48 protein-coding genes and 1 pseudogene (2 of these 49 cut by a window edge) are annotated in these 57,671 nt (G+C 58.8%); 22 read left to right on the top strand and 27 right to left on the bottom strand.

The features are described from left to right. Window positions 1-1,546, bottom strand: partial view of an extracellular solute-binding protein gene (locus H7C18_RS11790; protein ID WP_185129241.1) — the 5' portion only. It extends 59 nt beyond the left edge of the window; the window shows 1,546 of its 1,605 coding nt (coding positions 1-1,546); its start codon is at window positions 1,544-1,546; its stop codon lies beyond the left edge, outside the window. Window positions 1,547-1,842: 296 nt separating this feature from the next. Between H7C18_RS11790 and H7C18_RS11785 the strand changes: the two genes are divergently transcribed. Both H7C18_RS11785 and H7C18_RS11780 read left to right on the top strand, forming a co-directional pair. Then, on the top strand, window positions 1,843-4,206 hold the full coding sequence (locus H7C18_RS11785; RefSeq protein WP_185129240.1) for a helix-turn-helix domain-containing protein: 2,364 nt from the start codon (window positions 1,843-1,845) through the stop codon (window positions 4,204-4,206). A gap of 188 nt (window positions 4,207-4,394) precedes the next feature. Next, window positions 4,395-5,942 carry an MFS transporter gene (locus tag H7C18_RS11780; RefSeq protein WP_202887026.1) on the top strand — a complete coding sequence of 516 codons (1,548 nt, stop codon included), beginning with the start codon at window positions 4,395-4,397 and terminating at the stop codon, window positions 5,940-5,942. A gap of 325 nt (window positions 5,943-6,267) precedes the next feature. Here the strand turns inward: H7C18_RS11780 and H7C18_RS11775 are convergent, their stop codons facing one another. From H7C18_RS11775 to H7C18_RS11745, 7 genes are all read right to left on the bottom strand, one after another. Beyond that, window positions 6,268-6,936, bottom strand: a complete 669-nt coding sequence (locus H7C18_RS11775; protein WP_185129239.1) for a YdeI/OmpD-associated family protein — start codon at window positions 6,934-6,936, stop codon at window positions 6,268-6,270. 116 nt (window positions 6,937-7,052) lie between these two features. After that, entirely contained in the window at window positions 7,053-7,601 is a 549-nt protein-coding gene (locus H7C18_RS11770) for an NADPH-dependent FMN reductase (protein WP_185129238.1), read from the bottom strand. Beyond that, on the bottom strand, window positions 7,598-8,788 hold the full coding sequence (locus tag H7C18_RS11765) for an MFS transporter (RefSeq protein ID WP_185129237.1): 1,191 nt from the start codon (window positions 8,786-8,788) through the stop codon (window positions 7,598-7,600). The genes H7C18_RS11770 and H7C18_RS11765 overlap by 4 nt, the downstream gene beginning before the upstream one ends. Before the next feature lie 54 nt (window positions 8,789-8,842). Then, complete coding sequence (locus H7C18_RS11760) at window positions 8,843-9,427, bottom strand: TetR/AcrR family transcriptional regulator (RefSeq protein WP_185129236.1); 585 nt, start codon at window positions 9,425-9,427, stop codon at window positions 8,843-8,845. 436 nt (window positions 9,428-9,863) lie between these two features. Further along, a complete protein-coding gene (locus tag H7C18_RS11755; RefSeq protein ID WP_185129235.1) occupies window positions 9,864-11,264 on the bottom strand; it encodes a catalase in 1,401 nt (466 codons plus the stop codon). 73 nt (window positions 11,265-11,337) lie between these two features. Further along, complete coding sequence (locus H7C18_RS11750) at window positions 11,338-11,790, bottom strand: helix-turn-helix domain-containing protein (RefSeq protein ID WP_185129234.1); 453 nt, start codon at window positions 11,788-11,790, stop codon at window positions 11,338-11,340. Window positions 11,791-11,920: 130 nt separating this feature from the next. Next, window positions 11,921-12,844 (bottom strand): DMT family transporter, encoded by a 924-nt coding sequence (locus H7C18_RS11745; RefSeq protein WP_185129233.1) that lies wholly within the window; start codon window positions 12,842-12,844, stop codon window positions 11,921-11,923. A gap of 343 nt (window positions 12,845-13,187) precedes the next feature. Between H7C18_RS11745 and H7C18_RS11740 the strand changes: the two genes are divergently transcribed. Then, the gene (locus tag H7C18_RS11740; RefSeq protein ID WP_185129275.1) at window positions 13,188-17,123 is read left to right on the top strand and encodes a carbohydrate-binding protein; all 3,936 of its coding nucleotides are present in this window, start codon (window positions 13,188-13,190) and stop codon (window positions 17,121-17,123) included. Between the two features lie 87 nt (window positions 17,124-17,210). Here H7C18_RS11740 and H7C18_RS11735 read toward each other — a convergent pair whose 3' ends face one another. Next, window positions 17,211-18,641, bottom strand: coding sequence for an MDR family MFS transporter (locus tag H7C18_RS11735; RefSeq protein ID WP_185129232.1), 1,431 nt, complete (start codon window positions 18,639-18,641; stop codon window positions 17,211-17,213). Between the two features lie 107 nt (window positions 18,642-18,748). Between H7C18_RS11735 and H7C18_RS11730 the strand changes: the two genes are divergently transcribed. Continuing rightward, window positions 18,749-19,354: a TetR/AcrR family transcriptional regulator gene (locus H7C18_RS11730; protein WP_185129231.1), complete on the top strand. Its 606-nt coding sequence runs from the start codon at window positions 18,749-18,751 to the stop codon at window positions 19,352-19,354. Between the two features lie 56 nt (window positions 19,355-19,410). Here H7C18_RS11730 and H7C18_RS11725 read toward each other — a convergent pair whose 3' ends face one another. Together H7C18_RS11725 and H7C18_RS11720 are read right to left on the bottom strand one after the other, a co-directional pair. Then, on the bottom strand, window positions 19,411-20,280 hold the full coding sequence (locus H7C18_RS11725) for a serine/threonine protein kinase (RefSeq protein WP_185129230.1): 870 nt from the start codon (window positions 20,278-20,280) through the stop codon (window positions 19,411-19,413). Window positions 20,281-20,337: 57 nt separating this feature from the next. Further along, entirely contained in the window at window positions 20,338-21,261 is a 924-nt protein-coding gene (locus H7C18_RS11720) for an AraC family transcriptional regulator (protein ID WP_185129229.1), read from the bottom strand. A gap of 143 nt (window positions 21,262-21,404) precedes the next feature. On the opposite strand from H7C18_RS11720, the gene H7C18_RS11715 reads away from it, so the two are divergent. From H7C18_RS11715 to H7C18_RS11705, 3 genes and pseudogenes are all read left to right on the top strand, one after another. Further along, a complete protein-coding gene (locus tag H7C18_RS11715) occupies window positions 21,405-21,674 on the top strand; it encodes an Atu4866 domain-containing protein (protein WP_185129228.1) in 270 nt (89 codons plus the stop codon). Between the two features lie 3 nt (window positions 21,675-21,677). Beyond that, the gene (locus tag H7C18_RS11710; RefSeq protein ID WP_185129227.1) at window positions 21,678-22,415 is read left to right on the top strand and encodes an SDR family oxidoreductase; all 738 of its coding nucleotides are present in this window, start codon (window positions 21,678-21,680) and stop codon (window positions 22,413-22,415) included. A gap of 91 nt (window positions 22,416-22,506) precedes the next feature. Continuing rightward, window positions 22,507-22,995, top strand: a pseudogene (locus H7C18_RS11705) (SDR family NAD(P)-dependent oxidoreductase); the annotation flags it as partial. A 193-nt stretch (window positions 22,996-23,188) separates the two neighbouring features. Here the strand turns inward: H7C18_RS11705 and H7C18_RS36010 are convergent. The 9 genes from H7C18_RS36010 to H7C18_RS11665 all read right to left on the bottom strand — a co-directional run bounded on the left by H7C18_RS36010 (window position 23,189) and on the right by H7C18_RS11665 (window position 35,710). Next, window positions 23,189-23,320, bottom strand: coding sequence for a putative holin-like toxin (locus H7C18_RS36010; RefSeq protein WP_420481854.1), 132 nt, complete (start codon window positions 23,318-23,320; stop codon window positions 23,189-23,191). A 477-nt stretch (window positions 23,321-23,797) separates the two neighbouring features. Continuing rightward, window positions 23,798-25,558, bottom strand: coding sequence for a glycoside hydrolase family 2 protein (locus H7C18_RS11700; RefSeq protein WP_185129226.1), 1,761 nt, complete (start codon window positions 25,556-25,558; stop codon window positions 23,798-23,800). 27 nt (window positions 25,559-25,585) lie between these two features. After that, complete coding sequence (locus H7C18_RS11695; protein ID WP_185129225.1) at window positions 25,586-27,610, bottom strand: alpha-L-arabinofuranosidase C-terminal domain-containing protein; 2,025 nt, start codon at window positions 27,608-27,610, stop codon at window positions 25,586-25,588. 24 nt (window positions 27,611-27,634) lie between these two features. After that, entirely contained in the window at window positions 27,635-28,528 is an 894-nt protein-coding gene (locus H7C18_RS11690) for a carbohydrate ABC transporter permease (RefSeq protein ID WP_337913352.1), read from the bottom strand. A 16-nt stretch (window positions 28,529-28,544) separates the two neighbouring features. After that, window positions 28,545-29,522, bottom strand: coding sequence for an ABC transporter permease (locus H7C18_RS11685; protein WP_185129224.1), 978 nt, complete (start codon window positions 29,520-29,522; stop codon window positions 28,545-28,547). A gap of 77 nt (window positions 29,523-29,599) precedes the next feature. After that, window positions 29,600-31,192, bottom strand: coding sequence for an extracellular solute-binding protein (locus H7C18_RS11680; RefSeq protein WP_185129223.1), 1,593 nt, complete (start codon window positions 31,190-31,192; stop codon window positions 29,600-29,602). 137 nt (window positions 31,193-31,329) lie between these two features. Next, window positions 31,330-32,982 carry a response regulator gene (locus tag H7C18_RS11675; RefSeq protein WP_185129222.1) on the bottom strand — a complete coding sequence of 551 codons (1,653 nt, stop codon included), beginning with the start codon at window positions 32,980-32,982 and terminating at the stop codon, window positions 31,330-31,332. Between the two features lie 14 nt (window positions 32,983-32,996). Beyond that, complete coding sequence (locus H7C18_RS11670; RefSeq protein ID WP_185129221.1) at window positions 32,997-34,832, bottom strand: cache domain-containing sensor histidine kinase; 1,836 nt, start codon at window positions 34,830-34,832, stop codon at window positions 32,997-32,999. Then, window positions 34,829-35,710, bottom strand: a complete 882-nt coding sequence (locus H7C18_RS11665) for an AraC family transcriptional regulator (RefSeq protein WP_337913349.1) — start codon at window positions 35,708-35,710, stop codon at window positions 34,829-34,831. The genes H7C18_RS11670 and H7C18_RS11665 overlap by 4 nt, the downstream gene beginning before the upstream one ends. Before the next feature lie 345 nt (window positions 35,711-36,055). Between H7C18_RS11665 and H7C18_RS11660 the strand changes: the two genes are divergently transcribed. The 5 genes from H7C18_RS11660 to H7C18_RS11640 are packed head-to-tail and all read left to right on the top strand — an operon-like array spanning window position 36,056 to window position 39,621. Then, window positions 36,056-36,943 carry an acetaldehyde dehydrogenase (acetylating) gene (locus H7C18_RS11660; RefSeq protein WP_185129219.1) on the top strand — a complete coding sequence of 296 codons (888 nt, stop codon included), beginning with the start codon at window positions 36,056-36,058 and terminating at the stop codon, window positions 36,941-36,943. A gap of 2 nt (window positions 36,944-36,945) precedes the next feature. Continuing rightward, the gene (gene dmpG, locus H7C18_RS11655) at window positions 36,946-37,953 is read left to right on the top strand and encodes a 4-hydroxy-2-oxovalerate aldolase (protein ID WP_185129218.1); all 1,008 of its coding nucleotides are present in this window, start codon (window positions 36,946-36,948) and stop codon (window positions 37,951-37,953) included. Window positions 37,954-37,970: 17 nt separating this feature from the next. Next, window positions 37,971-38,294 (top strand): cupin domain-containing protein, encoded by a 324-nt coding sequence (locus H7C18_RS11650; RefSeq protein ID WP_185129217.1) that lies wholly within the window; start codon window positions 37,971-37,973, stop codon window positions 38,292-38,294. A 29-nt stretch (window positions 38,295-38,323) separates the two neighbouring features. After that, window positions 38,324-39,106: an SDR family NAD(P)-dependent oxidoreductase gene (locus H7C18_RS11645; RefSeq protein WP_185129216.1), complete on the top strand. Its 783-nt coding sequence runs from the start codon at window positions 38,324-38,326 to the stop codon at window positions 39,104-39,106. A 53-nt stretch (window positions 39,107-39,159) separates the two neighbouring features. Next, window positions 39,160-39,621: an MEKHLA domain-containing protein gene (locus H7C18_RS11640; RefSeq protein WP_185129215.1), complete on the top strand. Its 462-nt coding sequence runs from the start codon at window positions 39,160-39,162 to the stop codon at window positions 39,619-39,621. A 228-nt stretch (window positions 39,622-39,849) separates the two neighbouring features. On the opposite strand, the gene H7C18_RS11635 is transcribed toward H7C18_RS11640, so the two are convergent. Further along, window positions 39,850-40,767 (bottom strand): helix-turn-helix domain-containing protein, encoded by a 918-nt coding sequence (locus H7C18_RS11635; protein ID WP_185129214.1) that lies wholly within the window; start codon window positions 40,765-40,767, stop codon window positions 39,850-39,852. 329 nt (window positions 40,768-41,096) lie between these two features. Here H7C18_RS11635 and H7C18_RS11630 point away from each other — a divergent pair, with 329 nt between their 5' ends. The 8 genes from H7C18_RS11630 (at window position 41,097) to H7C18_RS11595 (ending at window position 49,239) form a co-directional block, all read left to right on the top strand. After that, window positions 41,097-42,194 (top strand): alcohol dehydrogenase catalytic domain-containing protein, encoded by a 1,098-nt coding sequence (locus H7C18_RS11630; RefSeq protein WP_238357640.1) that lies wholly within the window; start codon window positions 41,097-41,099, stop codon window positions 42,192-42,194. Window positions 42,195-42,438: 244 nt separating this feature from the next. Then, complete coding sequence (locus H7C18_RS11625; protein ID WP_420481853.1) at window positions 42,439-43,317, top strand: carbohydrate ABC transporter permease; 879 nt, start codon at window positions 42,439-42,441, stop codon at window positions 43,315-43,317. A gap of 126 nt (window positions 43,318-43,443) precedes the next feature. After that, window positions 43,444-44,184 carry a carbohydrate ABC transporter permease gene (locus H7C18_RS11620; protein ID WP_185129271.1) on the top strand — a complete coding sequence of 247 codons (741 nt, stop codon included), beginning with the start codon at window positions 43,444-43,446 and terminating at the stop codon, window positions 44,182-44,184. Between the two features lie 54 nt (window positions 44,185-44,238). Next, window positions 44,239-45,597: an ABC transporter substrate-binding protein gene (locus H7C18_RS11615; protein WP_185129212.1), complete on the top strand. Its 1,359-nt coding sequence runs from the start codon at window positions 44,239-44,241 to the stop codon at window positions 45,595-45,597. Between the two features lie 15 nt (window positions 45,598-45,612). Next, complete coding sequence (locus tag H7C18_RS11610) at window positions 45,613-46,440, top strand: glycerophosphodiester phosphodiesterase (protein WP_185129211.1); 828 nt, start codon at window positions 45,613-45,615, stop codon at window positions 46,438-46,440. A 51-nt stretch (window positions 46,441-46,491) separates the two neighbouring features. Beyond that, window positions 46,492-47,541: a phage baseplate protein gene (locus tag H7C18_RS11605; RefSeq protein ID WP_185129210.1), complete on the top strand. Its 1,050-nt coding sequence runs from the start codon at window positions 46,492-46,494 to the stop codon at window positions 47,539-47,541. 89 nt (window positions 47,542-47,630) lie between these two features. Continuing rightward, the gene (locus tag H7C18_RS11600) at window positions 47,631-48,422 is read left to right on the top strand and encodes an MgtC/SapB family protein (protein ID WP_185129209.1); all 792 of its coding nucleotides are present in this window, start codon (window positions 47,631-47,633) and stop codon (window positions 48,420-48,422) included. Between the two features lie 55 nt (window positions 48,423-48,477). Then, window positions 48,478-49,239 carry a DeoR/GlpR family DNA-binding transcription regulator gene (locus H7C18_RS11595; RefSeq protein WP_185129208.1) on the top strand — a complete coding sequence of 254 codons (762 nt, stop codon included), beginning with the start codon at window positions 48,478-48,480 and terminating at the stop codon, window positions 49,237-49,239. A 371-nt stretch (window positions 49,240-49,610) separates the two neighbouring features. Here the strand turns inward: H7C18_RS11595 and H7C18_RS11590 are convergent, their stop codons facing one another. The 4 genes from H7C18_RS11590 to H7C18_RS11575 form a co-directional block, all read right to left on the bottom strand. After that, window positions 49,611-51,473 (bottom strand): ABC transporter ATP-binding protein, encoded by a 1,863-nt coding sequence (locus H7C18_RS11590; RefSeq protein ID WP_238357639.1) that lies wholly within the window; start codon window positions 51,471-51,473, stop codon window positions 49,611-49,613. Further along, window positions 51,442-53,208 carry an ABC transporter ATP-binding protein gene (locus H7C18_RS11585; protein WP_185129207.1) on the bottom strand — a complete coding sequence of 589 codons (1,767 nt, stop codon included), beginning with the start codon at window positions 53,206-53,208 and terminating at the stop codon, window positions 51,442-51,444. Before H7C18_RS11585 ends, H7C18_RS11590 begins: the two co-directional genes overlap by 32 nt. Then, the gene (locus H7C18_RS11580) at window positions 53,205-53,528 is read right to left on the bottom strand and encodes a hypothetical protein (protein ID WP_238357638.1); all 324 of its coding nucleotides are present in this window, start codon (window positions 53,526-53,528) and stop codon (window positions 53,205-53,207) included. Before H7C18_RS11580 ends, H7C18_RS11585 begins: the two co-directional genes overlap by 4 nt. Window positions 53,529-53,650: 122 nt before the next feature. Beyond that, window positions 53,651-54,001, bottom strand: a complete 351-nt coding sequence (locus tag H7C18_RS11575; protein WP_185129206.1) for a winged helix-turn-helix transcriptional regulator — start codon at window positions 53,999-54,001, stop codon at window positions 53,651-53,653. Between the two features lie 128 nt (window positions 54,002-54,129). Here H7C18_RS11575 and H7C18_RS11570 point away from each other — a divergent pair, with 128 nt between their 5' ends. Then, window positions 54,130-54,666 (top strand): dihydrofolate reductase family protein, encoded by a 537-nt coding sequence (locus H7C18_RS11570; RefSeq protein ID WP_185129205.1) that lies wholly within the window; start codon window positions 54,130-54,132, stop codon window positions 54,664-54,666. 122 nt (window positions 54,667-54,788) lie between these two features. On the opposite strand, the gene H7C18_RS11565 is transcribed toward H7C18_RS11570, so the two are convergent. Together H7C18_RS11565 and H7C18_RS11560 are read right to left on the bottom strand one after the other, a co-directional pair. Next, a complete protein-coding gene (locus H7C18_RS11565) occupies window positions 54,789-55,472 on the bottom strand; it encodes a TetR/AcrR family transcriptional regulator (RefSeq protein WP_185129204.1) in 684 nt (227 codons plus the stop codon). Window positions 55,473-55,523: 51 nt separating this feature from the next. Then, the gene (locus tag H7C18_RS11560) at window positions 55,524-56,696 is read right to left on the bottom strand and encodes an FAD-dependent oxidoreductase (RefSeq protein WP_185129203.1); all 1,173 of its coding nucleotides are present in this window, start codon (window positions 56,694-56,696) and stop codon (window positions 55,524-55,526) included. Between the two features lie 236 nt (window positions 56,697-56,932). Between H7C18_RS11560 and H7C18_RS11555 the strand changes: the two genes are divergently transcribed. Beyond that, a protein-coding gene (locus H7C18_RS11555) for a DUF7507 domain-containing protein (RefSeq protein WP_475571994.1) crosses the window boundary here: on the top strand, window positions 56,933-57,671 show its start. Its footprint extends 4,997 nt past the window's final position; only the first 739 of its 5,736 coding nucleotides appear in the window; it begins with the start codon at window positions 56,933-56,935; its stop codon lies off the right edge, out of view.

Genomic DNA, 57,671 nt, shown 5'->3' with positions numbered 1-57,671 from the left:
CCTTCGCGTTCCACTCCGCCACGTATTTGTCGAAGTCGTCCAGCGGAACTTCGCCGCTGATGAACTGGGCGAAATACTTCTGCGTCAGCGCCGTCAGATCGCTCTTGTACTTGCCGTCCGACGGCAGCGCCGAGTAGAGCAGCGCGTCGGTCCAGTTCGGCGCGGACGAATACTTCCGAACCGCATCGTTGATCGCCGGATTCGAATATTTCTCGCGGTACTCGCGGGTCGTGATATTGCCGAGCGAGAACAGGCGGACGCCGACCGCGTCAAGCTGCTCTTGCTTCTCGAAGCCGCTCAGATACTTCGTCGCGCCCGAGGTCGCTCCGGCTTCCGCGAAGTCCCACTGCTTCCCTTTCTCGCCCATGCTGGTCATGTTGATCGTCTCTTCGTCGCTGCTCTCCGCGCGCAGGATCTCGAAGATCTTCTCCAGCTTCGCCGGATCCTTCTTCACCTGAGTGCCCAGGACGATATAATTGCTCTTTATGCCCCAGTCCCAGGTGCCGCGGCCGCCCGGGCCTTCCGGATTCAGGCCGAGCTCGAGCTTGGCGTTCGGATTGACTTCCTTCATGGCGGCGACGACCGCCCCGTCGTCCGTCGCGGCCTTGCTGATCTGATCCTCGATCACGCCGACCCGGTTGTTGTACAGCTTTTTGCGGTACGAATCCTGCGTGTCGGTCACGAATTCCGGATCGATGACGCCGTCCTTGTACCATTGGCGAAGCTTCGTCAGAGCTTCCTTCGCTTCGGGAGCGACGGAACCGTTGACGATTTGTCCGTTCTTCTCCTGCCACATGGTCGGCTCGACGCCGTAGGCGCCGAAGATGGAATAGAAGCCGGTCGACCAGGTCGAAGTCGCCGTGCCGGTCAAGCCGTACGTGTCCTTCTTCCCGTTGCCGTCCGGATCGTTATTGGCGAAGGCATAGACCGCCTTCTCGTACTCGTCGAGCGTCTCCGGCGTCTTCGTAATCCCGACTTTGTCGAGCCAGTCCTTGCGCCACACCATGGCGAAGTCGTAGGGCTTCAAATCGATGTACATCGGAATCGCCCACAGCTTGTCGTCGAACGTAACCGTTTGGAACAGCGGATCCGATTGCTCGACGTCCTTGTAGTATTCGGGCATTTTCTCCTGAATCATCGATTTGTCGAGATCCATGAGCACGCCCTGCGACTGGTAAGCGGATACGTTCGAAGGGTCGCCGAGCATGAACAGGTCCGGCACCTCTCCCGAGGCGATGCTGGCGTCCGTCACCTTGACCGGCTTGATCTTCACGTTGAACTTCTGTTCCAGCCACTTCTGCACCGGCGAGTCGTTCACGACCGCCGTCGCCTGCATGTGGATCCCCCATGTCAATTCGATCGGTTTGGAATCGCTCGCCGACGGACTCGATCCGGCGCTCGCGCTTGCGCTGGAGCTGGCACCGGCGCTCGGACCGGCTCCCGCGCCGTTATTATTATTGTTGTCTCCGGAGCATCCGCCCAGAAGGCTTGCGGCCATTCCGGCAGCCAGCACTCCGAGAGCGGCAGGCTTCATTTTTCTATGCAATGCGATCTCCCCCTGCGTGAATGTGGTTCCTCCAACGATCCCCGGCCGGGAATTTGGGAACGGTTACAACCTTAACGATATCGCTCGCCGGGCGGCCGCACAATCGCTCAATTCGATTTTGATTATGTTTTTTCGTTTCGAAGCCGGATTTCGGCCGTTATGTTATTCGGTTTTTCGTATGTTTTTGGCGCCTCGCCTTTTCGTTTTTCCGTACTGTGTTATAATTTCCGTGTTGCCGCAGCGGCTACCCGCAAGCTTCTGAAAACGCTAACACTAGACAGAGAAGGGGGATCCGGATGCCCGGTCGTCACGTCATTCGCAATCGGTCGTTGTTCGTCAAGCTGCTGCTGTCCATGACGGTCATCGTCATCGTCACCGTCATTCTGATCTCCTCGGTCACGTATACGATCTCCGCCAATACGAGCATTCAGAATTCGATCGAATACAACCAGTCGATACTGGACCAGCAGCGCGAGCTGATTCATAAAGAGCTGTACGGGATCAAAAATATCGCCTCGAGCTTGACCATGACCCAGTCGTACCTGTACCGGACGGTGAACGGCAAGCTGAGCGTCGGCTCGCTGATCGACTTGTCCCGCTTCCTGGACGAACAGCAGAAGCTCAGTCCGTACATCGATTCCATCTATCTCGTCTACGGCAAGCTCGATCTCGTGCTGACGACTCTTTCCGATACGAAAACGTCTCCCTTGTCCTCGTTCTCGGACCAGAGCTGGCTGCCGGAGATGCAGAAGGAGTCCGGAAGCCGGACGGTATGGCTGACCGGCCGTCCCGACGGCCTTGCGCAGAGCGGGCACACCACCAGCCTGATGCAGAAAATGCCGCTTATCGGGCACGTCGACGGAGCGATTCTGGTCAATCTGAAGCTGGATCGGCTCTTTAACGATTACTTGAGCCATTACCATAACAAAAAAGGAACGACGCTCGTTCTCGGACCGAACGACGAGCTGCTCTACGGCGACTCGGCCGATGCGTCTTCCCTGGTCTCCCAGTTGGACACGGGCGCGTTGTCCGCTGCCGGAAGCGGTTCGTACGTCGACGGCCGCCACTGGATCGTGACGTACACCACGTCCGATCTGACGGGCTGGAAGTTCGTCAACCTGACCAAGAAGTCCGTCCTGCTGCAAGGCCTGAACCGCATCAAAATGATCGTGGTCGCCGTCTCCGCGCTCTACGTCACGATCGCCATCGTCCTGTCGTTCTACATTTCCAAACGGCTGTACCGCCCGCTGAAAAACGTCTTGGCCTATATCAGCGGCTCTCGTGCGGCGACCGGAGCTTCTCCCGGGAACGAGGAGGCCCCGGCGCCTGCCCGGCCGGCCGCCGACGAAGCGAGCTTCATTCGGCAGTCCTTCGAATGGCTGAGCCACAGCCGGGAGGAGATTCGGAGCGAGAAGGAACGGGTGGAGATGCTGCTCGGCGCCAACCGGTCGGCGATCAAGGAGAAAATTTTGAGCGATCTGATCAAAGGCCGGGCCGTCTCTCCGGAGAACGGCGGGCAGGAGAACGATGCCGCGGACCTGCTGGGGCTGAAGCTCGACTTCGACCGGTTCGCCGTCCTGACCTTCGAGCTGGAAGAGTCGAAGCTGCTCGGCGATTCGACCGATAAGCTTCGTTTCCACCTGTTCCAATACGGCTTGATCGAGGAGCTTGGAGGCGATATCGACGGGGAGATTTTCGTCCGGGACGACGAACGGACCGTCATCATCCAGGCGGTGCCGGAGGGCCAGGACGAACGGCCGGTTGAGCTGGCCGGCAAGCTGCTGCGGCACTTGGCGGATCGTTACGGCGTCATCGCCACGATCGGCATCAGCCGCATTCACTCCGGCGCGCAGTCGATCCAATCGGCGTACGAGGAGTCGGTCGAAGCGCTCAGCCTCAAGATGTACGTCGGCAAAGGGGAAATCGTGCCGTATGCGATCGTCAGCAGCTGGAAGCAGGACGAGGAGACCTACTTCTATCCTTACGAATTGGAGACGAAGCTGCTTCAGGCGCTCCTTCAGCTGAACGAGGAAGAATGCGCCGCGACCGTCAGCCGGATCACGCAGGAAGTAATCTCGCGCCGATTGGGAACCGCCAACGTCCAGCAGCTCTTCTTCCAATTAAGCGGGGAGATCGTGAAGACGCTCGTCCAGACCGGAGGCGATATCTCCGTCGCGCTGGGCGACCGGCCGTTCGCGCCGTCCGGCATCCAGACGATTCGCGATATGGAGACGCGGCTGACGGAGATGTGCGCCCGAATCATCGCCTACAACCGGGAGAAGCGGCTCAAGCTGAACGACGTGACGCTGCAGCTCGCCACCGAGTTCATGGAGAAGAACTACAACAACAACATTACGATCGAGACGGTCGCCGAGCACGTTCAGCGCAGCACGTCCTTCCTGAGCCGCATTTTCAAGGAAGCGACGGGCTCGACCATCAACGATTACTTGATCCACCTGCGGATCAAGCGGGCTTGCGAGCTGCTGCGGGAACCGAAATACACGATGGAGGACATCTGCCGCGAGATCGGCTATGCCAACGTCAGCTACTTCAACAAGCTGTTCAAGTCGCGCACGGGTCATACCCCCGGCCAATACCGGCTGATGCAAGCGGCGGAAACCCTGCACGACGAATCCCGAAACGAGTTGGAAGGGCCGTAGGACCGGCTGAAACCGGCCTGCTGGGCGGTTTTTCGGCAGTTGCCTCCTATACAAGCGAAGCCCCTTTTGCCCCTCAACGGCAGAAGGGGCTTTTTCGGCGAAAATTTAGTGTTGCGCATTTACTGTTTATATCATATACTGTGTACATAATAAACAGTATATGAATGAAACAAAAGGAGATGATGGTCATGACCGCCGCTGTTCAAAAAGGCGCCAAGCTGGCCGGCCGCAAGGAATGGATCGCGCTCTGCGTCCTTTGCCTTCCGCTCATGGTCGTATCGATGGACGTCTCGGTTCTGTTCTTCGCCGCGCCCGCCATTGCCGAGGATCTGAGGCCGACGGCGACCGAGCAATTGTGGATTTTCGACGTGTACGGATTCGTTCTTGCCGGTCTGCTGCTCACGATGGGAGCCGTTGGAGACCGGATCGGGCGGAGGCGGCTGCTGATGCTCGGCTCGGTAGGATTCGCTCTCAGCTCGCTGCTGGCGGCTTACGCCCACTCGGCCGAGACTCTGATTCTCGCCAGAGGCATTCTCGGAATCGCCGGATCGACCCTGATGCCTTCGACGCTGGCGCTCGTGCGCACGATGTTCCAGGACCCGACGCAGCGCACCAAAGCGATGTCGGTCTGGAGCGCCGTCATGGCCAGCGGCGTCACCGTCGGACCGATTATCGGCGGGCTGCTCATCGATAAGTTCTCCTGGGGATCGGTCTTCCTCATCAACATCCCGGCCATGGCGCTGCTGCTGCTTATCGCGCCGACGCTGCTGCCGGAGTCGCGCAGCTCCGTACGAACCCGCATCGACGCGGCCAGCTCGGTCCTCGCGCTCGTCGCCATTCTGTCCGTCACTTACGGCGTAAAGACTATCGCGGAGAACGGCTGGGCGCCGCTCCCCGCAGTCCTCCTCGCGGCCGGACTGCTCGTCGGCATCGTGTTCGTCCGGCGCCAATTGATCCTGAAGCATCCGTTGATCGACATTCGCGCCCTGATGGAACGCCGGATCGGCGGGTCGATCCTCATCAACTTCATCGCCACCTTCGCGCTCATGGCGAATTCCATGGTCGCCACCCAATTCCTGCAGTCGGTCCTCGGATACGACCCGTTCGTCGCCGCTCTGTGGAGCGTGCTCCCTTCGGTTGCCGTAGGAGCTGCCGCGCCGATCGCCGCCAAGCTGTCGCTGACGATCGGAAGACCGCGCGTCATGGCCGGAGGCTTCCTGCTCTCGGCGCTCGGATTCGGCGTGTTGACCCAGATTCGACTGGAAGGCTTCTCGCCGCTTGTCATTCTGCTCGTCGGAGCCGGGCTGGTCGCATCCGGCATCGTCTCCGTCATGACCCTCGTCGCCGACTATGTCGTCGGCGTCGCCCCGGCCGACCGCGCGGGAGCCGTCGGCGGCCTTATCGAGACGTCCAGCGAGCTCGGAGGCGCCTTCGGCATCGCCCTTCTCGGCTGCGTGCTCGCGGCGGTCTACCGCCATACCGTATCGCCGCTTCTGCCCGCGGGACTCGCGCCGGATGCTTCCGCCGCGGCCGGACAGACGATCGCCGGAGCGTCCGCAGCCGCGCAACGGCTGCCTTCCGATACGGCGAGCCAAGTGATCCATGCCTCGCGGGAAGCCTACCTGTCCGCCATGCATGCCACCTGTCTCGTGTCCGGATCGATCCTTCTGCTTGCCACGGTCATGACCGCCTTTCTGCTCCGCGACAAGAAAGTATCCGCGGCCGTTGCCGCATAACGGAAAATCTCCCTTCCTTGACGCCAAACTCGCTTTCTATCGAGAATAAAAGGGAAATGCTCCCCTTATTCGGGCCATGGACCGCGTTTTTGCGAATCGGGGGCCGAATCTAGGGAGCTTTTCCCGTTCATACCCTGAATACGTTCTTTCATGAACCGACAAAAGGAGAAAATCCCGTTCATCGGGCGTTCTGAGGTGATGGGGACGGTTGGCGATGGCAGGCGAGGAGTAGAACGCGGGATATTCTTTCTTTACAGCCAAGAAAAAGGCGGCTCCAGGGCCGGAAGCCCCTGAAGTCGCCTTTCGCCGGCTGTAAAGGATAGATTTATTTTCTGCGATACAGATCCATGCTTTTGTACCCCTCGGCCAGAACCGTCTTCATTTCCGCTTTCCGCTTGGCTCTGGTGTCCTCCTGGACGGCGCTGTATACGTAGCGGGCCCAATCCTTCCGGTACCCCGGAGTAAGCGAGCGATAGAACGCCAGCACCTCCGGGCGATCCTCCAGATCCTTCTCCACCTCCGGAATCAGGGCTTCGTAATCGCCGACGCTCTGGCTGGGCTTGGACGACGCCCGCTTGCCGCCGCTGCGCGCTTCCGCCTTCAGCCCGACCACCGTAAAGACATCGTCCAAGCCGACCATGCGCGCGAACTTGATGCCGCTTGTCCCGATATAACCATCCTCGCCGGCTCCCAGTCCTTCCAGCAAGCTGTCCCGATGGATGTAGGTCGGATAGACCTTATTCCCCTTCTTGGGATAAGCCGCGTATAGATAGCCGCCGTCGTTCAGGCTGCCCCGCTCGATGACTTCCTTCACGAGCTTCTGCAAGGATTCCAGATCGAACACGAACGCGAAAATGAGGTCGTAGCTTCCGTCGTTCAACCCGGTATCGTAAGCCTCCAAGCCCGCGAGCAGATCCTCTCCGGCCGGCTGGTTCAGCACCGCCGTTTTATTGTATTTTTGCAAGTTTAATTTATCGACGATCGTTTTCGACATCTTAGTGCCCCTCTCGGCTATCGAATCTCGCTATAACAGTTATAGCAAGATCACGGAACGCATTCAATGCGCGAATGCTTGCGGGCATTGGATGAAGGGAAGCTCCTCGCTCGAAGCTAACTTCGCAGCGATTTTAAAGCGGCAGCCCAGCTGCGCGCTTGATCCAACATATCGTTTACATGGGAGACGTGGAAATCGGCCGGCTTGAACGTTTGGAAATTCTCGAAATCCGTGAACATGTTCAGAGCCGGATGCGTGCGAACGTCCGCTATCCGAAGCTCGGCCAAGATGCCGCGAAGATGCTCGGCGGCGCGCGCACCCCCGGCGGCGCCATAGCTGACGATGCCGGCCGCTTTGTCGTACCATTCGGTTCGAGCGGAATCCAGAGCGTTCTTTAAGACTCCGGTAATGCTGTGGTTGTACTCCGCCGTCACGAACACGAAGCCGTCCAAGCCGCCGATTTTCTTCGCCCAAGCCGCAACCTGCTCCTCCCCGGCGGGGTCCCCGTAGAACGGCAATCGGTAATCGGCGAGATCCACGATCTCGTAAGTTGCGTCGCCGCGTCGGTCCGCGATCTCCTTGATCCAGCTTCCGACCTGCGGGCTCACTCTCCCGGGACGCGTGCTGCCGAGGATAATGCCTATTTTCAAGAAATCGGTTGTCATGGTTGAACTCCTCCTTCGGATGATGAATGAACTTCCTTGCCCGAATCCTCCTTTCCCCGTCGTAAGGTTGGCTTGACGAACCCTGCGAAGATAATCAACGCCAAGCACCCGGAAGCCGCACATGCGGCAAAGAGGACCGGGTACCCCCAAAGCCGGGAGACGAACCCGAGAAGCATCGAGCCCAGCCCGATTCCCAGATCCATAGCCGTAAAAAAGGAAGCGTTGGCCACTCCTCGCCGCTTGGGAGAGACAAGGCCGAGCGTCGCGGCCTGCAAAGCAGGCTGGGCGGACCCGAATCCGATCCCGTACAGGGCGGCAGAGACCATGGCCCCCGCCCGCCCATCGGACAGGCTAAGGACCAGCAGCCCCAAGATGGCCAAGAGGAAAGACGGGACCATTATCCTCCCTTCGCCGTAACGATCCGCCAGCTTCCCTGCAACCGGACGGGCAAGAGTCAGCGCGACGGCATAAACCAGGAAAAACGTACCCGAGTTGAATTTGATGGATTCGGCGAACAGAGGCAGGAAAGTGGTGATTCCTCCGTACGTAAGAGCCATGAAGAAGATTGCCGCGGAGATCGGCAGAACCGTTTTTTCGAAGAACACCGCCTTGTGCCCGGAATCCGACCGCACGGAGGGAATCCTTGTCGCCAGGGCGGTCAGGAGGGAAGCGATCGACAAGCCGAAGGCTAAAACGGTCAAATGCCGAAAAGAGTAGCTTTGCACCATCCACACGCCGACAATAGGACCGATCGCCATGGATACGCTCATCGACAGTCCATACCACCCCATGCCTTCGCTTCGGCGCCGGACGGGAATGACATCGGTGATCGAAGTTCCGATGGAAGTGGTGGAGAGGGCCCAGCCGCCGCCATGAAGGATTCGGAGCAAGAGAAGCCAGACTATCCCGCTTGCCCAGTTATACAAGATCATCGCGATCGCGAAGAGGATCAATCCCGTCAGAATGAAGACGCGCCTGCCGAAACGATCCGCCAGACCGCCGATCGCCGGGCGAACGACGACCGCGGTTAACGTGAATGCGCCGACAAGAAGCCCGAGTCGCGACTCGTCGATTCCGGATTCCCTCAGATGCAGCGGCAAGGTGGGCAAGAGCAAATAAAATCCGAAGCATAAAAGGAACAGGGTCAGCGTCAGCCCGATAAAGGAATTCGTCCACAATCGTTCCATAGCGTCCATCCCCTTGATTAGAGTTAGCGCTAACTAACATTCGATTTAAAAAAATTACGTGCTCAGCCCTTTGGCTATAATGGCTACCGCGTCTTCCAGCCGATCGTCCTGGAAAGCGGGCGCGATCCCCTCGAGAAGCAAGCCGGATATGAACTTCCCGTAATTGAACCGCATGAGCGTCAGAGCCTGGGCTTCCGGATTGCCCGGCACGACCTTGCCCTTCTCTTGCATGGCGCGAAAATATTCGGTGACCCTCTGAAGAAGCTTGGATGCATTGTCGTGGAGCCGCCGATGGATTTCCGGCATCGTTTTTCGTTCCAGGATGGAGATCAGATAAATCTTCCGATTCCGATTCAGCACCTCATGGTAAAGCTCGCTGATCATGAGCAGATCTTCTTCCAGCTCGTAGGAGAAATTCTTCCGGCCGATCCGTTCAACCGGCGCGGATGACAAATAACGTTCGATGATGGCGTCCAGGATGGCTTGCTTGGAGCCGAACGTCCGGAAGACCGTCATCTCGCTGACCGATGCGGCGGCGGCAATCTCTTTCATGGTGACGGCTTTGTATCCTTTCTCGGACATGAGGTCCAAGGAACACTCCAGGATTTTATCGGCCGTGCTGTCCGTTCTGGCGCTCAAACCCATCCCTCGTTTTCGATAGTTAGTGGTAACTAACATTTTTCTTCTAAAATACTCCTTTCAGTGGAAGTTGTCAATCGGCAGCTGCGGTCCTCAACATGGAAATCGCGATATAGGTATATTCCTAAGCGAAGAGAACGCGTAACGGAGAGTCGGCCTGCCAAAGGCCCCGTTAGCCGATTTTTTCGGCTATCGGCATCCGTTCGGCCTGCCCCGACGCCCCGTTAGACGATTTCTTCGGCTATCGGCATCCGTTCGGTCTGCCTAGAGGCCACGTTAGCCGATTTTTTCGGCTATCGGCATCCATTCAGCCCGCCATGGGACTGTAATAGCCTCTTGGGAAGCTTTTATACTTTCATTAATGTCAAAAATAGCCCCCATCCGGAGGCTATCCCATTCAAAGCCCTGCTATGTTATGGCTCAAAGCCCTGCTATGTTATGGCCCCGTGCCCTCCTTGCCCAGTTGCCGCACGACCCGGTCCCCCAGCTCCGGAGACGCCTGATACAAGTAACCCAAGACGATCTTCTGCGTCCCGGGGGAAATGCCCGCCAGGTCGGCGGCCAGGTTATCTACCAGGTGCTCCTGATGCACAGGAGAGAGCGCGCGGTAAAATTGCCCGGCCTGCGTAAAATCATCGTGCCGGGGCAGGTCGGACCGCACCAGATGGCCCTCCACATAACGGCCGCTGCCGCTGGTCACGAGGGAAGCCGGTGTCCAGTTCTCCTGATGATTGATCGGAATCCGGCGGAACTCCGGCCCCAAGCGATGGCGCTGCGAGTCCCAATAAATATTGGCGCGGCCCTGCAGCATTTTATCGTCCGACAGTTCGGCCCCTTCCAGCAGATTGGACGGCGAGAAAGCCAATTTCTCCACTTGCTCCTTATAGTTGTCCGGGTTGCGGTTCAGTACCAGCCGGCCCACCGGCCGCAGCGGATACTGCCGTTCGTCCCAGACCTTGGTGTCGTCCAGCGGATCGAAGGGAAGCGTCGCTTCGTCCTGTGGGTTCATGAGCTGCACGTAAAGCCCGTACTCGACGGTCTCTCCTCTGGCCAACGTGTCGTATAAGTCCTTGCCCGCATAATCCGGGTTCTCGCAAGCCAGCCGAGCGGCTTCCTGACGATCGATATACTGCTCTCCGGCCAGAGGAACCCAGCGGTATTTGACGTAACCCCAGGCACCCTGCGCATTTCGCCATACGTAAGTGTTCACGCTGTGGCCCGGAATATGGCGAAAGCTCTTGGCCGTGCCCTCGTCGGAGTACAGCCGAACGACGAAATGCGTGGACTCCGGCGCCCGGGCCACAAAGCTCCAGAATCGTTCGGGATCGATCAGGTTGTTGACCGGCGAGGGCAGGAAAGCCTTGATGGTCTCCGGAAACCGAATAGGGTCCCGTACCAAAAACACGGGGATATGGTTGAAGACGAGGTCGAAAACGCCCTGTTCGGAATAAAACTTGACGGAGAACCCCCGCACGTTGCGGGAAGTATCCGGCGTGCCTTTGTTGCTCACGGCAAACGAGAACCTCACGGCGACGGGAACCTGCCGGCCGGGATTTTGCAGGAAACAAAGCTTGGTATAGGGGGCCATGGAGTGAAGGGTCTGAAAATAGCCGAACGCGCCGAAGCCTTTCGTGTGTACGGGTCTTTCCGGGATTTTCTCATGAATAAACGTCTCCAGCGTCTCGTGCAGAACGTTGTCCTGCTCCAGTATGGGCCCCCTCGGTCCGACCGTCTGCGAGTGATAAGCCGCCGGCCGGTCTCCTGCATACGGAGATGATGCGGGACCTTGAGTAGGAGTGCCGTTCCTCGCGCGATCGCGGGCGTTTTTGTCGTCCATCGCCCTACCTCCCCTGTCTGCGTCCATCCTCCCCCATATTTATGCGATGCCTTTCATCGGTTATGACGATTGCCTAGTCTTCCTTATACTTCTCTTTCAGGATGCCGGAGCCGATCCCCGCGCCGACCATCAGAACCAAAGACCCGAAATTCCAAAAGAACTTCCCGCCCGGCAGCGTTAGATCCAGCGGAGTGATTCGGTTCAGCAGGAGAACTCCCAGCTTAACGACCAGAAGAGCGACGCCCAATAAAAACAAAACGTCGAATAAAGACTTCAATCCGGGGTAAGCCAATTTCTTGCCGTCCTTGATCACCTTCTTGGTCAACTCCTCGTCGCTTCTTAATAATTCGTCAACCGTCACGCCGAACAGATCGCTGACCTTGAGGATGATTTCGATGCTCGGATAATTCTGGCCGTTCTCCCATTTGGAGACGGATTGCCGGCTCACATAGAGCTTCTCCGCCAGCTCCTCCTGGGACCAGCCCATCTTCTTCCTCTCCGCTTTGAGCTTCTCTGCAAAGATCATTTCCAGCAACCTTTCCGCGTTTGGTACGCCCCATTATTGGATTCCGTTCAGGCGAAAGTAAAGACCGATTTGGTTGCGAAGCCCCGCAACGTGCGGTTGCGCCGCTTCTCTTAAGCGAAAAGGCCACCCGTCAGCGGGCGGCCTTCTCGTTCGGTGCGGCCGGAAGCGGCGGGCGAGGCAGCCGTTTGCGCTTTCGGAGCGGAATGGGGACGTTCAATACCAGGAGGCCGATGACAAAGATGAGCGTTCCGCCGATGACGTAAACGGTAATCGGATCGCGGAAGAATAAGTAGGCCCACAAGATCGAAAAAAGAACGGAACAATTGCCGACGATCGCCACGATCGCGAACGGCACCCGCTTGATCGCTTCCGCGAACCAGAAAAAGCTGAGCCCCGTAATGACGCCGAGAAGCACCAAGGCCGCGCACGCCCACGCCGTAACCGGGCCCGTAATCCCGTGCGACTGGACCGGTACCGGGAGGGCGACCAGAACCGTGCTGACCAGGAAAACGGATAAGTTCATGTTGCCGTTATCCATCGTTTTCAGCAGCATGCGCTGGCTGAGCACGTGAACCGCGGCGCCGATGCCGGCCAGCGTGAACAGCAGCGTCGTCAGTCCGCTTCCCTTGGCCAACTCGTCCAGCGGCGTACCGTTCCATCCGACCACGATAACGCCCGCGACGCAGAACGCCGCGGCGACCCAGCCGCGCCTCGATATTTTCTCCTTGAACAGCAATCCGGCCGCAATGAGCAGGACGACGGTCTGAACGGGCTGCACCAGAATGTTGCCGTAGGAGTAACCCATGTTCAGCGCCAAATTTTCGAAAATGTAGTTGATCGCTTTTCCCATCGCGCCGATCCAGATCCACTTCAATCCGAACCGAAGCTGAACCTTGCCGTCCCGGAGAAACAAGTAGATTCCGAGAAAAAGGACGCCAAAGAAAAACCGGCAAAACGAAATGACGGCGCTGTCCGTCATCGTTCCCGCCGTTTGAACCAGTACCCCGACAAAGCTCCATCCCAGCGTCGCCAAAAGGAGCAGCAGATAGCTCAAGAAGGTGCACCTTCTCCGTCCGTGTATTCAGCCGATACCAGAAGCAATTAAAGTATAAGGTTCCCTCGCGCGAAAAGTCTACAAACTTTATGCCGACCGCCAGAGCGCGATCCTCATAGACCCGCACACAATCTCCATAGAAATGCGCCTTTATTTGGCAGATCATCCACCTTATGATGACTATGCGATCCACAAAACGGGAATGGAGGAATGTTTCGTTTTTTGCATTCGCTTTCATTTTTAGGAGAGAGAAGAAGAGCGCGAAAGGAAACTAAATTCCGAAGGGAGTAATGAAGTCGTGAGAAGACAAGGACGAATCGTCGCCTGGGTCTGCATCCTGACCATGCTCGCGGGAACGTTCCTCGCCTCCGTCGGATGGTCCAATGCCGCCCATGCAGCCGGCGGCCCGAATCTCGCCGCAGGCAAACCCGCGGCCGAGTCCGGCCACGCGGACGTCTATGCCGCATCCAACGTTACCGACGGCAATGCGGCCACGTATTGGGAGAGCACCAACAACGCCTTCCCGCAATGGGTGCAGGTCGACCTCGGAAGCGCGGTCCAGGTCGATCAGGTCGTGCTGAAGCTGCCGTCCGGCTGGGGCAGCCGGTCGCAGACGCTGTCCGTGCAAGGAAGCACGGACGGAACGAGCTTCAGCGATCTGAAGGCATCGGCGAGCTATACGTTCGATCCGGGCAGCGCGAATACGGTGACGATCAACTTCACAGCGGCCAGCGTACGCTACGTGCGGGTCAACGTGACCGCCAACACCGGCTGGCCGGCGGGCCAGCTATCCGAGCTCGAAGTCTACGGATCTTCCCAATCCGCTCCGCAAGCCATACCGGGTAAGATTCAAGCGGAGAGCTACAGCGCCATGAACGGCATCCAGACCGAGACGACGACGGATAGCGGCGGCGGCCTCAACGTCGGATGGATCAACGCCGGCGACTGGCTGGACTACAGCGTGAACGTGCAAAACGCGGGCGCGTATACCGTCGAGTACCGGGTCGCCAGCAACGCCTCCACGGGCCAGCTCCAGCTTCAATCCGGCGGGACGACGCTGGCCGCGACGACGGTGCCGAATACCGGCGGCTGGCAGAATTGGCAGACCGTCACCGCGAACGTGACGCTCGCCGCGGGAGCGCAAACGCTCCGCATCTATGCCAGCGGCTACGACTTCAATATCAACTGGATCAACTTCGTCGCGGGCTCCTCCGCGGACAACCAATCTCCTACGGCTCCGTCCAATCTGACTTTTACGCAACCGGCCTCGGGCACGATTCAGCTCTCCTGGAACGCGGCCACCGATAACGTCGGCGTTACCGGCTACGACGTTTACGCCAATAATCAGCTTCGCGGCAGCGTGAACGGATCGACGCTGATCTATACGGACAGCCAGCCCCAGTCCGCGACGGTCGCCTACTACGTCGTTGCGAAGGACGCGGCCGGCAACGTCTCCGCGCCGAGCAATTCCGTCACGCGCACCGGTTCGGGCGGCGGCGGCAACGACACGAACCTCGCCGTCGGCAAGCCGATCACGGCTTCCTCTTCCACCTTCACCTACGTGGCGGCGAACGCCAACGACAACGATACGAGCACGTATTGGGAGAGCAGCGGCTACCCGGGTACGCTCACCGTGGACCTTGGAGCCAACGCCAGCGTCACGTCGGTCGTGCTCAAGCTGAACCCGGCCAGCGAGTGGGCCACGCGCACGCAGACGCTCCAGGTGCTGGGACACGATCAGAACGCCACGACGTTCACGAACCTGGTATCCTCCGCTACGTATACGTTCAACCCGTCTTCGCAGAACACCGTCACCATTCCGGTGAACGCGACGGCGAGCAGCGTGCAGCTCCGCTTCACCGCCAACTCCGGAGCGCCGGGCGGGCAAGTCGCCGAGTTCCAGATCCTCGGCACCCCGGCGCCGAATCCCGACCTGAAGGTCACCGGAATCTCCTGGTCGCCCGCTTCTCCGGTCGAGACCGACGCCGTTACGCTTAGCGCGACCGTACAGAACGCCGGCACCTTGGCTTCCGCCGCGACGGACGTGAAATTCTACCTGGGAAGCACTTTGGCCGGAACGGCATCGGTCGGCGCGCTGGCCGCCGGCGCATCGGCGACGGTCTCCGCGAACATCGGACCGAAGGACGCAGGCTCCTATTCCGTCACCGCCAAGGTTGACGAGAGCAACGCCGTCATCGAGACCGACAACGGGAACAACAGCTTCACCCAATCGTCGCCGCTGGTCGTCGGGCAAGTCCAGAGCTCCGACTTGATCGGGACGGCCTCTTGGACGCCAAGCAATCCGAGCGCCGGCAATACCGTCGCCTTCACCGTCAACCTGAAAAACCAAGGCACGATCGCCTCCGCCGGCGGCGCTCACGGAATCACGCTCGCGCTGAAGAACGCGGCGGGAACCACGATCCAGACCTTTACCGGCTCCTACAGCGGGGCTCTGGCCGCAGGCGCGTCGGTCAACGTGACCCTGGGCACGTGGACGGCGGTCAACGGCAGCTATACGGTTACGACGACGGTCGCGGCGGACGCGAACGAAGCCGCCGTCAAGCAAGCCAACAACGCGAACACGGTCAGCCTCTATTCGGGCCGGGGCGCGAACATGCCGTTCACGATTCTGGAAGCCGAAGCTTCCGGGAACAGCACCAACGGAACCAGGCTGGCCCCGAACTTCACGCCGGGCGACTACGCGGGCGAAGCTTCCGGACGTTCGGCCGTCTATCTGGATTCGACCGGCGAATACGTCGAGTTCACATTGACCTCGCCCGCCAACGCGATCGTCCTGCGCAACGCCGTGGCGGATAACACCACCGGCACGGTCAGCATCTATGCGAACGGCGCGGACAAAGGCAACTTTACCGTCACCTCCAAGTTCTCTTACGTGTACGCGACTCCAAGCACCCTTGGGCAGCTTGGCTACAATAACTCCGGCTCCAAGGCTTACTGGCTCTATGAAGATTCGCAGCTGATGCTCGACCAAGTGTATCCGGCCGGAACGAAGATCAAGATTCAGAAAGACGCCGGAGACGTTTCTTGGATCTACGTGGATATGATCGAGACGGAGAACGTCGCGCCGCCCGCTTCCAATCCGGATCCGAGCAAGTACGTCGAAGTGTCGAACACGAAGTCGATCGAGCAGGCGTTGAACGAATTCCGGCAGGACTCGACGAAGAAAGGAATTTTTATTCCGGCCGGCGAATGGACGATCTCGAATAAGATCTTCCTGTACGGCCGGGCAACCGAGATCATCGGCGCCGGCCCCTGGTACACCAAGCTTGTGGCGCCGAAGGATCAGACGAACACCGACGTCGGATTCAATATCAGCTCCACGGCGAACGGCTCCACCATCAAGAACCTGTCTGCTTGGGGCAACTACGTCTACCGCGTCGACGGACCCGGCAAGTTCATCGACGGCAACGGCATGCAGAACGTCACCATCGAGAACATCTGGGCCGAGCATTTTATCTGCCTGTACTGGGGCGTGAACTCCTCGCATAATACGTTCCGCAACAACCGGATCAAGAACATGTTCGCGGACGGCATCAACATGACGAACGGTTCGTCCTATAACATCATCGACAACAACTACGCCCGCGCCACCGGCGACGACTCGTTCGCGCTGTTCAGCGCCATCGATGCCGGCGGCTCCTACAACGTGGGCAACCAGTACACGAACCTGACCGCGACCAACGTCCGGCGCGCGGCCGCGTTCGCCGTCTACGGCGGCCAAGGCAACACGTTCCAGAACCTGTACGGCGCCGATACGCTCACGTACCCGGGCGTAACGATCAGCAGCTTGAGCTTCGGCTACAACACGCTCGGCTTCGGCGATCAGGATACCGTCATCGACGGCGTCACGCTGGACCGGACGGGCGGCGACTTCTGGACCAGCGTCGGAGCCGACGACAAGATCAACGATTACCAGAACTTCGGGGCCATCTGGTTTTTCGGCGGCGACAGGGACTTCAAGAATATCCTGGTGAAAAACGTGGACATCAACAATCCGGTCTACTTCGGTCTGATGTTCCAGTCCAAATCGCCGGAGAACCTGCCGATGCAGAACGTCCGCCTGGAGAACATTACGATCAACAACCCGACCCGCTACGGCATCAAGCTCGTCGCCAAGGCGGAGGACGGCCAAGGACCGGTTATCGGCGCGGCGAGCTTCACCAACGTCAAGGTGAACAACCCGGGAATCGCGGCGATTTACGGGGAGAGCAAGTCTCCGAACTTTAACGTGATCCGCGTCTCGGGGAACAACTGGTAAGAGGATGGCATTGAACGAGGGGATGCCCTTGCAGGCCGTAACAGGCCTCGGGGCATCCCCTTTTCTTATCGGGTTGGCGCTGAGAATCTAGCTCCGCTTGGCGATGCGAGGCAGGAGAGCCGCCGGAATCAGTCCCCCTACCGTAAAGCCCAGCGACCACCAGAACGTATGCTGAAAAGCGTCGGCTCTCCCCAAGATATCAGAAGCCGAATGACCGGCAAGCTGATTCTGCAAGAGGATGGCCAGTACGGAGGAGCCAAAAGCGCCGCCAATCTGCTGGATGATTCTCGTCGCCGTGCTGGCGTGCGGAATTTGGGCTTTTCCGAGCCCATGGTAGGACGCGGCCATGACGGGCAGGAACACCGCGCCAAGCCCGGCCCCCCGCACGATGAGCGCCGCGCCGAGAAGAACGTGGCTCGTCTGAACGCCCGCCCAAGTAAACGGCAAAGTCCCGAGCACGGTCAGCAGGGTTCCCGCCAGCACGACCGGACGCGCTCCGATCCGGTCCGTCCATTTGCCGGCCCAGGACCGGGTCAGGAGCATCCCGATGCCTTGCGGAGCCATCCATAATCCGGCGGTCAGCACGCTCTCCCCTCGTACCTGCTGATAATAAAGCGGCAGCAGCAGCATGGCGCCATACGTGGAGAGGCCGGACAGAAACAGAAGGACGGATGAGGCCGTAAAGGCGCGGACCTTAAACAAGCGGAGATCCACGATGGAGGCATCCGCCTTCTTCAACGCATGAATCGCAAACAGCGCCAAAAGAATCGCGCCGCCGGCAAGCGGTATCCATACGCCGGGGTGAAGAAAGCCATGCTGCGTCCCTACCTGCGCAAGGCCGTAAATCACCAGAACCATGGAGGGCGAGATCAGCGCCAGACCCGTGACGTCCAAACGCCGGCCGAGCTTCGCGTCCGCATCCTTCGGCAGTCCGAACCATGCCCAGATCAAGGCGATCAGGCAAATCGGGATATTGACCAAGAAAATCCAACGCCAGCTTAAATGGTCGACGATCAGTCCGCCCAACACTGGGCCGATGATCGGACCGATCAGCGCCGGCAGCCCGGCGACGGCCATCAGCTTGCCTAATTTCTGCCCGCCGGCCCTCTGAACGATCATCGTCTGCATGATCGGCAGCATCAAACCTCCGCCCACCCCCTGAACCGCGCGGAACGCGATCAGGCTGCCGATGTTCCAGGAGAGGCTGGACAGAACCGACCCCGCCAGAAACAAAAGGAGCGCGAACAGCCACATTCTTTTCCCGCCGAATCGTTCCATTGCCCAGCCGTTGATCGGAATGACGATCCCGAGCGCCAGCAAGTAGCCGGTCATGACCCATTGGATCGAGGACACCGAAGCATCGAACGCATGGCCGAGCGTATCGATGGAGACATTCATAATGGTCGTATCGAACAAGGGAGCCAAGATTCCCGCCAGGAAGATCCAGACCATCTTCACGAGCGTCGGATCCAGCTTTTCTCCCGCAGCGCCCTCCCGGGCCTCATCGCTGCTTTTCATCGAGCAAATCGTCTCCTCTCTCGCCGGATAAGATACGTTAAGTTTCTTATTTTTATGATAAAATAGGATTATAAGAAACGCAACGTATTTTATTTTGGAGGATCATCATGCCCGATACGAAACCCGATGGAGAGTCGACAGGAACGAGACGCCGGGGAAAACAGCTGGAAGAGGCGATCTTGCAGGCGGCATGGGACGAGCTGTCGGCTGCCGGCTACGCGAATCTGACGATCGAGGGGGTGGCCGACCGCGCCCGTACGAGCAAAACGGTCATCTATCGGCGTTGGCCGAACCGGGCGGAGTTGGTGCGCGCGGCGGTCCTGTTCCGGAGCCCTTACTTTGAGGGAGAAAAGATTCCCGACACCGGGGAGCTTCGAGGCGATTGCCTATCGCTGCTTCGCCAGCATCCGTTCAAAGAGGTGAAGCCGGATATCGTTCGCGGCCTCTTGGCGGACCTCGACGGCCTTCCGCTGGCCCGATTCATCAATCACCAGGGGAAAGAAAGGGGCTTTGCGATCAAGACGATTCTGAAGCGGGCCGAACAAAGAGGGGAAATTCAAACGGCCGAGCTGCACCCGCGAATTATCGCGCTGCCAACGGACCTGCTTCGGCAGGAGGTCATCCTGACCCATGAGCCGATTCCGGACGAGACGATCGTGGAGATCGTGGATGTGATCTTCTTGCCGCTGGTTTACCGAAGCCAGCCGGGGTAATGGCGTTGTCAGAAGTCCGTCCCGCATCGGGTACGGACTTCTTCTGATGGCATCCGTTACTTGCCCCTCGCCTCCTCCCACGCGGACTTGAACGCTCGAACGCTCCCATACCGAAGCGCTCGATCCTCCCTCACCGCCCGCAAAGCGACTTCGTAGAGCGGACTTCCCGCCTCCCACTTGGCGAAGGAGCGGTCCGTCTCCCCGCCCAGCAGACCGAATGCGACGGCTCCCATGGTGAACACATTCGTTCGGGCGTCGATCGGAGCCCCCAGCTCGAACTCTTCCGGCGCTTTCGAGCGTTTGGCGCCCCAGAAATTTTCCCCCATCTCGTTGACGGAGGGCGCTCTCCGATAGAAATCAATATCGCAGATCCTCGTGACATCGTTGGAGAAATCGTAGAGAATGCTCCCGTCGTAAAAATCGACGGCTACGTAACCTTGGGACTCTACATGCACGTGAAAGGAAAAGATCGCGTCCAGTGCCTGTAACCGTTTCTCGAGGGGCAAATGCTTGAACTTGTAAAACGGAGAATCAGGGTGGTTATACTTGGCCGGTCCCGCGAAGGACCAGTGCGAGTGCAGGCATTCCCCGTCGAACCAGTCGAAGACGGCGGCGTGCCCGCTCCCGGTGCGGAAGTGATCGGTCAGCCGGATCAGGTGCGGATGCTGCAAAGCCGAATACAGCGGAATCGCCTCGGTCAAACGCGCTACTGCTTCTTGCGGATCCCCCACGTAATCCATCGGCCGGGCTCCCGCATATTTCACGAACGACCTCTTGCCGTCCTTCTCGATTCCGAAGGCGATATTGCCGGAATCCTGCTGGTCGAACACGCAGAACACTTTGCCAAGCGAGCGCAGCCATTCCATATCGTGCGGCTCCCGGAGCTGAAAAGCCACGCCGTCAAACGAATAATCGAATCGATTCATGCCATTCCCCCTACGTTATGGTGGAGTCATTACTGTATCCGAATATGCATGCCCTGCCTAGGTCCGCGTCTTCCCCGCATGCAGCTCATCCCTTAAACGCCGAGCGTCCCGAATCGGAGGATGCCCGAACATCCGCGCATATTCGCGGTTGAAGTGCGAAGGGCTCTCGTAGCCGACCTGGAACGCGACATCCGCCGCTTCCATCGCCGCGGAGAGAAGCAGACGGCGCGCCTCTTGCAGCCGCAGCCGCTTCTGGTACTGGATCGGACTCATCGCCGTCACTTCCTTGAAGTAACTGAATAAGGACGAGGCGCTCATCCCGGCCTCCGCGGCCAATTCATCAATGCGCAGGGGCAGCGCGAACTCGCGGCCGATCCGTTCGATCGCCTTCGCGATTCGCTGCGCATGGCTGCCGATTAACGCGAACTGCTTGACGTCGGCGCCCTGCTCATCCTGGAGCATCCGGTAAATAATCTCGCGCGCCGCATACGGAGCCAGCACCGGAATGTCGCTCGGAGTATCCAGCAATCGGACAAGTCTTAGAACGGCCTCGTAAAGCGCATCGTTCATCCGGCTGACCACCAGGCCGCGTCCGGATTCCCGCCTCGGCTTGGCCGCTTGATCGGAAGCCTGAATGACCTCGAGAATTTGATTCATGTCGAATTGCAGCTGCAGGGACAGATACGGCGCTTCCGCCGAAGCCTCCGCGACCTGCCCGGCGATCGGCAGATGGACCGAGGCCGCCAAGTAGCTGGCCGGATCGTACCGATAGCTTTCCGTCCCCAGCAGAACCACCTTCGAGCCTTGGGCCACGACGCACAGGGACGGCTCGTAAACCGAATGGATCGCCGGCCCGGACACTTGAGACGAGCGAATCAAGCGCAAGGCGGGAATCGCCGTCTCATGCGTACCGTCCCGTTCCGAGTGCCGTTCGATCAGCTGCGCCAGTTCTTCCCTCCGCTTAGCGGAATGTACGTCCATCTCCGTCACCTCTCTTTCCCGATCACTCTCCACTTTATAATGTTTTGGAGGATTAGGCAATCGGATCGAAGCTTCCCGCTACCGCCTCGTTTGCGATGCGCGCCATAATAAACCTGCGTTCGAACGCGGAAGGAGAGGATGAGATGAAGAACGGCAACGCAGACCCGCATCCCTACGTCGGCATGTGGGTGACCCGGGACGGTTATGTCCGGCAGGAGCTGCTGCCGAACGGACGATACGACGAAGCCCGCGGGAACCGCAAGAGCAAGAGCGCCTATCAAGGCAGTTACGCCCTGGAAGGCGACCATATCGAATATGTGGACGACACGGGGTTTATGGCCGACGGCGATTTTCGGGACGGGGTGCTCTATCACGGCGGAATGATATTTTATCGGGAGAAAAAGGAGAGCTGATCCATGTCCGGTATTCGCGGAAAAGTTATCGTCATTACGGGAGCGAGCAGCGGGATCGGCGAAGCGACGGCGCGTCTGCTCGTCGAACAAGGCGCTCAGGTGGTTATCGGCGCCAGACGGCTGGAACGGTTGGAGGCGTTAGCCTCCGACATTCGCGCCGCGGAAGGTTCGGTCGAGCTTCAACCGCTCGACGTGACGGAACTCGATCAGATGCGGGCGATCGTCCGCCTGGCTCAGGACCGATTCGGCCGCCTCGACGTCATCGTGAACAACGCCGGCGTCATGCCGCTCTCGCCGCTTGAAGCCTTGAAAGTCGACGAATGGAACCGCATGATCGACGTCAATATCCGCGGCGTCCTCCACGGCATCGCCGCCGGGCTTCCGGTTATGAAGGAGCAAGGGGTCGGTCATTTCGTCAATATCGCTTCCGTCGGCGCCTATTCGGTAACCCCGACTGCGGCGGTATATTGCGCCACCAAATATGCCGTCCGGGCGATCACCGACGGCTTGCGGCAGGAGGCCGGAGGCGGCATCCGCGCGACGCTCGTCTCGCCGGGCGTGACCGAATCCGAGCTGGCCAAGAGCATCACGGACGACGGAACGAGGGAATTCATGAAGGAGTATCGCCGCAACGCCATCCCCGCTTCCGCCATCGCCCGCGCCATCGCTTATGCCATCGAGCAGCCGGCCGATGTCGATGTGAACGAACTTGTCGTCCGGCCTACCTCTCAGGTATCCTAAACGCCGGACTCATAGGCATAACGCATACCTCTAGAACGGCTTTCTCGCGAAAGCCGTTCTTTTTGCTGCGCCCCGTTTATGAAGCCGGGGAATCGGACGCGGGATTGCGCTGCGATTGGCGCGGGACGGCGCCGTCGTTGCCGTACATTACGGAAGCAATCGCCGGGCGGCGGAAGAGGCGGTACATGAGATCGAGCGGAGCGGCGGTTCCGCCTTTGCGATCGGTGCGGACTTGAGCGTCACGGACAACATTCAGCAATTGTATGCCGCCTTGGATGAAGAACTTCAGGCGCGCATCGGCGATAATCGATTCGACATTCCCGTCAATAATGCCGGAAACGGGCTGTATGCCACCATCGAAGAGACGACGGAGCAAAGCTTCGACGACCTGATGAACCTTCTTGCCAAGGCGCCGTTTTTCCTGATTCAGCAGGCGTTGCCTCGCATGAAGGACGAAGGCCGCATCATCAACATTTCCTCCTCCGCGACTCGAATCGCTTTCCCGAATCTGATCGGCTACAGCATCTCGAAGGGGGCGGTAGACACGCTTACCTACGTTTTGGCCCAGCATCTCGAGAGCCACTTAAAAATAACTGATTGGTGTAGTTTTGGTGTAATTATGATATACTGGTGCTAGTATATGCAGGCTTTAAAACGCTTTAAAAAGGAGCCGTGCTGCGAACACGACTCCTCCACAACAGCCGCTTTTAAGGGCGGCAGGCTTAATGGGAATGCAGTCAGGAAATTAGACCGAATCCTTTGGCGAGGGCGGTCTATTTCCGTTTATGGAATGAAAGTATAAGTACGACAAGAGTCGCAAATGAAATCATTAGCGTCAATGCGTCCTTAACCTCCACGGCATCACCTCCCTTCCGGGAGATTAGCCGACCGCCCTTGCAAGCCATTCTGTTGTATTTCCAATTATATCATATTTTGTCGATAGAGAGGCGCATTGCGTCTCTTTTTGTTTGAATGAAAAGGAGTTTGCTGCATCATCAAATAAACAGTCATCTATATACCCATAGATAAGGTTGATATGGCCAGCGAGTGAGACGAAATTTCCACATTACGACGGCAGGAAGAGATGCTATAAACAACGTTTGATTCCTTCAAACGTTATATTCTATTTAATCGTTTTCTCACCTAAAAACCCTCTGCGACATCACTAGTTTAAATCTTTGAAACTTAGGATTTAGAGGGACTATTTGATCAGTAAAATAACTGCAAATAAATTGAGCCAGATAAGAAGGAGCTTACACGACTTCTCCTTAGTTATTAACGCGGTAAATTAATAAAGTGGCAAAAAAACTGCCGCAGCAACGGCAGTTTCCCGGTTCATAGTTCCCTTAACCCAGCCGACCCGCGGCTCGGCCCCGTTCCCTTTAGTTCAAATTGATCTCCCGAATGCGCTCGATCGGAAGCTTCGGCTTGCGGTCCTCGGTCAGCAGGCCGTTGATCTCCTGCTGCACGTCGGCGACCTGCGTGTAGCAGTAGCCGCAGATCGCGTCAATGCCGCGGATGGCGCGGGTCAGGCCCTCGAAGCGCTCGAGGAACTCTGCCTCGGTGGCGACTTGGCGGCCGTAGCCCCATCCCGCGTCCGACCGGAACGCGATGCCGCCGAATTCGGTGATCATGATCGGCTGGCCTTGGTATTCGTAGCCTTCGGCCAGGGCGTATTTCCAGCGGTTGCACGTCGTCTTCCGGCTCAGGATCGCTTCCAGATCTCCGTAACGCGCCGCGAAATCCTCGCCGGTTTCCACGTAATCGTGCAGCGTCAGGATATCCGAGACGGTGTGCTCCCAGCCGTCGTTCGTAATGACAGGGCGATGCGGATCGATTGCCTTCGTCAAATGGTAGATTCCTTCGGTAAACTTTTGCTGCCTTTTGTCCCGCAGAACGGCGGGGATGCCCCACGATTCGTTGAACGGAACCCAGGTGATGATGCTCGGATGATTGTACTGCTGACGCACGATCTCCAGCCACTCGGTCGTGAACGTGTCGACGGCGCGGTCATGGAATTCGAAGGTCGCCGCCATCTCGGACCAGACGAGCACCCCTTTCACATCGCACCAATACAGGAATCGCGCGTCCTCGATCTTCATGTGCTTGCGGACGCCGTTGTAGCCCATCTCCAGAATCTTGTCGATGTCCTCGATCAAGGCCTCTTCGCTCGGCGGCGTCAGATGCGAATCCGTCCAGTACCCTTGATCGAGTATGAGGCGCTGATAAAGCGGAACGTTGTTGAGCAGCACTTTGCCGTTCTCGATCGAGATTTTCCGCATTCCGAAGTAGGAGAATACCCGGTCGACGACCCGCTCGCCGGAGTAGAGCACGAACTCGACGTCGTACAGATTCGGGTGAGCCGGAGCCCAGAGGCTCTTTTTCCAAGGTCCGTTCGCCTCGTGCACCAGATCGACCTCGACCGTCAGACAGGGGCGGTCGATCGCAAGGCCGACCCGCTTCACGGGCTTGCCCTTCAGCGTGACGATCGCTTCGAGGCGCAGATCGCCGCCCGCCTCCGCTCCGTTCACTTCATAGTCGAAGCGGACGGACGAGCGGTCGACGTCCGGCGTGATTTTCAAGGAATCCAGCCGCTGCTCTTCCACGTATTCCAGCCAGACGGTCTGCCAGATGCCGGTCGTCTGAACATAGAAGCATTCGAAGTTGTCCCGGGTCCAGCGCTGCTTGCCACGAGGCTGCGTGCAGCTGCTGCTGTCCTCCGCCTTCACCGCAATCCGGTTCTCGGCTCCGAACGTCACGTATGAGGTGATGTCAAAAGAGAACGCCGCGTAGCCGCCCTGGTGACGGCCGACCCTCGATCCGTTCACCCATACCTTGGCTACGTAATCGACCGCCTGGAAGTGCAGAATCACCCGCTTGCCCTCGGCCTCCTTCGGAATCATGACCGATCGACCGTACCACACCTGCGGATGGAACTCCTCGATCCCGATGCCGCTCGCCTTCGTCTCGTAGGTGAACGGCACTTGAATCTTGTGCGTGCCCTCGAATCCCTCCGCCCATTTCGCCTTCTCCCCAACGTTGTCGTCGTCGAAACGGAAGCTCCATTCGCCGTTCAGGTTGACCCACTCGCGGCGGACGAATTGCGGTCTGGGATAGTCCTTGATGTAACTTAACGTGGCCATGCGCTGCCTTCCGCCTCCTCTTCTTGTTTAATTCCTCGATGCCCGAATCTCCAACGCGTACACGGAAGCCGGACGCAGTGCAACGCCCTCCCGCCATGCGGAGGCGGGAACGATCCGTTCGGTGCAGACGATACGCTCCGGCTCGAACACGGAATTGATCGCTTCGATCGAATCCCCGGCAATCTCGTGCACCCGGACGTCCTCCCCGGCTTCGAACGCCTTCAGGTCGAGCTTCGCGGTTACTTTCTCCAGGCTGCGGTTCACGACGAAAACGGTCACGAGGCTGCCGTCTTCGTTCGCGCACGCCGCGACGTCGAGGTCCGGCAGCGCGTTCAAATCCGCGGGCGCAGGCTTCGCCGACGCCACGGAGAACGTTCCGCACTCGGCCTGAGCGGGCAGCATGCGGCGGATGTCCCGGCCGGCGTACAGCTTCATCACTTCGTAAGTCGGCGTGCCGTAAACGGTAAGCGGTCGCCCGCTCCAGCCGGCTTCCTTGCCCCGGAACTGGTCGGCATAGAAGTCGCCGACGCGGATGCATCCGCCAAGCCAGCCGTTCACCAGATCGGAGAAGCTGCCGATGCGGACCAGATCGCTGCGGCGAAGCATCTCGTTCAGGTTGCCGGCATTGGCCACGGCGGCGCCGAGCGTATGCTCGTCCGGGAGCCCCTTGCGGATCGTGTTCGGATAAAACATCGTGTTGTATTCGGTGATCGCCACCTTCACATGGCGGCTCTGCGGATACGCTTGAATCGTCTCTTCCGTGCGCGCCAGATCGCTCCGGGTCCATTCCGGGAACGAGACGATCGCCCTGTACCGCTCCTCCGCAGGCGTCTCCCGGTTCATGCCGAACCGGTTGAAGCCGTGATACAGGTGCAGCGTCAGGTAGTCGATCGCCCCGCCGGCCCGCTCGAGCAGCGGCTTGTTCCACTCCTGATCGGTATGCCCGCAGGCCAGCAGCACGATCTCGGGATCCGCCGCCTTCATCGCCTTCGCGAACGCGGCGCACCGCTCGGCGAACTCCTCGGCCGTGCACGTTCCGACCTGCCACTGGCCCCACACCTCGTTGCCGATCTCCCAATAGCGCACCCGGTACGGCTCGGGATGTCCGTTCGCCGCCCGCTTCGCGCCCATCGGCGTATCGGGGCCGCCGTTGCAGTATTCGATCCACCGGGCGGCCTCTTCGGGCGTGCCGGAGCCGTCGTTCACGCAGATGAGCGGCTCGACGCCGAGCTCTTGGCAGAACGCGATGAACTCGTCGGTGCCGAAGTACTTGTTCGCCCAGCCTCCCCAAGCTTCGTTGTAGAGAATGGGCCGTTCCAGGACGGGACCGACGCCGTATTCCCAATGGTACGCGCTGATGTAATTGCCCGCGAGGCGCATCATGCCGGCATTCAGCGGCCGGGTCATATCCATGACTTCTTTCCTCACCATGCCGATGCTGTCGGCGGGCAGGAGAGAGACATGATCGAGCCAGAACATGCCGGTCGAGACGTGATCGATCCAACGCGGGTGCTCGGCGGGAACGTAGACGCGGAGCTCGGCATCGACGCATTCGCGCGCGACGGCCAACGTCGCCTCGTAGCTCTTCCAGTCGTGGCCGGCCAGTTCAATGCGAGCCACGCCGATCACGTCCCCAGTCCGCCGATCCGCCGCTTCGACGACCAAGTAACGAATCTCGACGGAAGCGCGCGCCACGAGCTTCACCGCATACTCCGAAGGCCCCTTCAGCGCGACCTTCTGCGAGATCCCCGCATAGGCCTCGTCGTCGCTCATCATTCGAACGCGCTGGGCTCGGCCCGAATGCTTCGGAGCGGGCGGCTCCATCGCGTAGACCGTGCCGCGGCCGTTCGTGTAGGGCGTCCAACGGCCGGATACCGCTCTCGGCTCCGGCGACGAGGCCTCGCTCTCGAAATCCATATCCTTCAGCGGATAGGCCAGCATCGCTTCCATATGGTCGCGGATGTCCTCCACGAAGTGGCCGAACACGTAGGGGTTAATCGTATGCTCGCTCTTCCTGCCGGCGTCGACCGTTATCGTTGCGTTTCTTTTCAAGTTCAAAACCTCCACTTCGCGGTATTACCCTTTGATTGAGCCGATCATGACCCCTTTGACGAAGTGCCTCTGCACGAACGGGTACAGGATCAGCATCGGCAGGCTGGAGACGATGATGACGGCGTATTTGATGCTCTCGGCCAGCAAGACCTTGCTCTCCAGACCGACATTGGCGTCCACCGCGTCGGATTGGCTGATCATCAGAATCTCGCGAAGCACGATCTGCAGCGGATACTTGCTCTCGTCGCGAATGTAGATCAGCGCGTTAAAGAACGAATTCCAGTGGCCGACCGCATAGAACAGCACCATGACGGCCAGAATCGGCTTCGACAGCGGCAGGATGATGTTCCACAGCATCCGCCAGTTGGAGCAGCCGTCCATATGGGCGGCCTCCTGCAGCTCCCACGGAATGCTGGTCTGAAAATACGTCCGCATGACGATCAAATTGTAGGTGGCGATCGCCCCGGGCACGATCAGCGCCCACAGCGTATTGACCATGCCCAGGTTTTTCACGAGCAGGTACGTCGGAATCAGACCCCCGCTGAAGAACATCGTCAGCGTGATGACGACCATGATCAGCTTGCGTCCCGGCAGATCGGGCCTCGACAGCGGATATGCGGCGAGGATCGTCATGATCATATTGATTGCAGTGCCGATCGCCGCGTAAATAATGGTGTTCAGATATCCGTTCCAAATATCGCGGTTGTGCAAAATGTTCTGGTAAGCGGCCATCGACACGTTCTTCGGCAGCAGCCATACCTCTCCGCCGAGCACCTTCGCCGGGTCGCTGAACGACGCGCTGATGACGAAGATAAGCGGATACAGCACCGCCGCCATGACCAGCGCCGCCAGAATATAGACGATCGCGTCGAACCACCGTTCATCCGACGGCTTGCTTGCGGCAGCTTGTTTGCTCACGATAGGTATCCCTCCTTTACCATAAGCTCGTCTCCGAAACCTTGCGCGCGAAACGATTGACCAGCAAGAGAAGAATCAGGTTGATGACGGAGTTGAACAGCCCGATAGCCGCCGTATAGCTGTATTCGCCCTTCTGAATACCCGTCGTATAGACGAAGGTAGAGATGACGTCGCTCGCTTCGATATTGAGATTGTTCTGCATGAGCAGAATCTTCTCGAACCCGATATCCATGAAATGGCCGATGTCCAGAATGAGCATGATGACGATAACCGGCACGATTCCCGGCAGCGAGACGTGCCAGACGCGCCGCAGCCGGGAAGCGCCGTCCATCTTCGCGGCTTCGTACAGCTGCGGGTTCACGCCGCTGAGCGCCGCGATATAGATGATCGATTGCCACCCCATGTTCTGCCAGATGTTCGAGCCGATAAAGATGGGCTTGAACCACGAGGCATCCTCCAGGAAGCGGATCGGCTGGCCTCCGAGCGCCTCGATCAGCGCGTTGATCGGCCCCGTCTCGGGCGAGAGGAAGACGTTCAGGATCCCGACGATGACGACGACCGACATGAAATGGGGGATAAACGTTATATTCTGAAGCCACTTGCCGAACTTGCGGCTCGGGATCTCGTTGCAGATCAAAGCCAGCGCGATCGGAATCGGAAAGGCGACGAGCATCGAGAACAGATTGATCGTGAACGTGTTCCACAGCAGCCGGTTGAAATAATACGAATCGAAGAATCTGTGAAAATTATCGAGGCCGACCCACTCGCTGGCGAGAATTCCTTTGGCCGGACTGAAGTTTTTGAACGCGATCTGCAGGCCGTAGAGCGGTCCGTACTGGAATAAGAGGTACCATCCGATCGGCAGCAGCAGCATCAGGTACAGATCGTACCGTTTCGCCATCTCCCGAAGCAGGCGGCCGCGCCTCGGCGTCAGCCGCACGGCCGCGGCCGCCGCTCCCTGGACGGCTTCGGCTTGGTCCAACGCGCTTTTCATGCGAATCGACTCCTTGATGCCGGAGGCGGGCGCGCTCGCTTAAGCGCGCCCGTCCTTGGCCGGCGAAACTTTTGCCGTTACTTCTTCATCGTGTCGTAAGCGTCCTGATAGATCTTCTGAAGCTCGTCGATGTTCATCTTCTTCAGCGTCTTCTGGAACTCGTCCCACTTGTCGAAGCTGAGAGCGCCGGCGATGAACTTGGTGCTCTGCTCCTCGTAATACTTGTCGATGTCGTTGCGCAGCTCGTTGACCTTCTGCGCCGTCGCCTCGTCGAACATCGGAGCCGCGTAGCGGACCTTCGGCATGTACGGATCCAGTTTTTCCTGAGCTTCTTGAACCTGCGGCGGATTGATGAAGGAAGCCACATGATCGTCGATCAGGTGAGGGGCGCCGCCGCCCGCATACGGCGTAATCTTCCCTTGGGCGCCTTCTACGCTCAGGAATTTATCCGTGTAATACGGAACGCCGTCGCGAAGCTCGTAATTCTCGCCCTCGCGGCCGAAGCGCAGCATCGTCGAGCCTTCGTCGCTGTAGAAATAATCGATCCAGCGCATCGTGAGCTCCGGATACTTGTCGACGTTCGTGATGGCGAACGCTCCGAAGTCGCGGGCGATCGGCGAGGCCTGGGCCTGCAGCCGGTCTCCGTGCGGGCCGGCCGGCGGCGCCATCCCGGTGTACTGGTCCTGGATCGGCAGGAAGTTGTTGTTCGTCTGGTCGAAGAAGACGCCTGTGGCGCCCGAGCCCTGCTTGGCCAAATATTGCGCTTCCGTCTGCGAGAACAGCTGAGGATCGAGCAGCTTCTCCTTGTACAGCTTGTTCAGATACTGCAGCATCTCCTTGTTCCGGTCGCTGCCCATCCAGATCTCCACTTTGTCGTCCGCGATGTTGATGTTGTAGCCGAGCTGTTGGTCCAGGCCGAACGAGCCGCTCATGAGATTGACGATCGGAAGTCCCTGCCCCGGCGTTCCGGCCCGGGCGGTCATCGGAATCTCGTCCTGCTTGCCGTTCCCGTTCGGATCTTTGTCACGGAATGCAACCAGCACGTTGTACAGGTCGTCGGTCGTCTCCGGCATCTGAAGACCGAGCTTCTTCAGCCACGCCTGGTTGATCCATTTCTTGTCCGTACGCGCCGCCCCGAGCGTGACGATGCCCGGAATCGCGTAGATATGGCCTTCCGGCGTCGTGATGCCGGAGCGGATCTCCGGATACTCGTCCATCAGCTTCTTCAGATTGGGAGCGTACTTGTCGATCAGGTCCTCCAGCGGAATCAGCTGGCCGCTGGCCCCGTAACGGGTCGCTTCGAGCTGCGTCAGTCCGGAGCGGTACAAGGCGTCGGGAAGCTCGTTGGAGGCGAACAGCAGGTTCTTTTTCTCCTGGAAGCCGTCCGTCGGCGCTTCGGTAAAGTCGACGTGCACGTTGGTCATTTTCTCGTAGTCCTGGAATACCGGCATGTCCTTGAAAGGACCGTTTGCCGGTGCGATCCGGGTGAACATCTTCAGCGTGACCGGCTTCTCGGTGAGCGGGAAGCCGGTCTCGCTTACAACGCTGCTGCCGGACGGCGACGCCGAAGCGTTGCCGTTATTGCCGTTATTGCCCGAGCTGCAGCCCGCCAGAGCCAATGCCGGAACGATCATCGTTCCGATCGCGATTTTTTTCCACTGTTTACGCATGAACCCCTAACCTCCATTAATTGATGCACGAGTCGGATATGGAAGCGTTTCCGAGGTGCTTGCGAGTATTATAAGTCACCGGAAAGATCGGCGAATTCTACATTTTTGACTCTTTACTCCACATCTTTTACAAGGCTTTATCCGGCGCCCGCGCCGCGACCCAGGCTGCTCGCGTACTCGTTCGGCGTCATCCCGGTCCCTTCTTTGAACACTTTGAAAAAATAATTGTATGTCGCGAATCCCACCAGATTGCTGATCTGCTTGACCGAATATTCCCCGCTCTCGAGCAGCTTGCGTCCCGCTTCGATCCTCACCTTGTTCACGTATTCCGAGAACGTCGTGCGGGTCTCTTCCTTGAAAATCCGGCTCAAATAGGAGGGGTTCAGCCCGATGGCGGCCGCCGTGAGCTCCAGCGTAACGCTGCCCGTGTAATTCTCCAGGACGAACGCGATCGCCTGCGACACGTGACGGGAATGCGGCCCGGCCGTGCGCCGCCGCTTGAGCTGCTTGAGCAGGACGGAATAGTAGCGCTGCAGCCATGCTTCCAATTCCGCCATGCCGCCGATCCGGCCCAGCTCTCCGCGCGGAGGCAGTTCGGCTATCGCTTCCTCGAGCGATGGGGCGGGCACCCACTTGCCCAGCGCCTTGACTCCCGTATGCAGCAGTTCGCTCACGATCGTCTGCGCCGCCTGGGAATGGATCGGCAGATGGCGGATGGAGCCGAATACGGAACCGATCAGCCGCTTCGCCCCTTCTTCGTCCAGCATCTCGAGATGAAGCAGAAGCTGCTTCTGCTCCTCGATCTTCAAGGAGACGCGCGGTCCGGGTTCCGGTGCCCGTTCCGTTCCGGCGGCGGGGCGTCCGCGAGACGCTTCCGGGCCCGCGTGCGCGGCGTCGAGCGACCGCTCGGCGGAGGCATAGCTCGCCGCCAGCTGCGAGAGGCTTCCGCAGACGTGTCCAACGGCGTAGACGCTTTTGAGATTCAGCAGCAGCTCCAGCGCATGACGCAGCTTGCTCATCCACCGCTCGGCTTCGGCGGCGACGGCATGCTCGCTGCGCTCTCCGGACGCGAATACGACGGCCAGCCGCCCGTTCTCCACATAGGCCGCCGTCCGCTCCCGGATCTCGCCGATCGTCTGCTGCGCAAGCTCGACGACCTGGCGCATGAGCCGGCTCGTCTGCACGTCGCTGTAAGACTCCGTCAGAAGCAGGAAGGGAGTAATTTGCAACGCGGCCGCCGCATAGCGGACCGCTCCCGGATACAACCCGCTTCTTGCCGCTTCGGCCTCGAGCTCGTCCCCCGCCCCGCCGCCGCTTCCCTTGACAGCCCGGACGATCGCCTCGCGGACGGCATCCGCATTCGTCTCCCCTGAATTCGCGTTCGGTTCCTCTGCCTTCTCCGTCGGATCCTTGCGGCTTAGCTCCGCCGCCGCTTTGTTCAGCACGTTCGTCAGCGCCGCCTCGTCCAGGCGGTGCTTCAGCAAGTAATCGACCGCCCCGTTCTGCAAGCAATCGCGCACGTAATCGTAGTCGTCGTAGCTGCTGAGCATAATCGTCCGAACGGCGGGGAACCGTTCCCGGATCGCCCGGTTCAGCTCCACCCCGTTCATCTCGGGCATGTTCACGTCGATGATGGCGATATCCGGCGAAGTCTGCCCGATCAGCTCCAGCGCCGTTCGCCCGCTGCCGGCCTCCCCGCAGATCTCGAATCCCTTCGCTTTCCAATCGGACAAGGTGCGCAGCACGTTGCGCACGAGCGGCTCGTCGTCAACCAGCAGAACCTGGTACATTCCCTCATCCTCCTTTAGATCGCTTGCGTCCCGGCGGGAGGCAGCTTCGGGAATCGAAGCTCCGCCTTCGTGTAGAGGCCCGGCTCGCTGTACAGCTTCAAGCCGTAGCTTTCGCCGTAAATCCGAACGATTCTCTCATGCGCGCTGCGCACGCCCATTCCGCCGAACCGCGAGCGCAGCGAATGTCTCCCGGTCTCCCCGAGCAGTCCGTCGGCTTTCTCCTGCGGCATTCCTTGACCGTTATCCGTCACTTCGATTTTCAGATCGCGGTCTTCCTCGTACACGCGAATCTGCACGCTTCCTCCCCGGCCGGTCGGACCGATGCCGTGAACGATGGCGTTCTCCACCAGCGGCTGCAGCGTCAGCTTCGGCACCCGGCAATGAAGCAGCGCTTCGTCTTCGATCAGGGTGTCGATGCGGATGGGCTCGATAAATTTGTACTTGGCGATGGAGACGTAGCTGTTCACGTAATCCAGCTCCTCCTTCACCGTGAGGAATTCGCTTGAATTGCCAAGCACGCTGCGCAACAGCTCAATGAGCGAGCCCGACACCTCTTCGATGTTAGGCACGCCGTTCAGCTTGGCCAAATACTTGATCGTATTGAGCGAATTGTACAGAAAGTGGGGGCGGATCTGGGCCTGCAGCGCGGTAAGCTCCGCCTCCCGCTTCTCCTTCTCGCTCACCCGAACGCCTTCCATCAGCCGGTTCAGGTCGTCGACCATGCTGACGAAGACTCGGTACAGCTCGCCGATCTCGTCCTTGCTCCGGATCTCGTTCCGCGGAAAAGCCAGATTGCCGTCCTTCACCTGCATCATCATCGATTTCAGCCGCCGGATATTCAGCGTCGTTCTCGACGACACTTGCAGCGAACCGATGAGGACGACGGCGAAAACGACGATCGACACCTCGAGCATGAGGTTGCGGATGCGGGTCGATTCGCTCAGCAGCGAGTCCATCGGGATGAGCGCCAGCGTCGTCCACCCCGTGTTCGCGGACAAGCGGCTCACGACGATATAGGACTTGCCTCCGATTCGCCGTTCGACCGCCTCGCCGCGGCCGGACAGCTCCGTCTTCAGCGAGACGATCGTGTCCATCGACGGTCCCGTCCCGGGGGACGGGGCGTCGGAAGGCGAAGTCTCGACGGTAGACACCTCGGAATCGGGCAGATCGGACCGGTACACCTCCCCGTTCTGCTCGTCCAGGACGTACAGAAGACTGTCCGCGGTCGGCTTTACGCCGAACGTCTTTTTTAGAAAATCGGCGTTCAGATCGACCATGACGACGCCGATCGTCTTCCGGTTGTAGCGCAGCTCCCGTCCTACGACGATGGCGTCCCCGCCGCTCGATTCCCGGTAATAAGCATGCTGCGAGCCGTTGCTCAGCATATATTCCATCATCGGCGTGTTCAGAACGGTACGATCGAGCCACGGCTCTCCCGTAAAGAACACCTTCCCGTTCAGGCCGACCACGGCGATGCGCCTAATGTAAGGCTTATAGAGGATCAGGCCGGACAAATATTCCGTCACCCGCTTCTGCTCTTGGAACCATTCGTAGCTGATCTCCTCGTTCGGGCTCTGAATCGAACGGATGACGGTATCGCTCGTCGCGGCAAGCGTGTTCAGCCGATCGATCTCGTCCAGCATGACGTTCAGCGATTCGTCCGCCTGCCGGATGCTGTCGGACACCGACTGCACCGCGTTGCGCTTGATCGTGTCCCGCATGTTCATGTACACGATGCCGGATACGGAGACGATGGCGAGCAGCGTCACGAGGCCGAACGCGATAAAAATTTTGCCCTGGAGGCTCCAATGCGGCGGCAGCCACCGCTGAAGCGCTTTCTTCACACTCATCGGAAACGTCTCCTTCCGTCGCCGTCCTGCCTCACGGCCAGCGGGGACGCCTCGTAGTACATCTTGAAAGCCCGGGTGAACGAATGCAGGTTCGGATACCCGAGCGACAAGGCAATCTCCGTGACCGTCGCATCCGTGTCCTTCAGCAATCGGACGGCCTTCTCCATGCGAATCCTCTGCAGGTACTTCACGGGGGAGATCCCCGTCTGCCGCGTGAACTCGTTCGAGAAATAAGAGCGATGCACGCCGGCGAGATCCGCAACCTGCCGCACCGTGATTCCCTCCGTGGCATGCAGATCCATAAACGACCGGCATTGCTTGATCCAATCGGCTGTATCCGCCTTCCCGGAATCGGTCCCCGTCCTCCGCAGCAGCTCGGCGAACAGGGCGCCGACAAGCGCCTGCAGCTCCAGCGCGGAAGCCGGTTGGCCCTGATCGGCATTCGCAAGCGCCTCGATCGCAAGTTCGGCCGCTTCGTGGATACGCCCGTCGGGCGACGGCTTCCCGAGATACGGCTTGTCAGGCGTCATCCCGATCCTCGCGAGCAGCGGTTCGACCCTCTGGCCGTCCAACGCCAGCCAGCTCATGCGAAGCGCCGAGTCCTCCGGAGGCTTGAAGTACGTGTAGGCTCGATCCGGGAAAAGACAGAACAGATCGCCCGCCCCCAGGTCCGCGGTGCCGCCGTCGAATTCAAGACGGACCCTTCCCTCCCGAACGAGATGAAGACTCCAGCATTCGATCCGCTTCGGCCCCACCCGATAGTTCGGCTTGGCGAGGGTTCTCCCCCCGCGAACCGGCCAGAGGCCGCTCTCTTTATCCAGATCGCCGGGCGTGTAGTAGAGAAACTCCGCAAACTCGTATTCGTACTCCCGAAGCACGGCGGCTCGACCCCTTTGCGCAGTTTTCTTTTTCTCATCATAACAAAATGGCAACCTGCTAGAAACCGAAAATCTACAGATCCCCGTCATTATAATGAACAATATCTGCCATTCGATCGGCACATCTAACAAAATGCCAATTATTAAAAAACAATAAGAAAGGCCTATATCCTAATTCATACCGATTTTGTATATTTACGGTGTGAATATTTTGCATTTTTCGCGCGATTGTGACAAAACCTGCATACGCTCGGAAGGACGATCCGTAAAGGAGGTGGTGATTGCGGCTTAAAATAACGGAAAATTCTGTCTTCCGTTAACCCTAAGAGCAAAGGAGGATTTTTGATGAACGGCAGGGCCAAGGTTGCCATCCTCGGCAGCGGCAATATCGGAACTGATCTGTTGAAGAAGACCGCACGGTCGTCCAAGCTGGAATGCACATTGTTCGTAGGCCGAAATCCGGAATCGCCCGGCATGAAGGTGGCCCGGGAGATGGGCATTCAAGTCTCCGACAAGCAAATCGATGCGATCGTCGACAACGCTCATCTGTACGACATCGTCTTCGATGCAACCTCGGCGTATGCGCACGCCCAGCACGCGGGCATTTTCAAGAACCTGGGCAAGTTCGTCATCGATATGACCCCGTCCAAAATCGGGGAGATGTGCGTTCCCGCCGTCAACCTGAACGAATGCCTGACGCTCGACAACGTGAATATGGTAACCTGCGGAGGACAAGCCTCCGTGCCCATCGCCTACGCCATCGGCCAAACCCACCGGCACGTCGACTACATCGAGGTCGTCTCGAGCATCGCTTCGAGAAGCGCCGGACCCGCCACCCGATCGAATCTGGACGAATACATCGAGACGACGGAGGAAGCGATCGTCAAGTTCTCCCGATGCCGGCGCGCCAAGGCCATCCTGAATTTGAACCCGGCCGAGCCGTGCATCGACATGCAGACCACCGTTTACGCCAAGGTGTCCGATCCCGATCCGGACGCCCTTTCGAAGTATCTGGAAGATTTGATCCGGAAGATGCAGTCTTATGTTCCGGGCTACCGGCTCTTGCTCCCTCCTACATTGGAGGACGGGAAGATCGTGGTCATGATCAAAGTGCAGGGGCTTGGCGATTATCTGCCCAAGTATGCCGGCAATCTGGACATCATCAACTGCGCCGCCGTTGCGATTGCGGAGGAATACGCCTTCAAAATCGGCAACGCTCGGAAAGGAGCGTAAACATGTCCGCCGTGCTGATCAGCGACCCTACCTTGAGAGACGGCTCCCATGCGGTGCGCCATCAGTTGACCGAAGAGCAGATGCGCGGGTACATGCTCATCGCCGACGCGGCAGGCATCCCCATTGTCGAGGTGGGACACGGCAACGGCCTCGGGGCCTCCTCTCTGCAATTAGGCGAATCTCTTGTATCGGATCCCGACATGATCCGATTGGCCGCCGCTACTTTGCGCCGTGCGAAGATCGGCATCCATGTCATTCCGGGCGTCGCTACCCTTCACGACTTGAAGTCGGCATTGGATCTGGGCGTGCATGTGGTCAGGGTGGCGTCCCACTGTACGGAAGCGGATATCACGAAGAAGCATATCGAGTACGTACGGAGCATGGGGCGGGAAGCATACGGCGTTCTGATGATGAGCCACATGGCGCCGGTCGAGGCGCTCGTGCAGGAGGCCGCCAAAATGCAGTCCTACGGAGCGCAAGGGGTCATCCTGATGGACTCCGCCGGCGTCTATCTGCCGAGAGACGTAACCGAACGGGTACGGGCGCTCGCCGCCGCGTTGGAAATTCCGGTCGGCTTCCATGCCCATAACAATCTGGGGCACGCCGTGGCCAATTCGGTGGCCGCCGTGGATGCGGGAGCTTCCATTCTGGACGGGACGATTCGAGGCTTCGGAGCCGGCGCCGGCAACGCCCAATTGGAAGTATTGGTCGCCGTGCTGGACAAGCTGGGCTACGCCACCCATATCGACGTGGAGAAGCTGCTGGACGGCGCCAACCTGGCGGAGCAGACCATCATCGCCAAGGTTCCGACCATCAATTCCACCAGCGTCGTCAGCGGGTTGGCCGGCGTATTCTCGGGCTTCGCCCAACCGGTGGAACGGCTGTCCCGGAAATACAACGTGAGCCCCCATCGAGTCTTCCTGGAGCTGGGAAGAAGAAAGATCGTCGCCGGGCAAGAAGACATCATCATCGAAGTCGTTCATGAGATCGCCGCTTCAACCGCCCATTAGGAAAGGATGAATCCGCCATGATGACCGATCGCGATACGTTGGACGTCACTTATCCGTTTCAGGGAGTGGAGAGAAGGGTTCTGGCCTACAACGACAAGCTCATGCTCGTCGAGCACCTCCTGGCGGAGGGCTCCAACTTCCCCGCTCACAGCCATTACCACGAGCAAATTTTTTATATTTTGGAAGGCCGGGTCAAGGTCTTATGCGAAGATACGGAATATGAGGTGAAAGCGGGCGGAAGCTTCGTCATCCCCGGGGGACGGGAGCACAGCGTGCATGCGATGGAAGATACCGTTTCTCTCGATATTTTCACGCCGGCCCGCGAGGAATACATGCCTTGAAGCATCATCCATCCTAAGGAGGCGATCCCATGGATCTGGGACTTCGGGGGAAAGTCGCGCTGATTACCGGGGGAAGCAAAGGGATCGGCCTCGAATCGGCGGCGGCGTTCGCCGCGGAAGGCGCCCGTGTCGCGATTTGCGCGCGGAATCAAGAGCAATTGGCCGCGGCGGCCGGCCTCATCAAGGAACGGACCGGCGCTGTCGCGCTGACCATCCGCGCCGACGTGACGCATGCCGAAGACTGCGAGAAAACGGCTGCCCTCGCCGTTCAGCAATTCGGCCGGCTCGATATTTTGGTGAACAACGCGGGAACCGCCGCCGCCATGCCGTTCGAAGGGATCGAAGACGAGCTTTGGGCGGCCGACCTCGATTTAAAGCTGATGGCGGCCGTCCGTCTGTCGCGGGCCGCGATTCCGCACATGCGCCGGTCCGGCAAGGGAGCCATCGTCAATGTCACGACTTCCTGGGCCAAGACGCCGCCGGCCTGCTCCATGCCGAGCACGGTCAGCCGCGCGGCCGGACAAGCCCTGACCAAGGCGATGAGCCTCGATCTGGCCCCCGACCAGATCCGCGTAAACACCGTGTGCATCGGCTTGATCCGCAGCGGCCAGCTGGAGGAACGCTGGAAGCGGGAGGAGCCCGGGCTCACCTGGGAGCAGTATGCCCGCAATCCCCGCCACCGGATTCCGCTGGGGAGAATCGGGGACACCGACGAAGCGGCGAAAGTGATCGTGTTTCTGGCTTCCGAGGCGGCATCTTACGTGACCGGAACGTCCGTCAATATCGACGGCGGGTCGTGCCCCGCATTATAATAAAAAATAGAGAGTGGATCCAAGGAGCGGGAGTGGAGGAGGCATCGGAATTCATGCGTTACAACGGCATTGGAGCAACAAACGAGCACGCCCGAACCATCATCGACAGCTACCGAAGGTTGACCGGGCAGCCGCTTCTGGACGTGCCGGTTACTACGGAGAATGCATTTGAACGATTATTCGGGTCTCCCTGCGTGGTCTTGTCCCACGGAACGGAAGCCGATCCGGTGCTGAACTTCGGCAACCGGGCGGCGCTGGAGCTGTGGGAGATGGATTGGGAGACCTTCACGGGCACGCCGTCCAAATTGACCGCGGAGCCGATGGAACGGGATCAACGGGCCGCCTTTCTGAAGGCCGTGCACGAGAAAGGGTTCGTCGACGACTACACGGGAGTCCGCATCTCCAGCAACGGCCGGCGATTTTACATCCTGAAGGCAACGGTCTGGAACTTGACGGACGCGAACGGAGCGCATGTCGGGCAGGCCGCCGCTTTCAGGGAGCATCGTTACCTTTGACGGCTCGCTCCGGCTAGCAAAGAACTCGAAGAGGGACGCTTCTCCCAAAGCGTCCCTCTTCGAGTTCTATTTCCGTTACCGGATCGGCGGCTGCGCCCCGGAATTCCGCCCCCTGTTCCGCGAAGCGGGCGCCGAGCTGCGCCTGGCCGGGCCGGAAGGCCGCCTGTTCGATTGGCATGACCCGGAGAAAGAGTCTGTATGTAGTCGGCATCGGCAAAAAGGCGTCCGTTATCGCGATGATTCCGGGTTCTCGTTTTCGTTGCCCGGCCAGAGGACATGGTGATCCTTCTCGTAGACGGAAGCGCAAAATTCCGTAAGACTCATGCCCGTCTTTTTGCGAAACATTTTGCCGAAGGCGTGAATATCCCGATACCCGACCTGCGCGGCGATCTCCCCGAACGACAGGGGGGTCTGCAGCGCCAGCTCCTTGGCCTTCGTGACCCGCGCCCAGATCAGGAACTGCATCGGCGTAATGCCGAACGTCCTCTTGAATTGGGAGATCAAATAATTCCACGTCATCCCGGCGATCCTCTCGAGCTCCCGGGTATCGAGCTCGCGGTCGAGACGGTTCTCGATGAAATTCTTAGCTTGGACGAGGCGCGCGACGTTCTTGCCCCGAACCGCCTCTTCCGCCGTCTCCAGCTTGTCCGGCCTTCTCTTGGCCAGTTCGGCCAGGATCGTCGTCAACAGGGTTTGGCTCAAAAACCGGTTTTCCGTTCCCGGCTGACGGTATTTGGCGACCAGCTCGGAGAAACACCCTTCCACGCGATGGCCGAAAAAATTGCCGAAATGCCGCCGGTCGCCGAGCAGCCGGTCCATCGGAAACGCCGCGTCGGCGAAATGAAAGACAACGGTAATCGAGAGGAATGGCTGCCCCGGCACCGCGCGCAAGCCATGAAGTTCAAGCGGGCCGTAATAGAACACGTCTCCTTTCTCCACCCGATACACCTCGTCCCCGAACCGAAATTCGCCGGCTCCGTCGATCACATAGTTGACCGCATACTGCTTCAAGACGCGGCCTTCGAATCCCCAGCCTTCGGGCGCGTTGAAAATATGGGCTTGCGTAATGTACGGCGGAAACAAAAAGTCGCCGAGATGCTCCAACGTCTCTTGCGGCTGCAGCGCGGCCAAATCCGGCTTCGGCATCTGGTGGTCCTTCCTCTCTTTGGAGATATCTATCCTTTTCGCGAATCGGCATCCAGACCCTTTTTTCCCCGCAGCCATTCTCCTAAACGCCACGTTATCCATCTTCGAAAAACGAAACGGAAACCGTCACGCGCCCCGAATGCACTAAAATGTTTCTAAATGTGATTTATTTTTTATTTTCCGCGCATTTATGTTTATTAATTGTATTGACAACGCATTCACGTGCATATTATACTCCGATTAAATCATTAACGAACATTATTTAAACACAAATGATCATCCAATGCACAATTTTTTTTACGAAGGATGGATCTAGGAGGTTTACGCCCTTGAGTCAAGTCATCAATCGCCATCATGTCCAATCCAAAGCTTATCGTCTTCTGAAGCCCCGGGATGTGGTCGAAGCGGTGCTGGATCACGAAGTTCGGGATTGGGAAGTTGTCGTCGAGCCTTCGCTTGCAAGCATCTGCCATGCCGATCTGCGGTACTTTACCGGCCAGAGACAGGCGGAAGTGCTGCAGCGCAAACTGCCGATGGCGCTCATCCACGAAGGGATCGGCACCATCGCGGAAAGCCGCGTGCCGGAGCTAAAGTCCGGGCAGCGCGTGGTCGTCGTTCCGAACATGCAGGGATTCCTTCTCGACGGGACCGATTCCGATCACTGCTGCCCGGCGTGCAAAAACGAACATGGCAGCAATTACTGCAATCGCGGAAAATTTCTGGGGAGCGGAACGGACGGCATCGCCCAAAAGAGACTGGTCGTCCCGGCCGCCAACGCCGTTCCGATTCCGGACGAGGTGCCGGACGAGATCGCGGTGCTGACCGAGCTGGCCTCCGTCTCCTATCAAGCGCTGATTCACGTCAAGGAACAGCTGAAAACCGCGCGCGTCGCCGTGTTTGGCGACGGACCCGTCGGCTATCTGGCGGCTGCGGTTCTGCATCACGTATACGGCGTAAGCCAGGACCGGCTGACGGTGTTCGGCGCCATTCCGGAGAAGCTCGAGCAATTCCAATTCGCGACGCGCCACCTCGTTCAGGAGTATGATTTTGCGGGCGGAGAGCGGTTCCCGATCGCTCTGGAGTGCACGGGCGGCAAGTTCTCGGAGAGCGCCTTGAACCAGGCGATCGACATCCTGGAGCCGTGCGGGCATTTGATCCTGATGGGCGTCTCCGAAGAGAGAGTTCCCATCAACACCCGGGACGTTCTGGAGAAAGGGCTGACCCTCCGGGGAAGCAGCCGCAGTTCGATCCGGGACTTCTATCCCGTTCTGGAAGCCATGAAGGATCCCGCCTGCCAGGAGACGCTGGCCCGGCTGCTGCCTCCGGAGCGCACGGAGATCCGGTCCGCCGACGATTTCGCGCAAGCGATGGAGCTGGCCGCCTCGCATCGGACCTGGCATAAGGTTTTGCTGGACTTCAAGTGGTAAAGGAGCCCTGCTGACACGTTCGTCGGATCTGAGGTAAACTTAAACGCGTGGTGCCAAGCCTGCCCTATCATCATCTAAAAAAGACGAACTTTCGAGCTTTCGATCCTTCGCCGACGATGAGGCGGCTTGGCACATCTGCATGCGAGGCGCCCTATTGAAAGAAATGGAAACAAGGAGTTGATCTTGAAGAAAATCGAATTTGTCGCCTTAAATGTAAACGCTTAATTGGTTGGGAGGCAAAACGGTGCACAAAAAAACATGGTGGGGAGCCATCCGCCCCTACGTCATGGTCGGGCCGGCGATGGCCGGCATTATTCTGTTCGTGATCTACCCGATCGTCTACTTGATCTACCTCAGCTTCTATAAGTACAACTTGATGAACAAAGCGAAAAGCAAATTTATCGGGCTGGACAATTATCGCGGCATCTTCGCCCGGGACGACTTCTACAAGGCACTGGGGAATACCGCTGTCTATACCGTCAGCGTCGTCTTCTTCACGGTCCTGCTCTCCCTGCTGGTAGCCGTGTGGATCCATAAGAACAAGCGGATCAACTCGCTCGTGCAGATCGGCCTTTTCACGCCGCACATCATCTCGATCGTATCGATCGCGCTGGTGTGGATGTGGCTGATGGAGCCCAATGTCGGCTACCTCAACTACGTCCTTCATCTGTTCGGCATCCCGCCGTCCCAGTGGCTGCAAAGCTCCAAAACGGCCATGATGTCGATCGTCATCGTATCCGTGTGGCACAGCATCGGCTATTACGCCTTGATTCTGGTCGCCGCCATCAAAGGGGTTCCCAGCGAAGTTCTGGAGGCCGCCTCCATCGACGGGGCCAAGCGGCTCCGGACGATCAGCCATATTATCATCCCGCTGATCTCGCCGCAGCTGTTCTTTATCCTGATCATCATGACGATCGGATCGTTCAAGGTGTTCGATTCCGTCCGCATCATGACGGGAGGCGGCCCGAACAACGCGACCAACACCCTGGTGTACTACATCTTCGGGTACCGGGCCACCAACATCGGGTACGCTTCGGCGACCGGCGTCGTTCTGATGGCCATTATCGGCCTCTTGACGATCCTGTACTTCCAGGTGCTGTCCAAGAGAGTCCATTATCAATAACATTCCCGGAAAACCTTGCCGTAAGGAGGGGCGCCATTGCGATTCGAGCTCAGATCGATCGGAACGACCGTCCAATATTTGCTGAAGATCGTGTTTATCCTTCTTTTTATCTTTCCGCTCCTGTGGATGATCTCTACGTCTTTGCAAACTTTGCATGAAACGCAAGCGTTTCCGCCGACATTGGTTCCATCCGTCCCGCAATGGCGGAACTTCGCCAGCGTCATGGATAACGGATCCTTCCTGATGTATGCCCGGAACTCCGTGGTCGTGACGTTCTCGGTCATCGCGCTGCAATTTCTCGTCATGATTCCGGCCGCCTATGCGTTCGCGAAGTACAAGTTCGCGGGCAAGAACATCCTGTTCGGGATCGTTCTGCTGGCCTTTATGATTCCCGGTCAGATCACCTTCATCCCGGTCTACCTGATGCTCGGCGATTGGGGTCTGATCAACACGCTTCTACCGCAGATCCTCCCGTTCATGTCCAACGCGTTCGGCATCTTCCTGCTGCGCCAATACTTCATGCAGCTGCCGGAAGATTTGATCGAGGCGGCACGGCTGGACGGAGCCAATGAATTCAAGATCATCTGGCGCATCATGGCGCCGATGGCGGCGCCGGCGCTGGCGACGATCGCGCTGTTCAGCTTCGTCGCCCACTGGAACGATTACTTCTGGCCGCTCGTCATGACGAACTCCGATTCGGTCCGCCCGCTCACGATCTGGATCTCGACGCTGAGATCGGAAGAGGGCATCGCGAACTGGAACATCATCATGGCCGCCAATGTGGTGCTGGTCGTTCCGATTCTGGTCGTCTACGCTTTTTGCTCCAAGCAGATTTTGAACGCCTTCGTTTATTCGGGGATTAAATAACGTTAATCCTTTTCGAATAATAAAACTCACGATTTTGACAGGGGGAAGTTGCACATGAAAAGGAGAACAGGCAGTATCTTACTGGCTTCGGCCATGCTGACGGGCGTTCTGGCAGGATGTTCGTCGAACAATTCCGGCAACAACGGGGGCAACGCCGCTTCAGGCAGCCCCTCCGCCAGCGCTTCCGGCAGCTCGTCGCCCAGCGCATCGCAGACGTCGGGACAATCGGGCTCCGGCGAGAAGGTGACGATCCAGTTCTGGCATTCGACCAGCGGCAAGACGGGCGAAGCCTTGGACGCCATGGTTCAGCGCTTCAACTCCTCGCACCCCGACGTTCAGGTTGTCAGCACGTTCCAAGGCAGTTACGACGATGCGTCCACCAAGCTTCAGCAGGCGATCGCCGGCAATAACGCTCCCGACGTCAGCATGGTGGAAAGGGCTTACGTCCAACAGTTCGCGGAATCCGACGTGCTCGCGGACATGACGCCTTACATGGACAAGTCGGGGATGAGCAAGGACGACTTCGTGCAAGGTCTGATGGGCCATTCCGTCTTCAACGACAAGCTGGTCTCGCTGCCCTTGAACCGGTCGACGCCGATCTTCTATATCAATAAGAAGATGCTGGACGAGAAGGGCCTGCAAGTTCCCCAGACATGGGACGACCTGAAGAAGGTCGCCAACGCCCTCGTCGTCAAGGAGAACGGCAAGGTCTCGACGTACGGACTGACGATGCCTTACGACACCTGGTATCCGCTGGCCATGATCACCCAGGCGGGCAGCACGTTCTTCAGCGACGACGGCAAGACGGTCCCCTTTGTCGACGACGGCACCGGCAACAAAGTGTTCTCTTATCTGCGCGACCTGCAAGACTCCGGCGCTCTGTATTACCCGCCGAGCCAGGATTCGGGCAGCATCGTCAACCAGATGTTCACGAGCGGCAAGGTCGGCATGGTGTTCCAGTCCACCGGCATCATGAGCACGCTTCAGACGGACTTCGACTACGTCACGGCTTTCCTGCCCGCGGACAAGCAGCACGCCGAGCCGACCGGCGGCGGCAACATCGTCATGCTCGACTCTTCGAAGCATAAGGACGCGGCTTGGGAATTCGTCCAGTGGGTCGAGACCGATCCGCAGGGGGCGCAGCAGTTCATCCTGGACACCGGATACCTGCCGTTCACCAAGAAGATGGCCGAGAGCCAGGAAGTTCAAGACCTCTGGGCGAAGGATCCGAACCGCAAGACGGCCTACGATCAGCTTCAATACGCCGTCGACACGAACAAGAGCGTCGCTTGGCCGCTGGTCATGAAGGAGTTCTTCTCCGCCATCGAGGCGATCATGTACGATCACAAGGACGTCGACGCCACCCTGAAAACGTTCAAAAAGTCGGCGGAGGACATTCTGTCTTCCAACTAAAGGAGGGGATTCGCCTTGTCCGCAACCGGAAGCATCGTGCGCCAGATTCGCTGGCAGGCCCATCAGAACAGCAACATCGAAGTACCGGAGAACACCATGGCGGCGATGCGGTACGCTTGGGATCTGGGAGGCATTCCCGAGCTGGACATCCGCCAGACGGGAGACGGCGTGATCGTCGGCATTCACGATTCGACGCTCCGCCGCACGACGGACGCCCCCGCCGAGGAACGGGATCGGCCGATCGCCGAGATGACCTTCGGGCAGCTTCAGCGCTGGGATGCCGGTCTTCCGTTCGGGGAAGCGTTCCGCGGAGAACGCATCCCCTCGCTGGACGACGTGCTGGCGGTGCTGGCCGCCCACCCCGACCGCGAGCTATATCTGGATTATAAGGAAGTCGACCTGGCGAAGATGGCCGCGCTGATCGGGCAGCGCGGCGTCGGCCGCCAGATCATCTTCGCCCATCGCGACCACGAGAACTGCAAGAAGGTCAAGCGGCTGGCGCCGGAAGTGCGAACGATGATGTGGGTTCCGGGCAGCGTGCCCGAAGCCACCATCCGAGCCTACGAGAATGCCCGGGAGACCGGCTTCGACTCTCTCGATATCATCCAGATCCACCTGGTCGACGACGACAATCGGGAATCGGGCTGGCGCTATCGGGTGGGCCGGGACTTCCTGCAGACCGTCTATCGGCAGCTGACCGAGGCGGGAATGGAGCTTGAAGTGCTGATCGCCCGGTTCGATCAGGACACTTTGTTCGACTTGCTTGATCTCGGCATTCGCAGATTTGCCGTCGACGAGCCGAAGGTCTTTCTGCAGACCCTCGACCGTTACCCGCAAAGCTGAGAGGTTTCGGCCTCGCGACGGTTACGCTTATAGAGGAAAGGGTGTATTCAGGTGAGAGCATGGTCTCAGAGAAAGTTCGTGATGTCCGCTTGCGCGGTCCTTCTGGCGCTGACGCTGCTTCCTTCGCAGTCGTTCGGCAGTCCGCTGGGCGCGAAGGTGAAGGCCGCCCAAGCGTTCGATCTGACGGCCCCGGCCAAGGAATTGATCTCGGGAACGGATCTTCAGAACAACACCGTCCTGCAGTCGTTCGCGTTCGACAACGTCAACCATTACCTGTATACGGTCCAACTGATGGCCGGCGGCCAGCAGCTGCCCGGCGAGTCGGCCCCCGTCTCCGGAGCCGATCGCGCCTTGAACGGGGATCTGTGCCTGACCAAGCTCGATGAGTCGGGACATGTGATCAGTTACATGTATTTGAAAGGCTTCGGACACGGCGTTCAGATCGGCGTCGAGCCCGGGGTCGGCCAGAACGGAGAACCCGTCTCCTATCTGTGGACCGAAGTGGATGCCGCCCACGATCACCCCGCCGACGGAACCAACGGCTGGGGAACGCAAATCGCCCGCTTCCCCTTCACCGACGGAGCCGTCGTTACGCCGAATACCCCGTGGCTGGAGAAGTATTCGTTGATCCAAGGCGCCGATCGGACGACGGTCAGCCTCGACACGGCCCACGATCTGCTCACGATGCGTTATCGGCTGGACGGGTTGTTCCACTTCGCCGTGTTCGAGCTGTCGAAGGTAAAGAGCCATAGCCATGTCCAGCCGCTGGCCGACGTCGTGCAGCCGCAGCTCTCTTACGACTTCCAAGGATTCACGTCTTACGGAAGCACGCTTTATCTGCTGGAAGGAACGCATTCCGTCTCGACGTATCCGGACGGCAACACCTACATCACGTCCGTCGATCTGAACAGCGGCGAAGTGACGGACCGGCAGCTGATGACGGCGGCTCCCGATCTCACGTACCGGGAACCGGAAGGTTTGGCCGTTCAGCTTCCGGATCCGAACCATCCCGAAGCGCCCAGGCTGGCATTCGGATTCGCCTCCGGGGACACCGGGGGCAGGCAAGCGAACATCTATTACTTGGACGCGCTGAAGGATTAACGCCCGTCCGCCATGCCGACTGCGGAATCGACGGTTTGTCGGTTCCGCAGCTTCATGGTCCGGGGCGATGAAGGAGCAAGAGAACGGCCATGAGCGACAGCGTCTGGTACATTTCCCACGGAGAATTAATTCTGCGCATGATGATTTCCGCCGCATTGGGCGGGGCGATCGGCATGGAACGCGAATGGAATCATCATGCCGCAGGGTTGCGAACACATATTCTGGTATGCCTCGGCTCCACCACGATCATGCTGCTGTCCATGTACGGCTTCTCGGCCTTTATCAGCGAAGTCAGCGTGCGCATGGACCCCGCCCGCCTGGCGGCCCAGGTCATCAGCGGCATCGGATTCTTAGGCGCGGGCGCCATCATGCGGAACGGGAATATCGTGAAAGGGTTGACGACGGCGGCGTCCGTCTGGGTGGTCGCCGGCATCGGCCTTTGCGTCGGGGCCGGTTTTTTGACCGGCGCGTTTTTTTGCACGTTTCTCGTTCTGATCTCTCTTTATTTGCTAAACAAGTGGGAGAAGGTATGGGGAAGGAAGAACCGGCACCAGGAAGTCGAGATCAAGATGATCCATCGGCCGGACAGCCTGGCGCGAATCTCGGCCGTATTCGGCAAGCACGGCATTCAAATCGCCGATCTGAAGATGAAGACGAGCAGCCGCGGCTCCCCGGACGAACGGGAGATGACCGTTCTGTTCTATCTCAAGGAGGTCCGTCCGGATCAGTGGCTGCCGGTCCTGGAGGAGATCACGCTGCTCGACATCGTCCATGGGATGGAGACCCGGGGCGGCCAGGTCTCGCCGCAGGCAATCGCGGCTACGGGAGCGCCGGCGGCGCCGAACGGAGTCGTTGACAGGGGAAACGCGCCTCGACTATAGTTGGGGTTAATGATCATAGTGGGGCTTCAGAAAGTCAAGGCTAGGGGGACTTCAATTGTTGGCTGCCGAACGGAAATATCGGATCGTGGAGTATGTCAAGCAGCACCGCGTCGTGTCCATCTCGGAGCTGGCGCAGGAATTCAACGTCCATGAAGTGACGATCCGGCGCGACCTCGCGGAGATCGAACAGCAGGGACTGGTGAAGCGGACGCACGGAGGAGCCACGATCGATCAATGGATGCAGAACGAACCCCCGTTCGACGAGCGAACCTCGCAGGGACTGGACCAGAAGGTCAGAATCGGCCAGATGGCGGCGAGCCTCGTGAACGAGGGAGACCATATCATCATCGATTCGGGAACCACCACCCTGCACATCGCCAAAAACCTGATTCATAAGAACAACATCACCGTCGTCACCAACGATATGAACGTCGCGGCCGAGCTGCGCAACGCGAGCGGCGTCAACGTCATCCTGACAGGAGGGGATTTATATCCTTCCAGCTACATGCTGAACGGCATGTTCACGGATCATGTGCTGAACTCCCTCCATGTCCAGACCGCATTCATCGGTACGCCGGCCATCCACCCCAAGTACGGCCTGATGCACCCGGAAGCGCTGCTGGTCCGGACCAAGCAGAGCATGATCGGCGCCGCGGAGAAGATCATCGTCGTCGCCGACGACAGCAAGATCGGCAAGGTCTCCCTCCATACCGTCGCGCCGAATTCGGCCATCCATACGCTGATTACCGGAGAAGAAGCACAGGAGTACGATATCCAGAAATTCCGGGAGAACGGCGTGGAAGTTCTGGTCGTCTAGTGCCTCCTCCTGCGGCGGAATCCGTTCCCCGCGAACGAGGCTGTCTCCCCCTGAAGAAATGGCGGTTACGGGGAAGTTAGCGATCCCTGTACCGCCATTTGATTTTCCAATCGAATATCTCCTTCTCTGCGTATCCCGCCGCGGTCTCATTGCTAACGAAACCTCAAGCTCTTATTCGGCGAAAAGGAGCGAGGCTTGCGTTCTAACGAATCTGAGGAAGCTTATTTGCCCGTTTCATTCGGCTAAAGGCTATCATCCGCCCCAATAAGGTCTCCTCGATTCGTTACGTTTCACCTATCCTCGATTTTGCCGGAATAGCGCCTCTGGGTTTCGTTAGAGCTTTAAACTACCTTCCGGGACATCCCCTTCCTTCATGGGCCGGCTACCTGCGCGAACTGATTCCGATACATGTCGGAATAGAAGCCGTTCTTCTCCAGGAGCTCGCCGTGCGAGCCTTGTTCGACGATCTGTCCGTCCCGGATGACCAGAATCTCGTCCGCCTCGCGGATCGTGCTGAGCCGATGGGCAATGACGAAGCTCGTTCTCCCCTGCATCAAGGTTTTCATCGCTTCTTGAATGTGAAGCTCCGTCCTCGTATCCACGTTGCTCGTCGCCTCGTCGAGGATGAGGATCGCCGGGCTCGCCAGCACCGCTCGGGCGATCGTGAGAAGCTGCCGCTGCCCCTGGCTCAAGTTGCTTCCTTCGGCGTTCAAGTACGTGTCGTAGCCGTCGGGCAGCTTGCGAATGAACGCATCGGCGTTCGCGAGCCGGGCCGCCTCCTCCACTTCCCGATCGCCGGCCTCCAGCCGTCCGTACCGAATATTGTCCCGTACCGTCCCGGAGAACACGTAAGCATCCTGCAGCACCAATCCGATCTGCCTTCTGATCGCTTGCTTGTCGAGGTCCCGAATGTCCTCGCCGTCGATCAGGATCCGGCCCGATTGGATGTCGTAGAATCGCGTCAGCAGATTGATAATCGTCGTCTTGCCCGCGCCTGTAGGGCCGACGAGGGCGATCGTCCGGCCGGGCTTCGCATGCAGGGACACATCCTTAAGCACCGCCGTACCCGGCTTGTAACCGAAACTCACCCGATCGAACACGACGTCGCCCCGGATCGCGCGGTCCGGCCCGTACGCGGCCTTTTCCGATATCTCCGGCTCGAGGTCGAGCACCTCGAACACGCGTTCCGCGCCGGCGATGGCGGATTGGAACAGATTGTACTGGTTGGCGAGCTGGTTGATCGGCTGGCTGAACTGGTTGGAATAGTTCAGGAAGCTGACGATGACGCCGATCGTAATCAGATCATGGTAAGCGAAGACGCCTCCGAATACCGCGATGATAAGGAACGTCAGGTTGCGCGACGTGTTCATCATCGGCCCCATCGAGCCGGAGAGGCTCTGGGCCTTCACGCCGACCGACCGCAGCCGTTCGTTGATCTCGCGGAATTGCTCGATCGATCGGGCTTCCCTTCCGAACGTCTTCACGACCTTCAGGCCGGAGATGTTCTCCTGGACGAAGCCGTTCACATCTCCAAGCTGCTTCTGCTGCTCCGAGAAGAACCGGCGGGTGTAGGCGGTAATCTTCTTCGTGACCAGCACGATGAGCGGAATCGTCAGCACCGTAATGAGCGTCATCCGGGCGCTCAAGCTGAGCATCATGGCCACGCTGCCCACGAGGGTCAGTACGCTGGCGATGAGCTGGACGACGGTCTGGTTCAGCGTATTGGAGACGTTGGCGATATCGTTGACCGCCCGGCTCATCAGCTCGCCGTGCGTCCGCCGGTCGAAGAACGGAACCGGCAGGCGCTGGTACTGTTCGAATAAATCCTGGCGCATGTCCCGAACGGTATTCTGGGACAGGCTCGAGGCCATATATTGCTGAATCCAGGTGAAGACCGCTCCCAGCACGTAGACCCCGAACAAGATCAAGCCCATTCTCACGATTCCGTCAAATTGACGCGGAACAATAAATTTGTCGAAGATTTTGCCGATCAGGTAGGGTCCGAGCAGCGAGAAGACCGTCGTGAGCACCGTACACAGGACGACCCAGAATAAAGCCTGCCGTTGAAGCTTTAAATAGCCCGCGATTCTCCGGAGCGTTCCTTTGGCATCCTTGGATCGAACCTTCGGAACTCCCCCATGATGCCGGCCCGGGCCCTGATGGAAGCCCATCTGATTGAAATTCGTCTGCGAGGGGGACGCGTTAGAAGGATTGGACGGTCGGCTGCCCGACATAAGGCACCTCCTGCTTGCCGTATTGGGACCGGTAGATGTCCCGATAGACCTCGCACGAGGCCATCAATTGCCCATGGGTGCCGCTGCCCGCGATTTGGCCCTCGTCGAGCACGATAATTCTCTGCGCCTCGATCACGGACGAAATCCGCTGCGCGATGAGGAACGTAATCGTATGACGCATAATCTCGTTCAACGCCGTCCGAAGCCGCCGTTCCGTCCCCAGATCCAGGGCGCTCGTACTGTCGTCCATAATCAGGATGGGAGGCTTAATCAGCAGCGCCCGGGCGATGGAGAGCCGCTGCTTCTGTCCCCCGGACAGATTGACGCCTTTCTGGCCGAGCTTCGTATCGTAGCCGTCTTCCAGCTTGGCGATAAAGTCGTGCGCCTGGGCCATCCTGGCGGCCGCCTCGATCTCCTCCTGCGTCGCGTCTGGTTTGCCGAAGGCGATATTGTCCCGGATCGTGCCGGTGAACAGGAACGATTCCTGCAGGATCATCCCGATCCGGCTCCGCAGCCCGATCAGAGGAAGATCTCGGATGTCCTTCCCGTCGATCCGGATGGACCCGGACGTGACGTCGTACAGCCGGGGAATCAATTGGACGAGCGTCGATTTGCCGGACCCCGTGGCTCCGATGATGGCGACGGTGTCCCCGCGGCTCGCTTCGATGTCGAGATCCCGCAAGACCCGCTCCTTGGGGTCGGCCGATCCGCTGTAGGAGAAAGAAACGTTCTCCAGCTTGACATGCCGGGCCGGGATGGAATCGTCCGCCCCCGGTTCCGCGTCTTCGATCCGAGGCCGTTCGGCAAGCACTTCCCGAATGCGATTCGCGGACACATTGGCCTGCGTCACGTTCATGAGAAGCCCGCTCACCATGATCAAGGAGGAGAGAACCTGCACGACATAATTCACGAACGCTACCAGATCCCCCGCCTGTACGGACCCGGTCGATACGAGGTCCCCGCCGTACAGCAGGACGGTCACCAGGCACGCATTCATGATCAGGGTCACGATCGGAGAGTTCAGCGCGATAAACCGGGACGCCCGAATGGAAATTCGGGTATAATCCCCGTTGACCTCCCGAAATCTCTCCGTCTCGTACTTTGTCCGGACGAAAGCTTTGACGACCCGAATGCCGGCCAGATTCTCCTGAATCCGCGTGTTCACGGCGTCCAGCTTGGCTTGAACGGCAGTGAAGATCGGAGAGGAGAACCGGATCAGCACGACAAGCGCCGCCACCAGGACGACGAGCGTGCCGAGCAGGATCAAACCCAGCCGAAGATTCATGAGCAGGGCCATGACGACGCTGCCGATGAGCAGGCTCGGAGACCGGACCATCCCTTGAAGCGCCATCTGCACCAGGTTCTGCACCTGAACGACGTCGCTCGTCATTCTCGTGATGAGCGACCCCGATTTGAAAGCGTCCACATTTTCGAACGAGAACGTTTGGACTTTTTTGAAAAGAGCCTCGCGAATGTCGGCCCCGAAGTTCTGCGAAGCGCGGCTGGCGAACAGATTGCACCCGACTCCCGAGACGAGCGAGAGAAGCGCCACCGCCAGCATCGCGAATCCGGTCTGCTCGATGACGCCGTAGTCGCGGTCCACGATGCCGAAGTTCACGATATGCGCGGCCAGTCTGGGCTGCAGAAGATCGAAAAAGACCTCGAAGATCATAAAGAGCGGCGCCAACGCAAAAAATTTCCGGTAAGGCTTTAAATAAGCGGTCAATCCCCTCATGTTCCCTGGTCCCCTTCTTCATTCCCCGCTTCCGGATTCGCTTCCTCCCCGGCTTGGCGAAGTTCAAAGTGCCGGGTATACTCCTCGATGACCATGTCGATCGCCTTGAGTTCTCCCAGCAGGATCGGTCGGATCTCCCCATACTCCGGCGCCTCCAGCTGCTGCTTCAACGTCAATCGCTTGACATCGAGCACATTCAGGAATTCCAGCGCCCTTCCGCGGCGGAAGGTCTTGGCCCCGTGATGATGATGATGATGGTGGTGCCTCCGCCGATGTCCTCCGTCCCCCTGTTCGTCTCCTCCGCCTCTATGCTCTCTCATGCGCATCCGCTCCTTTTTGTATACAATTGTATACAAAAGCATTCGAAGTGTCAAAGCATATTTATCGACAGAAAAGGCGCCTCTACCTCGGTAGAAGCGCCCTTCTGATCCCGTCCCCCTTGCTACGGGGCCATCCTCCGATCGTCCATCCTTTCCTGCAGGCTCTCGCCGAATTGCTGGGTCCACGTCCACATTGCGGCGAAGATCGGCTGCAGCCCTTGTCCGGACTCGGTAAGCTCATATTCCACATGCAGCGGCACGCCGGGATAGAGCGTGCGCGTGACGATTCCCTTCTCCTCCAGCAGCCGCAACCGGTCGGTCAGCGTCTTCGGACTGATCGGCTGCAGCTTGCGTCGCAGTTCCCCGAACCGCTTCGTGCCGTTGAACAGCTCGAACAACAGAAGGAGCATCCACTTGCTATCCAATATCTCCAGGATCGGTTCGACCTTGCCGGGACAAGACTCGTCCATCATCGGCTTTCCCTCCCATAGTTCATTTTTTGAAACTAATGCACTTAAATATAACTACTTTTCAAATGTACCATAGATCCATTACGATGTGAATCGAGAACGAATTCAGGAATACAGGAGGAAGATAAACAATGAAAACCGTCTTATGGGCCACCTTGACCGCCAACGGCAACTATGCGCAATCCGGTCCCGAGAATCCGCCGAAAAAAGAAGCGCTGAACGACTTCGCGGCACAGGCCAAAGCGGCCGGAAATTTCATCGTGGGGCGCAAAACGTTCGAGGGAATGCAAGATCCGAGCAGAGTCTCCCAAGACGAACAGGCGGGCGACAACGGCCCCTTCGCCGGGATGGACATCGTTGTGATGTCCAGGAGCATCCAGGCCATCCCCGGCTTGACGATCGTAAGATCGCCGCAGGAAGCCTTGGACTACTTGCAAGGGAAAGGTTATCAAACCGCGGTTATCAGCGGCGGCGCGGACATTCACAATTCGTTCCTGGAGCAAGACCTGGTGGACGAGGTGATCTTCAACGTAGCGCCTGTGTTCGAGGGGAAAGGGTTGAATCTGTTAATCGACGCGGAGAACTACCGTTACCGGAACGCACAATTGCTGGATTGCAAGCCCCTCGGCGGCGGCGTCGTTCAACTGCGCTACTCGCTGGAACGTTGAGTCGGCCGGACGCCGGGGAAGCTAATTTTCTACTGTAACGAGCCCGCCCACGCATCGACCGTGAGCACCTCGGCCTGACGGGGGAACACCTTCCCGGCGAGAACGCGGCGAACCTCAGCTTTTCATAGGCCTTGCGTTTGCAATAACCCCTGCAAAATGACCTCGAGTCCCCAGCGGAACCGCTCCTTCGACTCGATATCTCCGGAGAACATCTCGCCCTTCAAGCCGGCGATCAGCGGGTAACGGACCGGATCGGCGGAGAGGAACGTCTCTTTGACGACCGGCATCTGCTGGCCTCCGTGCTTGTCCCGGGAAGTTTGTTCGAACGCCACGGAGGAGACGTAGAACAGGAACAGATCGGCTCCCCATGCCGCCGATCTCGACTGAATGCCGGCCTCTTGCAGAGTAGAGAGGATGAATTCGGTCAATCGAAGGAAGTTGTCGCCCATCGGAAGCGTGGTCAGCGACAGCTCGGCGAGTCCCGGCTGCTCGTACAACAGCATAAGATACGACTCCAGCGCATCGAATAGCCTGCTCTTCCAGGGTCCTTCCCAGGGAGCGGGCCATTCCAAACTCCCCAGGCCATAATCCATCACATAGGCGTTCAATTCCTGAAGATTCTTGACGTACACGTACAGCGAAGAAGGTCCCGTATCCAGCGCTTTGGCCACCTTGCGCATGGTCATGCCGGACATTCCCTCTTCCTTCAGAAGCGAATACGCCGTCCGGACGATGAGCTCATGGCTGAGCGGCTCCTTGGCCGGCCGCGCCCGGCGGCTTACGATCTTGCGGTTCGGATTCATCATACTTTCCTTATAACATGTCGGAAGACAATAGTAAATGCGCCGCGCTCTCAGTCATTGCCCGCCGTCCCGCTCCTGGAATCCATTCATGAGACCGGCCAGCTTGACGGCGGCATCGTCGGAAAAACACAGGATCTGGCTGTCGTTCGACTCCTGCGCCGCTTCGGAAGAATACCGGTACATCTCTTCTTCGTACGCCTCGACGGCTTGGGCCAAGTTCGGATGCGAAGCGATCGCAAGCGCCAGATTCATCGCGTCCTGCATCGCCAGATTCACGCCCTCGCCCGCAAAGGGAGACATGACATGGGCGGCATCCCCGATCAGCGTGACGTCGGGACGGCGATTCCACCTGAAGCCGATCGGCAGCCTATAGATTCTTCGGGGAAGGATCGGACCGTCTGCGTAACGGATATAATTGCGGATGGCGTCGTCCCAGTCGCCGAACAGCTCCAGGAGGCGGCGCTTGGCTTCCTCCGGCTGATCGAACGGGATGCCGCAAGTGTCCAGCCAGTCCCGCTCCACCTCGAAGCTGGCATAGACCTTCAGGCGGCCGTCGCCGCCCAGCTGGCCGAGAATCCCTTTGCGGTCGCCCAGGGCGAACATTTTGCCGCGCCGGTTCCAGGCGGCCAAGTCCGGGTGATTCTCCGCCGCATTCAGAACGTTCAGCTCGATCATGGTCAGTCCCGAGTACTCGGCCTTGACGTCCGAGAGCAAAGGACGCACGCGCGAGAAGGCCCCGTCGGCTCCGACCAGGAGATGAACGGTATCGACTTCCCCGTTCTCGAAATGAAGCTCGGTCATCCCGTTATCGAGGGAGACCGCCCGGTCGAGCTTGCGGCCGTACCGGATGCTGCCGGAATCGAGGGCGCCGAGCAGCAAGTCGCACAGGTCGCCGCGGTCGATCTCCGGCCGGCTCCCTTGCTCATTCGGTTCCGCGACCTCGTCCAGAAGGATCTTCCCGGTCTTGTCCGCCACCCGGAAATCCTCGCCCTCGTACCGGACGATCTCGCGGAACTTCTCATACAGCCCCGCTTCCTTGAGCGCCAACTGGCCCGAATCCTCATGGATATCCAAGGAACCTCCGCGTTCGCGGTTCGGATCGTGAAGCCCCTGCTCGTAGACGACCGGCCGGAAGCCGCGCCGCTGCAGAATCAAAGCCAGCGTCAGCCCTCCCGGGCCGGCGCCGATAATCGCGATGCGTTTGTGCATAACGGATGAACCCGTCATGAAAACCAACTCCTTGAGATGTTTTCGTTATTACGCTTCTATGTTATATCATAACGAACATTGTTCGTAAAGAACAGTGTTCGTTATGATATAAAATTTTTACAAGATAAACAAGCAATTTACAGAATTCCGAACCATAAAAGATAGATGGGAATGTTTTGCTCGGAATTGAAGACATCGCCCGAAAATTGAAACGTTTTCTAAAGGAGGGAACCCTTATCGTCACCAACGAAATCATGCGTCCGATGCAACCCGGGAACTATCGGAATATTCCGCTGGCTTTCGTGAAAAATGAGGGGCAGGTTCGCGAAGGAATCCAATACTTTTCTAGCAAGCCAGGGTACGGGATCGGCTTTTCGCCGGATGAGGCGCTGTTTCTTCTTCCCGGGAATTCGTCGGACCGGCGGGAGGGAATGGCTCTCTCCCTGCGATTCCTCGGCGCGAACGCGGCCGTGCGAATCGAGGGGCGCCGCCAAACCGCGGAAAAAGTCCATTTCTTTATCGGCAACGATCCGGCGAAGTGGCAAACCGGCCTTCCCGCATATCGGGAGATCGTCTATCCGGAGCTATGGCCGGGAATCGACCTGGTTTTCCATGAAGAAGACGGAGCATTCAAGTACGATTTGGTTGTGCGGCCCGGCGCCAGACTGGACGATATCCGGTTCGCATACCGCGGCGCGGACGGATTGTCCCTGGACAGCGAAGGAAATCTTCTGATCCGCACGGCGCACGGCGTTCTGTCGGAGGAGAGACCCGTCAGCTATCAGTCGATCGACGGCCGGAAGGTTACGGTGGACAGCCGATTCCTCTTGCCCGATTCAGAGGAAGCTTGCGTTTACGGCTTTGAAGTCGGCGACGGATATCATCCGAATCATCCGCTTATCATCGATCCGATGTTCCTGTTTTATTCCACTTATCTTGGCGGAAGCGATGCGGATATCGGGTTTAGCATCGCGGTAGACGGGCAAGACAACG

Origin of the sequence: Cohnella zeiphila (assembly GCF_014212055.1) — a bacterium.
GTDB classification, from domain to species: Bacteria; Bacillota; Bacilli; order Paenibacillales; family Paenibacillaceae; genus Cohnella; species Cohnella zeiphila.
Note: the sequence above shows the minus strand (reverse complement) of the source record. Positions and strands in the feature narration are given on the sequence as shown.

What these genes read in the sequence shown, in the direction of transcription:
- H7C18_RS11720 (WP_185129229.1), bottom strand. Translation starts at nt 21,261, where the DNA reads ATGGACGTACATTCCGCTAAGCGGAGGGAAGAACTGGCGCAGCTGATC.
- H7C18_RS11560 (WP_185129203.1), bottom strand. Translation starts at nt 56,696, where the DNA reads ATGACGGGTTCATCCGTTATGCACAAACGCATCGCGATTATCGGCGCC.
- H7C18_RS11700 (WP_185129226.1), bottom strand. Translation starts at nt 25,558, where the DNA reads ATGGCCACGTTAAGTTACATCAAGGACTATCCCAGACCGCAATTCGTC.
- H7C18_RS11750 (WP_185129234.1), bottom strand. Translation starts at nt 11,790, where the DNA reads ATGATCTTTGCAGAGAAGCTCAAAGCGGAGAGGAAGAAGATGGGCTGG.
- H7C18_RS11585 (WP_185129207.1), bottom strand. Translation starts at nt 53,208, where the DNA reads ATGAGGGGATTGACCGCTTATTTAAAGCCTTACCGGAAATTTTTTGCG.
- H7C18_RS11770 (WP_185129238.1), bottom strand. Translation starts at nt 7,601, where the DNA reads ATGACAACCGATTTCTTGAAAATAGGCATTATCCTCGGCAGCACGCGT.
- H7C18_RS11780 (WP_202887026.1), top strand. Translation starts at nt 4,395, where the DNA reads ATGACCGCCGCTGTTCAAAAAGGCGCCAAGCTGGCCGGCCGCAAGGAA.
- H7C18_RS11650 (WP_185129217.1), top strand. Translation starts at nt 37,971, where the DNA reads ATGATGACCGATCGCGATACGTTGGACGTCACTTATCCGTTTCAGGGA.
- H7C18_RS11735 (WP_185129232.1), bottom strand. Translation starts at nt 18,641, where the DNA reads ATGAAAAGCAGCGATGAGGCCCGGGAGGGCGCTGCGGGAGAAAAGCTG.
- H7C18_RS11620 (WP_185129271.1), top strand. Translation starts at nt 43,444, where the DNA reads ATGATCTCTACGTCTTTGCAAACTTTGCATGAAACGCAAGCGTTTCCG.
- H7C18_RS11660 (WP_185129219.1), top strand. Translation starts at nt 36,056, where the DNA reads ATGAACGGCAGGGCCAAGGTTGCCATCCTCGGCAGCGGCAATATCGGA.
- H7C18_RS11715 (WP_185129228.1), top strand. Translation starts at nt 21,405, where the DNA reads ATGAAGAACGGCAACGCAGACCCGCATCCCTACGTCGGCATGTGGGTG.
- H7C18_RS11785 (WP_185129240.1), top strand. Translation starts at nt 1,843, where the DNA reads ATGCCCGGTCGTCACGTCATTCGCAATCGGTCGTTGTTCGTCAAGCTG.
- H7C18_RS11775 (WP_185129239.1), bottom strand. Translation starts at nt 6,936, where the DNA reads ATGTCGAAAACGATCGTCGATAAATTAAACTTGCAAAAATACAATAAA.
- H7C18_RS11710 (WP_185129227.1), top strand. Translation starts at nt 21,678, where the DNA reads ATGTCCGGTATTCGCGGAAAAGTTATCGTCATTACGGGAGCGAGCAGC.
- H7C18_RS11730 (WP_185129231.1), top strand. Translation starts at nt 18,749, where the DNA reads ATGCCCGATACGAAACCCGATGGAGAGTCGACAGGAACGAGACGCCGG.
- H7C18_RS11765 (WP_185129237.1), bottom strand. Translation starts at nt 8,788, where the DNA reads ATGGAACGATTGTGGACGAATTCCTTTATCGGGCTGACGCTGACCCTG.
- H7C18_RS11640 (WP_185129215.1), top strand. Translation starts at nt 39,160, where the DNA reads ATGCGTTACAACGGCATTGGAGCAACAAACGAGCACGCCCGAACCATC.
- H7C18_RS11645 (WP_185129216.1), top strand. Translation starts at nt 38,324, where the DNA reads ATGGATCTGGGACTTCGGGGGAAAGTCGCGCTGATTACCGGGGGAAGC.
- H7C18_RS11635 (WP_185129214.1), bottom strand. Translation starts at nt 40,767, where the DNA reads ATGCCGAAGCCGGATTTGGCCGCGCTGCAGCCGCAAGAGACGTTGGAG.
- H7C18_RS11685 (WP_185129224.1), bottom strand. Translation starts at nt 29,522, where the DNA reads ATGAAAAGCGCGTTGGACCAAGCCGAAGCCGTCCAGGGAGCGGCGGCC.
- H7C18_RS11725 (WP_185129230.1), bottom strand. Translation starts at nt 20,280, where the DNA reads ATGAATCGATTCGATTATTCGTTTGACGGCGTGGCTTTTCAGCTCCGG.
- H7C18_RS11755 (WP_185129235.1), bottom strand. Translation starts at nt 11,264, where the DNA reads ATGGACGACAAAAACGCCCGCGATCGCGCGAGGAACGGCACTCCTACT.
- H7C18_RS11590 (WP_238357639.1), bottom strand. Translation starts at nt 51,473, where the DNA reads ATGTCGGGCAGCCGACCGTCCAATCCTTCTAACGCGTCCCCCTCGCAG.
- H7C18_RS11740 (WP_185129275.1), top strand. Translation starts at nt 13,188, where the DNA reads ATGCTCGCGGGAACGTTCCTCGCCTCCGTCGGATGGTCCAATGCCGCC.
- H7C18_RS11675 (WP_185129222.1), bottom strand. Translation starts at nt 32,982, where the DNA reads ATGTACCAGGTTCTGCTGGTTGACGACGAGCCGCTCGTGCGCAACGTG.
- H7C18_RS11565 (WP_185129204.1), bottom strand. Translation starts at nt 55,472, where the DNA reads ATGATGAATCCGAACCGCAAGATCGTAAGCCGCCGGGCGCGGCCGGCC.
- H7C18_RS11570 (WP_185129205.1), top strand. Translation starts at nt 54,130, where the DNA reads ATGAAAACCGTCTTATGGGCCACCTTGACCGCCAACGGCAACTATGCG.
- H7C18_RS11580 (WP_238357638.1), bottom strand. Translation starts at nt 53,528, where the DNA reads ATGAGAGAGCATAGAGGCGGAGGAGACGAACAGGGGGACGGAGGACAT.
- H7C18_RS36010 (WP_420481854.1), bottom strand. Translation starts at nt 23,320, where the DNA reads ATGGCTTGCAAGGGCGGTCGGCTAATCTCCCGGAAGGGAGGTGATGCC.
- H7C18_RS11600 (WP_185129209.1), top strand. Translation starts at nt 47,631, where the DNA reads ATGAGCGACAGCGTCTGGTACATTTCCCACGGAGAATTAATTCTGCGC.
- dmpG (WP_185129218.1), top strand. Translation starts at nt 36,946, where the DNA reads ATGTCCGCCGTGCTGATCAGCGACCCTACCTTGAGAGACGGCTCCCAT.
- H7C18_RS11615 (WP_185129212.1), top strand. Translation starts at nt 44,239, where the DNA reads ATGAAAAGGAGAACAGGCAGTATCTTACTGGCTTCGGCCATGCTGACG.
- H7C18_RS11670 (WP_185129221.1), bottom strand. Translation starts at nt 34,832, where the DNA reads ATGAGTGTGAAGAAAGCGCTTCAGCGGTGGCTGCCGCCGCATTGGAGC.
- H7C18_RS11680 (WP_185129223.1), bottom strand. Translation starts at nt 31,192, where the DNA reads ATGCGTAAACAGTGGAAAAAAATCGCGATCGGAACGATGATCGTTCCG.
- H7C18_RS11575 (WP_185129206.1), bottom strand. Translation starts at nt 54,001, where the DNA reads ATGATGGACGAGTCTTGTCCCGGCAAGGTCGAACCGATCCTGGAGATA.